A 56326-nucleotide genomic window follows, 5' to 3' on the forward strand; every position below is an offset into this window, starting at 1 on the left:
TTTTTATGGAGAGAATATGACTGAGCGTTTCGTAGAGTATCTAACTGACAATGGGTTTTCTCCATCAGAAGTAGCAGCAATAAAGGATTCTAGCTCCCTCATGGAGCTACCCACTCGACATATTTTAGTCAATCAAGGAGCCCATGCAGATGGAATCTACTTTGTGTTGGATGGAATATGTCATGCGAGCTACTTAACTGAAAAGGGCAAAGAGTACAGTAAAGAGTTCTATTGGGAGCTCGACTGGATGATCGGCTTTGAAAGTCTCATTAAAGATCAGCCCTCTCCTTATCTGTTGGAAACATTAACCGAAACAACACTGGTCTACTTACCTTTAAGTACCTTGCATCAATGGCGCTCAGAAAAGCACTCTATTTATCTAAAGTTACTCGAAGCCCAGTTGATGTATAAAGAGAACAAAGAACGCTTCATGTTGCTGTTTACCCCTCAAGAGCGGTATGAGTTGTTTTGCCAACATTACCCTGAATTGCATTCACGTCTAAATGATTATCAAATTGCTGCCTACTTAGGAATTACTGCAATAAGTCTTAGTCGAATTAAAAATCGAGCAGATTAATTAACAATTGTTAATGCTGGTCCAAATCAAATATTGCATAGTGACCATTCGCTGTTTTAAGGATTGCACTCTCAATGAATCAAATTACTTGGCAAAGCTTGCCTTTCGATAAGTTAACCGCCCATCAACTTTATCAATTACTCAAATTACGTGTCGATGTGTTCGTTGTTGAGCAAAACTGCCCTTACCCTGAGCTTGATGATAAGGACCATCAGCCTGAAGTTCATCATCTTTTGGGTTATGACGGAGAGAGCTTAGTCGCTTGTGCTCGTCTTCTTCCTGCAGGAATCAGTTACGAAGATGTCAGCATCGGCCGTATAGCAACCTCAGATAAAGTAAGAAGACAAGGGGTAGGAAATACCTTGGTTGAAACCGCTCTAAAGGAGTGTCACTCCTTATGGCCAAACCAATCTATTACCATTGGCGCACAAGAACATCTGGCCAATTTTTATAACACTCATGGTTTTGTAAAAATTTCAGAGATGTATCTAGAAGATGATATTCCTCATATCGACATGAGACTCGAAAAGCAACGTGCCTAAGCTCTCTGCTACCTCATTTGGGCTTCTTCTACTCGTATTAGGTAATCTAGCCGCTTCACTATCAGATGTCGCGGTTAAGCTCCTTGACGGAGGAGTCTCTCCTTTTCAATATATCTTCTTGAGGCAATTGATAACGCTCTTAGTCATCATTCCCTTTTGGTTGCGACTTGAACCTTCAAAACGAGCGATTACCAACCCCCGCATCACCCTTTTTCGCTCTAAACTCGTGTTAGTTGGCAGCAGCTGCATGATAGTAGCAATTACTCACTTACCATTAGCAACAGCAAACGCCATATTTTATGCGGCGCCATTATTGATGCTACCTCTCTCATTTTGGCTACTTAACGAAAAGCCTAATAGAACAAAGGTAATTACAACAATCGTCGGCTTTATAGGAGTACTGATTGTACTGAGACCATCAGAGTTTCATTGGGCCGCTCTTTTCGCTTTAGGTACGGCTTTAACATTGGCTTTATTCAACATTCTGGTCAGGACCATACCAAAGGAGCAACCAGTCGTAAGTACATTAATGTGGACGACACTATTTTCTCTGCCGTTGTCGGCACTTTTAGCATGGGTTTACTGGCAACCAGTAGCGTTACATCAGGTTGGATGGGTGGCGGTTAGTGCGTTGCTGATTCTTGCTTATAATGGATTGGCGGTTATGGCGTACAAAAAAACACATGCCTACCAAATCGCAATGGCAGAATATTCAGGGCTAGTATTCGTCACGTTTTTTGGAATATGGTGGTTTAGCGAGATCCCGAGCTTGTTAACGCTGATCGGAATTAGCTTGATTGTTATCCCTTTATTGCCATTAAGGAAATGGATTAGGAAATAACATCTAGATAGGCTTTTGTACGTTACTTACTACGCCCAAACCCACCGTCAGAAAGCCTAAAAAACATCACAGAATCTTTGCTCTTCTCAAGCTGTAGGATATCAAGTCTTCCATCATCAGCCAGTTTGTAGCGAACGAGCTGCCCCTGTTTAATGTGACTTAATGGTTTATCATTGCCCTCAACTTTCACTAATGCATTAAGGTCGGACATGGGTAAACCGTTAGTACGAAAAACCTGAGACAAGGTATCACCGGTCTTCACCGTGTACTCACTCCAAATATCTGACTTTGGTGAGGCTGTTTGTTGCTTAGACTGTTCACTCAGCGCCGTGGTGTTAATTGCAATTTCGACACGTTGATTCGGCGTCGTAGAGACAACCTCTTCCTTCTTTGAAGTAGGAAGAATTAACAAAATTGCGACCACTGGGGTAAGCACCATCAAAGCACGTTGATGCAGCAAAGGAAGCTGATTCCATAAAGAGAGAGCTTTTTGTCGATATGATTGCCAGTCGATTTTCTTTAATTGAGTCGTAACCAATTCAAGGTAGTCTACTTTCTGTGGCTTCTTTTTACGGCGATTCATTAATATCCGTCTCCTAAACGCATTACTCATAGTATAAAAAGCAGCAGCGTTTGAGTATATATTATTTGTAGATTCGACGTCATCGCGCAGTAAAATCTGTTAAATATTGTATCGATGTAAGATAAAGCTCACATTGTTATTGCTTAGCGGTTGGTAATCCGCTCAGCCGTTTAAACCTGATTCGTTAACTGGTATCCTGTACGCCTTAAATTTTCTTTAACTAAGAGTGACATTCATGTCTGAAGTAAAATTCGAAACTGTTGAGCAAAAAGCAAGCTACGGTATTGGTCTACAAATGGGTCAACAACTAGCTGGAAGCGGCCTTGAAGGTCTGAACGTTGACGCTATCGCTGCTGGTATTGCAACAGCTCTGACTGGTGACATGCCAGCTATTGAAGTTGATGAGATCAACAAAGCTCTTCAAGAGCTACACACTCGCGCAGAAAGTGCACGTGCAGAAGCAGCAAAAGCAGCATCTGCTGATAGTGAAGTATTCCTAGCTGACAACGCTCTACGTTCTGAAGTAACAGTTTTAGAGTCTGGTCTACAATACGAAGTGCTTACTGAAGGTACTGGTGAAGTACCAACTTCTGATAAGCAAGTTCGTGTTCACTACCACGGTGAGCTAACTGACGGTACTGTATTCGACAGCTCTGTATCTCGTGGCGAACCAGCTGAGTTCCCTGTAACTGGCGTAATCAAAGGCTGGGTTGAAGCTCTTCAACTAATGTCTGTAGGTTCTAAGTGGAAACTCTACATTCCACAAGACCTAGCATACGGTGAGCGTGGCGCTGGCGCTGCAATCCCACCATTTGCTGCACTAGTATTTGAAGTAGAACTTCTAGCGATTCTTTAAGCTATATAGTTTCTATCGTAGCTATATTGTTGAAAATCTAGCTACGGTCAAAAAATACAAAAGGGTTAGCCGTTGGCTAACCCTTTTTTAGTGCCTGCCTGTAATGAATAGAAACGAAAGTCCAGACCATATAAAGCAGATACAAAAAAGCCGAGCTTACGCTCGGCTTTTTAAGTTCATTCGAACTATTACTCAGCTGCTTCTTCTGCTACTGGGCGATCTACAAGCTCAATGTAAGCCATTGGAGCTTTATCACCAGTACGGAAACCAGCTTTTAGGATACGTGTGTAACCGCCTTGGCGGCTAGCAAAACGTGGACCTAGTTCGTTGAACAGTTTTGCAACTACTTCGTTATCACGAGTACGTGCAAATGCTAAACGACGGTTAGCAACGCTATCCGTTTTAGCTAGCGTAATCAAAGGCTCAACGACGCGGCGAAGCTCTTTTGCTTTTGGCAAAGTAGTCTTGATAACTTCATGACTAACTAGAGAGCATGCCATATTGCTAAACATCGCTTTACGATGTGAGCTGTTGCGGTTGAGTTGACGACCACTCTTACGATGGCGCATGACCTAATCCTTCTAACTAATATCGATTAATCTTCAGCGATAGACGCTGGCGGCCAATTTTCTAGGCGCATGCCCAGAGAAAGACCACGTGATGCAAGTACGTCTTTAATCTCTGTAAGAGATTTTTTACCAAGGTTAGGCGTTTTAAGTAGCTCAACCTCAGTACGCTGTACAAGATCACCGATGTAGTGAATCGCTTCTGCTTTCAAACAGTTAGCAGAGCGAACTGTTAGTTCAAGATCGTCTACAGGACGAAGTAGGATAGGATCGAATTCTGGCTTCTCTTCCTTCTCCTCAGGAACACGTACATCACGAAGATCTACGAATGCATCCAGTTGTTCAGCTAAAATAGTAGCTGCACGACGGATTGCTTCCTCAGGTTCTAGAGTACCGTTCGTTTCCATATCGATAACAAGCTTGTCTAAGTCAGTACGTTGTTCTACACGTGCCGCATCAACAGAGTAGGCAATTTTGTCTACTGGGCTGTATGTTGCGTCAACAAGTAAACGACCGATTGGACGCTCATCTTCTTCAGTATGAATGCGAGCGGAAGCTGGAACATAACCACGACCACGTTCAACTTTGATGCGCATAGCGATCTCAGCGTTGTCATCCGTTAGGTGACAAATAACGTGTTCAGGGTTTACGACCTCTACATCACCATCATGGGTGATGTCACCTGCAACCACAGGGCCTGAGCCTGATTTGTTCAGTGTAATAAACACTTCATCTTTGCCTTCGGCAACGCGAACAGCTAAACCTTTCAGGTTAAGAAGAATCTCAAGGATATCTTCTTGTACACCTTCTTTGGTGCTGTATTCGTGTAATACGCCTTCAATCTCAACTTCTGTTACAGCACAACCTGGCATAGAAGATAGAAGAATGCGGCGAAGAGCATTACCTAGAGTGTGACCGAAACCACGCTCTAACGGCTCAAGAGTTACTTTTGCGTGTGTCGTGTTGATCTGTTCGATGTCAACAAGACGTGGCTTAAGAAATTCTGTTACAGAACCCTGCATTGTGTCCTCTCTTTATATTAAACCTTACTTAGAGTAAAGCTCGACGATCAGTTGTTCGTTGATGTCAGCTGATAGGTCAGAACGCTCAGGCATACGCTTGAATGTACCTTCCATTTTGCCAGCATCTACTTCAATCCAAGTTGGTTTCTCACGTTGTCCAGCAACTTCTAGAGCAGCAGTTACACGAGCTTGCTTTTTAGCTTTCTCGCGAATTGAAACAACGTCGTTCGCCGAAACTTTGAACGAAGGAACGTTTACAACGTTACCGTTAACTAGGATAGCTTTGTGGCTAACTAGTTGACGAGATTCAGCGCGAGTTGCACCAAAGCCCATGCGGTATACTACGTTGTCAAGACGACCTTCAAGAAGCTGAAGTAGGTTTGCACCTGTGTTGCCTTTAAGGCGAGCAGCTTCTTTGTAGTAGTTACGGAATTGTTTTTCTAGAACGCCGTAGATACGACGAACTTTTTGCTTCTCACGAAGCTGAACGCCATACTCAGATAGACGACCGCGACGAGCGCCGTGTACACCTGGTGCGTTATCAATTTTACACTTGGTATCGATCGCACGTACACCAGACTTAAGGAATAAGTCTGTGCCTTCGCGACGGCTAAGCTTAAGCTTAGGGCCCAAATATCTTGCCATGATTCTTCTCCAATATTCCTAAAAACGAAACTTAAACGCGACGTTTCTTAGGTGGACGACAACCGTTATGAGGGATTGGTGTAGCATCAACAATGTTTGTGATGCGGTAACCAGCAGCGTTCAGTGCGCGAACAGTAGATTCACGACCTGGACCTGGACCCTTAACCATAACTTCCAAGTTCTTAAGACCGTATTCTTTAGCCATTTCAGCACAACGTTCAGCAGCAACCTGTGCAGCGAACGGAGTAGATTTACGAGAACCACGGAAACCAGAACCACCAGCAGTAGCCCAAGCAAGAGCATTGCCTTGGCGATCTGTGATAGTTACGATTGTATTATTAAAAGAAGCATGGATGTGCGCTACGCCATCAGCTACTTGTTTGCGTACGCGCTTACGCGCGCGAGTTGGTTGTTTTGCCATTGTACTCTACCTTATCCGACTATTTCTTGATCGGCTTGCGCGGACCCTTACGGGTGCGAGCGTTGGTTTTAGTACGCTGTCCACGTAGTGGTAGACTGCGACGATGACGAAGACCGCGGTAACAACCAAGGTCCATAAGACGCTTGATGTTCATCGATACTTCACGACGTAGATCACCTTCTACAGTGTATTTAGCTACACCATCACGCAGTTGATCGATCTGTTCTTCAGTTAGTTCACTGATCTTAACATCTTCAGCGATACCTGCTTCAGCTAGAATAGCTTGAGAGCGGGTTTTGCCGATGCCGAAAATTGCTGTTAAAGCAATTACAGCGTGTTTTTGATCAGGAATGTTAATGCCAGCTATACGGGCCACTATTCACTCCTAGTACTTTGATAAAGAATTATCCGCAGCAGAGCCCGTGAGGATACGCTGCGGCATACTACTTCTTTTGCACGCAAAAGGTAGGCCGAGGAATATACTCGACGCTACCTAATTTTACAAGTAAAAATTTCTGCTAATTAGCCTTGGCGTTGTTTATGCTTTGGCTCACTGCAAATCACGCGAACGACACCGTTACGCTTGATAACTTTACAGTTACGGCAGATTTTTTTAACGGAAGCACGAACTTTCATTGCTAAACTCCGTAAATGAAATCTTCAGTCTAGAGTCGTATTAACGACCGTAGCCCTTCAGATTTGCTTTCTTCAACACAGAATCATACTGTTGTGACATCAGATGAGTCTGTACCTGTGCCATGAAATCCATGATAACTACCACTACGATTAGTAGTGAAGTGCCGCCAAAGTAGAAACGTACGTTCCACGCGACCATCATGAACTCAGGAATCAGACAGATAAAGGTAATATATAGAGCACCCGCAAGGGTAAGTCTAGTCATAACTTTATCAATGTATTTTGCTGTCTGCTCACCTGGGCGGATACCGGGTACGAATGCACCAGACTTCTTCAAATTATCTGCCGTTTCACGCGGATTGAAAACCAATGCCGTGTAAAAGAAACAGAAGAAAATGATTGCTGCTGCATAAAGCATTACGTACAAAGGCTGACCTGGGCTTAGAGCCAAAGACACATCAGTTAACCAACCGAATGTGCTGCTTTCGCCATTTTGACCAAACCATTGTGCTAATGTTCCTGGGAACAAAATGATGCTTGATGCAAAAATCGCTGGTATTACACCTGCCATATTAATTTTAAGTGGCAAGTGAGAACTTTGTGCTGCAAAAACTTTACGACCTTGTTGACGCTTCGCATAGTTAACGACGATACGACGTTGACCACGCTCCATGAAAACGACGAAGTAAATAACAGCAAAAGATAATACCGCAATCAACAATAGAAGAAGTACGTGCAATTCACCTTGACGCGCTTGCTCAATTGTTTGTCCGATTGCCGAAGGCAACCCAGCAACAATACCTGCAAATATAAGTAACGAGATGCCGTTACCAATTCCACGCTCTGTAATTTGTTCACCTAACCACATTAAGAACATGGTGCCGGTTACTAAACTTACGGTAGCAATTAGCGTAAACATGGTTTGGTTGATAACAACCAGATTGTCGACCATGTTTGGTAGGCCAGTTGCAATACCTATGCCTTGGAATGTTGCAAGTACAAGCGTGCCATAACGCGTATATTGGCTTATCTTACGACGGCCTGCTTCACCCTCTTTCTTGAGTTCGGCTAACGCTGGATGAACTACAGTTAGCAATTGGACAACAATAGATGCCGAAATATACGGCATGATGCCCAATGCTAATATAGATGCACGCTCAAGAGCACCACCGGAGAACATGTTAAACATTTCTACGATGGTACCTTTTTGCTGATCGAACAAATCGGCAAGTACAGCTGCGTCAATACCAGGAATCGGCACAAAAGAGCCGGCTCGGAATACTAAAAGTGCACCAATTACGAATAATAAGCGCGACTTTAGTTCACTTAAGCCGCTCTGAGCACTACGAAAATCTTGTCCTGGTTTCTTAGCCATCTGTACCTCGTTCCTCGAGATTATTCCTCGATTTTACCGCCTGCAGCTTCGATTGCAGCTTTAGCGCCTTTAGTCACGCGTAGACCTTTAACAGTTACCGCTTTACCAATTTCACCAGAAAGAACGATTTTTGCAAATTCGATGTTCTTAGTGATGATGTTAGCAGCTTTAAGGCTGTTAAGATCAACAACGTCACCTGTTACTTTCGCTAGCTCAGCTAGACGAACTTCAGCAGACACTAGGCTCTTACGAGAAGTGAAACCGAATTTTGGTAGACGTTGTTTCAAAGGCATTTGACCGCCTTCAAAACCTGGACGAACAGAGCCGCCAGAACGTGACTTTTGACCTTTGTGACCGCGGCCACCTGTTTTACCAAGGCCAGAACCGATACCACGACCTACACGCTTCTTAGAAGGTTTAGAGCCAGCAGCCGGTGATAGAGTATTCAAACGCATTCTGATTACTCCTCAATCTTAACCATGTAGTAAACCTTGTTGATCATACCGCGTGTACACGGAGTATCTTCAAGTTCTACTGTATGGTTGATGCGACGAAGGCCTAAACCCTTTAAGCACGCTTTGTGCTTAGGTAGGCGACCAATTGAGCTTTTAGTTTGAGTTACTTTAATAGTTGCCATTGTGTTCTACTCCGAAATACTTTCAACAGTTAGACCACGCTTAGCAGCAACCATTTCTGGCGACTTAACATCTACTAGACCAGCAACAGTTGCGCGAACAACGTTGATTGGGTTTGTAGAACCGTACGCTTTCGCAAGTACGTTGTGTACACCAGCAACTTCAAGCACTGCACGCATAGCACCACCGGCGATAACACCAGTACCTTCTGCTGCAGGTTGCATGTAAACTTTAGAGCCCGAGTGACGACCTTTCACCGCGTGGTGAAGAGTGCCTTCGTTAAGTGCGATAGTAACCATGTTACGACGCGCTTTTTCCATTGCTTTTTGAATCGCAGCTGGTACTTCACGTGCTTTGCCGTAACCGAAACCAATGCGACCATTACCGTCACCAACTACTGTTAGTGCAGTGAAGCTCATGATTCGACCGCCTTTAACCGTCTTAGATACACGGTTAACAGCGATTAGCTTTTCTTGCAAATCACTAGCTTGTTGTTGTTCTTTAGCCATCTTCCAACCCTACCTTAGAATTTCAGACCAGCTTCGCGAGCAGAATCTGCTAGCGCCGCTACTCGACCGTGGTATTGGAAACCAGAACGATCAAATGCAACTGAAGCTACGCCTTTTTCAATAGCGCGCTCTGCAATAATTTTACCTACTGCTTTTGCTGCATCGATGTTACCAGTATTCTTAATTTGCTCACGGACCGCTTTTTCTACTGTAGATGCTGCAGCAATAACTTCAGATCCATTAGACGCGATAACCTGAGCATACACGTGACGAGGAGTACGGTGTATTACTAGGCGAGTTGCACCCAGTTCTGCAATCTTACGACGTGCGCGTGTAGCACGACGGATGCGAGATGCTTTCTTATCCATAGTGTTACCTTACTTCTTCTTAGCTTCTTTAGTACGCACGATTTCATCGGCGTAACGAACACCTTTGCCTTTATAAGGCTCAGGCTCACGATAAGAACGAATGTCCGCAGCAACTTGACCTACTAATTGCTTATCGCAACCAGTAATAATGATCTCAGTTTGGCTAGGGCATTCAGCCTTAATACCTTCCGGAAGAGCGTGCTCTACTGGATGGGAGAAGCCAAGGGTTAGGCCTACAGCGTTGCCTTTCATAGCAGCACGGTAACCTACACCTTTAAGAGTCAGCTTCTTAGTGAAGCCTACAGTAACACCAACAACCATGTTATTAACTAGAGCGCGAGCAGTACCTGCTTGTGCCCATGCGTTACTAACACCTTCTTTCGGACCGAAAGTTAGGTTGTTTTCTTCCTGTGCAATAACTACAGCGTTGTTTAGAACGCGAGTTAGCTCACCCTTACCACCTTTTACAGTGATCTCTTGGCCATTTAATTTCACCTCTACGCCAGCTGGAATAGCGACAGGTGCTTTAGCAACACGAGACATAGTCTACTCCTATTAAGCGACGTAACAGATGATTTCACCACCAAGACCGGCTTTACGAGCAGCACGATCGGTCATAAGACCTTTGGAAGTGGAAACTACAGCAATACCAAGTCCACCCATCACTGACGGTAGCGAGTCTTTGTTCTTGTAGACGCGCAGGCCAGGACGTGAAACACGTTGGATTTGCTCAATTACTGGTTTAGCTTGGAAGTACTTAAGAGTAACTTCTAGCTCTGGTTTTGCTTCGCTGTTAACAGCGAAGTCAGCGACGTAACCTTCAGCTTTTAGTAGTGCAGCAATTGCAACTTTAAGCTTTGAAGAAGGCATTTTAACAGCAACTTTATTTGCTGCCTGACCGTTACGTACTCGGGTCAGCATATCCGAAATCGGATCTTGCATGCTCATATGATTTACTCCAAATGATTAAGTAGCAATTACCAGCTAGCCTTACGAAGTCCAGGAATCTCGCCTTTCATGCAAGCTTCACGAACTTTAATACGGCTTAGACCGAACTTACGCAGGTAACCGTGTGGACGACCAGTTTGGTTGCAACGGTTGCGCTGACGAGATGCACTTGAATCACGTGGAAGAGCCTGCAGTTTTAGAACTGCGTTCCAACGATCTTCTTCTGATGCGTTTACATCGCTAATGATAACTTTTAACGCAGAACGCTTAACAGCGAACTTAGCTACTAGTTTTGCACGTTTAGCTTCACGTGCTTTCATTGATTGTTTAGCCATAACAGTAACCCTTCACCTTACTTACGGAATGGGAAGTTAAATGCAGTCAGCAGAGCGCGCCCTTCCTCATCGGATTTTGCAGACGTCGTGATAGTAATATCAAGACCGCGTACTCGATCTACTTTATCGTAGTCGATTTCCGGGAAGATGATTTGCTCGCGAACGCCCATGCTGTAGTTACCGCGGCCGTCAAAAGACTTAGCGCTAACACCACGGAAGTCACGTACACGCGGAAGAGCAATTGAGATTAAACGCTCAAGAAACTCCCACATACGTTCGCCACGTAAGGTTACTTTACAACCAATTGGGTAGCCTTCACGAATTTTGAAACCTGCAACAGATTTACGCGCTTTAGTGATAAGTGGCTTTTGACCAGAGATCGTTGCCATATCAGCAGCTGCGTTTTCCAGCAGTTTCTTATCGTTGATTGCTTCACCAACGCCCATGTTTAGGGTGATTTTATCAATCCTAGGGACTTGCATGACGCTTGAGTAGCTGAACTCTTTGGTAAGCTCAGCGACTACAGACGACTTGTAGTAATCATGCAGTTTCGCCATAGTAGAACTCCAAATTACATTCTAATTAGTTAGAAACGGTTTCGCCGTTAGACTTGAAGAAACGAACTTTCTTGCCATCTTCGATACGGAATCCGATACGGTCTGCTTTACCAGTAGCCGCGTTAAAGACTGCAACGTTAGAAGCATCAATAGCTGCTTCTTGTTCAACGATGCCACCTTGTTGACCTAGAGCCGGTACAGGCTTTTGGTGCTTCTTAACAAGGTTGATACCTTCAACGATTAGTTTACCAGTAACCAGAACCTTAGTTACTTTACCTTTCTTGCCTTTGTCTTTACCAGCAAGAACGATTACTTCGTCATTACGACGGATTTTAGCTGCCATGTTGCCGCTCCTTACAGAACTTCTGGTGCAAGTGACACAATTTTCATGAATTTCGCATTACGAAGTTCACGAGTCACTGGACCAAAGATACGTGTGCCGACTGGTTGCTCAGTAGTGTCATTCAACAATACGCAAGCATTTCGGTCGAAGCGAATGACAGAACCGTCTGGACGACGAACGCCTTTACGAGTGCGCACGACCACCGCTTTCAGAACGTCACCTTTCTTAACTTTACCGCGAGGAATTGCTTCCTTAACAGTAACTTTAATGACGTCTCCGATATGTGCATAACGGCGATGTGAACCACCCAGGACCTTAATACACATTACTCTACGAGCGCCGGAGTTATCCGCAGCCTCGAGTGTACTTTGCATTTGGATCATGTTAGTGCTCCGCTAAATATTAATACTAGACCCTCTCGGGTCGGGCTCCCTTATTATAAGGGACGCGAATTGTACCACCCTTTCTTACGATTGGATAGACAAAAAAACAAGCGGCCCCAAAATAATCTGGAGCCGCTTGATAATCAAAGAAAAATCGAAATTAACCTTTCGCTTTTTCTAAGACTGTTACCAATGTCCAAGACTTAGTCTTAGACAGAGGACGACACTCAGCGATCTCAACTTTGTCGCCTAGGCCACAAGTGTTGTTCTCGTCATGTGCGTGTACTTTAGTCGTACGCTTTGTGTACTTCCCGTAGATTGGGTGCTTCACAGTGCGTTCGATAGCAACAACGATAGACTTGTCCATCTTGTCACTAATTACACGACCTTGCTGGGTACGTTTCTGTTCGCTCATTATGCGCCTGCCTTTTCAGTCAAAACAGTTTTCACACGTGCGATGTCACGGCGTACAGCTTTAAGAGTATGAGTTTGCTGTAGTTGACCAGTTGCAGCTTGCATGCGCAAGTTGAACTGTTCACGTAGCAATTCTAATAGCTCAGCGTTAAGCTCTTCAACGTTTTTCTCGCGTAGATCTTGTGCTTTCATCACATCACCTGCTTAGTTACAAATGTAGTTTTGAACGGCAGTTTGCGAGCCGCAAGACGGAACGCTTCACGAGCCAATTCTTCAGGTACACCGTCCATTTCGTACATAACCTTTCCAGGTTGGATTTGGGCAACCCAGTATGCAACTGAACCTTTACCTTTACCCTGACGAACTTCAAGTGGTTTTTCTGTGATAGGCTTGTCTGGGAACACACGGATCCAGATTTTACCTTGACGCTTTACGTGACGCGTCATAGCACGACGTGCCGCTTCAATTTGACGAGCAGTCAGACGACCACGGCCAACAGCTTTAAGACCAAATGTGCCGAAGCTTACATCTGTACCTTTAGCTAGACCACGGTTACGACCAGTCATAACCTTGCGGAACTTAGTACGTTTAGGTTGTAGCATCAGTCGACTCCTTACTTACGGCCTTTACGCTGCTTCTTAGGCTTGTCGCCTTTCGGCTCAACAGCGTTAGCTGCTGGCATACCACCTAGAATCTCACCTTTGAAGATCCAAGTTTTAATGCCGATCACACCGTATTGGGTGTGAGCCGAAGAAGTTGCGTAATCAATGTCTGCACGTAGAGTGTGTAGAGGTACACGACCTTCACGATACCACTCTGCACGTGCGATTTCAGCGCCGCCAAGACGACCGCTTACTTGTACTTTGATGCCTTTAGCGCCTAGACGCATAGCATTTTGTACCGCACGCTTCATAGCACGACGGAACATAACGCGACGCTCTAGTTGAGACGCGATGCTATCACCCACAAGTTGAGCATCAAGCTCAGGCTTACGTACTTCAGCGATGTTAATTTGCGCTGGTACACCTGCGATTTTTGCTACAGCTGCGCGTAGTTTCTCTACATCTTCACCTTTCTTACCGATTACAACACCTGGGCGAGCAGTGTGAATAGTCACACGAATACTCTTAGCAGGACGCTCGATAACGATACGTGATAGAGATGCTTTTTTCAGTTCACTTGTTAGGAACTGACGTACCTTGAAGTCGCCGTCTAGGTTGTCAGCGAAATCTTTGGTATTAGCAAACCATGTAGCATTCCAAGGCTTAACGATGCCAAGACGAATGCCATTAGGATGTACTTTCTGACCCATTGCTTACTCTCCTAGTCTAGCGATCAGCTACAACAATACTGATGTGGCTTGAACGCTTCAAGATACGATCCGCACGACCTTTAGCACGAGGCATAATACGCTTCATGATAGGGCCTTCGTCTACGAAGATTTTAGCGACACTTAGATCGTCAATATCTGCACCTTCGTTGTGTTCCGCGTTTGCGATTGCTGATTCAAGAACTTTCTTAATTAGTTCAGCAGCTTTTTTGTTGCTGAAAGTTAAGATTTCTAGAGCCTGATCAACAGATTTACCGCGAATTTGGTCTGCAACTAAGCGAGCTTTCTGAGGCGAAATGCGAGCAAAGTTATGTTTAGCTAGTGCTTCCATCATCTACTCCTAACGCTTCTTAGCTTTCTTATCTGCAGCGTGGCCGCGATAAGTACGTGTTGGTGCGAATTCGCCCAGTTTGTGACCGATCATTTCTTCGGTAACAAATACTGGAACGTGCTGACGACCATTATGGACAGCGATGGTCAAACCAATCATTGTTGGGATGATCATTGAGCGACGGGACCAAGTCTTAATAGGCTTTTTGTCTCCGCTTTCCACCGCTTTCTCTACCTTCTTCAGCAAGTGTAGGTCAATAAAAGGACCTTTCTTGAGAGAACGTGGCATGGCGATTCCTCTTTATAGATTATTTAGTGCGACGACGTACAATGTACTTGTCGGTGCGTTTGTTTTTACGAGTCTTGAAGCCTTTGGTAGGTTGGCCCCATGGTGATACTGGGTGACGACCGCCAGATGTGCGACCTTCACCACCACCGTGTGGGTGATCAACCGGGTTCATTACCACACCGCGAACGGTTGGACGAACACCACGCCAGCGACTAGCACCAGCTTTACCTAATTCACGTAGCATATGCTCAGAGTTACCAACTTCACCGATCGTTGCACGACCTTCAGAAAGTACTTTGCGCATTTCGCCAGAACGTAGACGAAGGGTAACGTATGCACCGTCGCGAGCGACGATTTGAGCATAAGCACCAGCCGAACGAGCTAGCTGTGCACCTTTACCAGGCTTAAGTTCAACACAGTGTACAGTAGAACCTACTGGGATGTTGCGCAATGGCAGAGTGTTACCTGCTTTAATTGGCGCATCAACACCAGATTGGATCTGGTCACCGGCTTGAACACCTTTAGGTGCGATAATGTAACGACGCTCACCGTCTGCGTACAGAACTAGAGCGATGTTAGCGCTACGGTTTGGATCGTATTCTAGACGCTCAACTTTCGCTGGGATACCGTCTTTAGTACGTTTGAAGTCAACTACACGGTAATGGTGTTTGTGACCACCACCGATGTGACGTACTGTAATACGACCGTTGTTATTACGACCACCATTCTTAGAGTTTTTCTCTAGAAGTGGTGCGTATGGCTTACCCTTGTGTAGGTCAGCGTTAACAACTTTAACAACGTGACGACGACCAGGGGAAGTCGGCTTACATTTAACAATAGCCATTTTTAACTACTCCTGTTACTCAGCACCGCCAACGAAGTCAAGATCTTGACCTTCGTTCAAAGTCACGTACGCTTTCTTAACGTCGCTGCGGCGACCTTGGCGTAGACCTTGACGTTTGGTCTTACCCTTAGTAATAAGAGTATTTACAGACTTAACTTCAACTTCAAATAGCTTCTCTACAGCTGCTTTGATCTCTTTCTTAGTTGCATCGATAGATACTTTGAAAACGATAGTGTTCGCTTTCTCAGCAGCCATAGTTGCTTTTTCAGAGATATGTGGAGCACGTAGAACTTTTAGTAGACGCTCTTCAGTGATCATGCTAGAAGCTCCTCAACTTGCTTAACTGCTTCAGCAGTTATTAGAACCTTGTCGAAAGCGATAAGGCTTGCTGGATCAATACCAGCTACGTCACGCGCATCAACTTTGTATAGGTTACGAGCAGCTAAGAATAGATTCTCATCTACTTCGGCAGTCACAATTAGAACATCACTTAACTCAAGTTCATTAAGTTTAGCTACAAGTTCTTTTGTTTTTGGTGCTTCTACTGAGAAGTTATCAACAACGATTAAACGCTCTTGACGAACAAGCTCAGAAAGAATGCTTTTCATAGCACCGCGGTACATTTTCTTGTTAACTTTTTGGCTGTGATCTTGTGGTTTCGCAGCAAAAGTAACACCACCTGTACGCCAGATTGGGCTACGAATTGTACCAGCACGTGCACGGCCAGTACCTTTTTGACGCCATGGCTTAGCACCACCGCCAGAAACTTCTGAACGCGTCTTTTGAGCACGAGTACCTTGACGAGCACCTGCTGCAAATGCAACAACTACTTGGTGAACAAGGGCTTCGTTGAACTCACGTCCGAAAGTAGTTTCGGAAACAGTTAGTGCATCAGCACCTTTAACCATCAATTCCATTACTTACTCCTAGACGTTATGCTTTAATAGCTGGTTTTACGATCACGTTGCCACCTGTTGAGCCCGGTACTGCACCTTTAATAAGGAGAAGATTGCGCTCAGCGTCAACACGTACGATCTCTAGGTTTTGAGTCGTTACACGCTCAGCACCCATGTGACCTGCCATTTTTTTGCCTTTGAATACGCGACCTGGAGTTTGACATTGGCCAATTGAACCCGGTGCACGGTGAGACAAAGAGTTACCGTGAGTCATATCTTGAGTAGAGAAATTCCAACGCTTGATAGCGCCTTGGAAGCCTTTACCTTTAGAAGTACCAGTAACGTCTACTTTCTTAATTTCATTGAATAGTTCTACGTTTAGCTCAGCGCCAACTTCAAACTCTTCTCCGTTTTCTAAACGGAATTCCCAAAGACCGCGGCCAGCTTCAACACCTGCTTTCGCAAAGTGACCAGCTTCTGGCTTAGATACACGGTTAGCTTTCTTAGTACCAGCAGTTACTTGGATTGCTGCGTAGCCGTCGTTCTCAATAGTACGTACTTGAGAAACACGGTTAGCTTCAACCTCAACAACAGTTACTGGGATAGAAACGCCTTCTTCGGTAAATACGCGGGTCATACCCACTTTACGTCCGACTAGACCAATCATTATTCTAATCTCCCTTAACCTAGGCTGATTTGTACATCAACGCCTGCAGCAAGATCTAAACGCATTAGAGCATCAACAGTTTTATCTGTTGGCTCAACGATGTCGATCAAACGCTTGTGAGTACGAATTTCGTACTGGTCACGTGCATCTTTGTTGACGTGTGGAGAGACAAGAACAGTGAAACGCTCTTTACGAGTAGGCAGTGGAATAGGACCACGAACCTGTGCGCCGGTACGCTTTGCTGTTTCTACGATTTCCGCAGTAGAAGCATCGATTAGTTTGTAATCAAACGCTTTAAGGCGGATTCGGATACGTTGGTTCTGCATGAGACAGAGCTCCAATAATTAAATATTACACAAACAATATCGCCACTCAAACTCGTTAATACGAGAGAATGCCGATTGATTTATGTGAAACCGTAGCATCCAAGATTAGGACGCATTGTCAGTTAATTTTCGATTAACTACCCCCATAAGCAAAATCACCTTTACTATGGTTGTTCCGAAGAACAGATAGAGAATTGTATTAACCGCGAACATAAGCTGAGTCTACATTACCTAACTAATCTGAAGAAAAGTTAGCTCCTCGACGCTCATTGGTTCACAACTGGCTTAACCAGTGCGGTGCATTATACAGATCACAGTTTGAGTTGCAAGGGTTGGTTGGAAATTAATCGAAAGATAGAAATAACTAAGAATGAAAGAGGATAGAAGAAGGATGCTAAAAGGAAGAAAAGAGCTTAAAGAAGTCAAACGGCCTCTCTTAATCCTCTTTTCTCCCTCTCTTCATTAGCTTATTTAAGCCAAGCGCTGCCTTACGGCTTCAAACAGACAGATTCCCGATGCAACTGAGACGTTAAGGCTTGAAACGCTGCCCGCCATCGGTATTTTAATCAAGTCATCACATGTTTCACGAGTAAGACGACGCATACCATCCCCTTCTGCACCCATCACAATAGCCAATGGGCCAGAGAGTTTTGCTTGGTAAATATCATGAGTAGCTTCACCCGCGGTACCTACAAACCAGACGCCTTGCTCTTGCAACGATCTCATTGTGCGCGCAAGATTCGTCACTCTTACTAGCGGTACAGTTTCAGCCGCGCCACAAGCCACTTTACTGACTGTTGCACTAAGCGGTGCCGATCTATCTTTTGGCACAATAACCGCGACCGCACCAGCCGCATCAGCGTTACGTAAACAAGCACCAAGGTTATGTGGATCAGTCACGCCATCAAGTACTAACAACAACGGCTGTTCATGCTGAGCTAAAATATCATCAAGATCTTGCTCGTTTAATTGCTTCGCCGCTTTAACCTTGGCGATTAGGCCCTGATGATTGGCTCCTTGAGCTTTATCATCAAGCGCTTTTCTACCCATCTGCTGAATGGAAACGCCACAGACGTTGAGCTCATTCAGTAGTGGCAACATACGATCGTCTTGACGACCTTTTAGTACGTACGCTTCAATTAATCTTGCAGGGTCTTTCTCTAGCACCGCTTTCACAGCGTGAATGCCATAAATAAATTCATTACTCATTATCTAATCCACTACTTACTTTTTAGCGCGTGCTTTATCTGTGCCTGCGCGAGATTTCTTTTTACGAGCCTTAGGCTTTTTTTTACCGCTCTTCTTCGATGCCTCTTCATTTGAGCCATCAGGACGCTTAGTTGGCTCAACCATCGCCTTCGCTTTTGAGCCCGGCTTTCTACCTTTGCTAGAGCTACGACGCTTATTCTTCGCTTTCTCTTGTGCTTCGGCCGCCCGTTTCTTCGTTGTCTTACCTTTACCACGGACTTTACGTTCAGTACCAACCAATTCAAAATCGATTTGGCGACTATCAAGGTTAACCGCTTTAACCGTGACTTTCACTGAGTCACCTAAACGGTAGATCATACCGCCAGCTTCTCCAACAAGACGCTGCCCCATAGGATCAAACTGGTAGTAGTCATTGGCCAATGATGAAATATGCACTAAACCATCGATATGAAGTTCCGTTAAACGAACAAAGAATCCAAAGCCTGTTACGTTGGCAATGACACCGTCCATCTCCTCGCCAACATGATCTTGCATGTATTCACACTTCAGCCAATCATTCACTTCTCGGGTTGCATCATCAGCGCGACGTTCCGTCATGGAACACTGTTCACCGTAGAAGTCCATGTCATCAAAAGAGTAGTGATAACCGCCTGTTGGTGTCCAGCGATCGGTATTTCGCCCTTCCCCTTTAGCAATGAGATATTTTATCGCACGGTGCAGCAGTAAGTCAGGGTAACGACGAATTGGTGACGTAAAGTGCGCATATCGCTTCAGAGCTAATCCAAAGTGCCCACAGTTATCCGCGTTATACACCGCTTGCTTCATTGAACGAAGAAGCATCGTTTGAATCAGCTCTTTATCTTCACGTTCACCAATTTGATGCATCAACTCAGCGTAATCGGTTGGTGACGGTTGTAACCCTCCACCTAAACTTAATCCAAGTTCACCAAGGAAACTTCTAAATCCAGTCAGCCTCTCTTCCCCTGGAGTTTCATGAATACGGTACAGCGCTGCTTCTTTGGCTTTTTCTACCAATGATGCAGAAGCAATATTCGCCAAAATCATACACTCTTCGATGATTTTGTGGGCATCATTTCGAATCACAGGCTCAATACGGTCAATCTTACGATCAGCATTAAAAATGAACTTCGTTTCTATCGTTTCAAATTCAATCGCGCCACGCTTGTCACGTGTTTGCTTAAGAATCTTATACATTTTATGAAGCTCTTCTAAATGAGGAACTTCTTTCTCATAACGCTGACGAAGTTCTTCATTCCCATCAAGGATTGAGCCTACTTTGTTATACGTTAGGCGCGCATGAGAGTTCATTACCGCTTCATAATGCTTATAACCAGAAAGCTTACCGCTCGCTGAGATGGTCATTTCACAAACCATACATAGGCGATCTACTTCTGGGTTAAGCGAACACAATCCGTTAGAAAGAACTTCTGGAAGCATAGGTACTACTTGTGAAGGGAAGTAAACCGAGTTACCACGGTTGATCGCTTCTTTATCTAACGCTGTATCCGTTCGTACGTAATAGCTCACATCTGCAATTGCGACCCATAAACGCCAACCGCCGCCTTTCTTCGCTTCACAATAAACAGCATCATCAAAGTCACGTGCATCTTCACCATCGATGGTGACTAACGGTAAATCACGTAGGTCGACTCGGTCTTTTTTCGCTTCTTCAGGAACAAATTCACCTAAGTTCGCAATTTGCTTATCGACGGCTTCAGGCCATTCATTCGGGATTTGGTGGGTGCGGATTGCAATTTGCGTCTCCATACCCGGTGCCATACTCTCACCCAAAACTTCTGTTACCTTACCCATCATTCCACGGCTTCGTGTACCGCGATCGGTCAATTCGATAACCACAACGTTCCCCATTCGAGCGCCGCCTTTGTGCTCGTTAGGAATAAGAATATCTTGGGTGATTCGAGAGTCGTCGGTAACAACAAACGAGTGACCATACTCTAGGAAAAAACGGCCGACGAGTGGCGTGGTTCTCTCTTCTAGTACACGTACAACACGACCTTCTTTTCGACCGCGCTTATCCGTACCCGATGGCTGAACCAATACAAGATCACCGTGGATAATATGACGCATCTGGTGATGAGGTAGCAGCACATCGTTATCTTTCCCAATACTGCCTTCTGGTCTTACCCAACCAAAGCCATCTTTGTGCCCAATAACTAAACCTTTTATTAGTTCTAGTTTTTCAGGTAATGCATAACACTGACGTCGAGTAAAAATAAGCTGTCCATCACGCTCCATCGCTCGGAGGCGACGACGCAGCCCTTCATATTGCTCTTCCCCTTGCAACTTAAGAGCTTCAAATAGATCGTTCCGATTCATAGGAACATTCGCCTCTCTCAAGAATTCCATAATGAATTCTCGACTCGGGACTGGGTTTTCATAATTCTTAGATTCACGATCGGCAAACGGATCGTTATTGATTTTTTCTGACATATACTCGCCTACTGAAGCAAGGAGGGATTAAGTTTAGTATATCTGACTCCTCAACCAAGCTACAGAATTGCTTTGAGATAAAGAAACAAAAAGCCTAGCATTTTATTGCTAGGCGTTTCATAAATAAGAATGTTCATTACCAGAAGGTATCTCGCCGTTTGGCTCTGGCAATAATGTTGTCTGGCATTCTATTCTCCAGACTTTGCCGCAATACTGATATGCGGCGATGCGTCCTCTGATCCGCGGTTACTGAGTTATACAGCCACCGATACGCATCTTCATAATCAAGCGGGCTACCATAATCTCGCAATAACAACTCAGCCAAATGAATACGAGCATTTAAATTGCCCATGGCCGCTGCTTCGCGTAAATACGGAATAGCGCGCTCTTTGTCTTGCTGCACTAAAGTGCCGCGAGAATAATAGCTGCCTAATTGTTCGAGTGCTGTTGGCAAACCTTGGTGTGCAGCATTTTCCATATAGTAAATGCCAAGCTCAACATCTTGTTCTACACACACACCCCACGCCAACATTCCACCATATAAAAACTCATAAGAGGGAAGGCTGATCCGAGTAGCACGTGCGACGATATCTTCCACTAACTGGCAGTTATCGGCTTTCACTCGCTCAAGATGTTTGTTTTGTTCAATCAGTTTAATTAGTTCAGCTTCAGTATAAATGGGGATCGGTTCACCCACTTCCGTCACATTTGCGTGACTCAAAGATGAACTCAACACCACCATTAATGAAGCTGCTACCGTTCGTAGCTTCATACTTGCACTCTTTATCAATTCCGATAGCCCCTTAAGTATAGTGTTTATTCACACAAGGGCTTGGGCTTGATTTCTTTATCGGCAACAGAGGTAAACACTTTAGACAAAATTTGCCTAGGTCGGCAATTACTTGCCACTAAGCGAACAAAATAACATCAAATAAGGCATAAAAAAACCGACCATTTAGGCCGGTTTCTACAATTACTTATTTTTCAACCACTTCAGACTTAAGAGCTGAATGGGTGAACCTTAATAATTGTTTCGTTACGGTCTGGACCTGTCGATACGATATCAATTGGTACACCCGTTAACTCTTCAATACGCTTGATGTAATCGTGAGCTGCTTTTGGAAGCGCATCTAGAGATTTCGCACCAAAAGTCGTTTCAGACCAACCAGGCATTGTTTCGTAAATTGGTGTCGCTTCTTCAAATGACTCTGCAGCCATTGGTGAAACTTCTAAGATAGAGCCGTCTTTCATCTTGTAACCCGTACAGATTTTTAGCTCTTCTAGACCATCTAGTACGTCTAATTTAGTTAGACAGAAACCAGAGATAGAGTTGATTTGCACTGCACGACGCATAGCAACGGCATCAAACCAACCAGTACGACGTAGACGACCAGTCGTTGCACCGAACTCCTGACCAACATCGCCTAGGTGTTTACCTACAGGGTCTTGCTTGTCTAAACCGTCGTAAAGTTCTGTCGGGAAAGGACCTGAACCAACACGAGTACAGTAAGCTTTAGTAATACCTAAAATGTAACCGATGTGACGAGGACCAAAACCAGAACCAGCAGCAACACCACCAGCCGTCGTGTTAGAAGACGTTACGTATGGGTAAGTACCGTGGTCGATGTCAAGTAGTGTACCTTGAGCACCTTCGAACATAACTTTATCGCCACGCTTGCGTGCAGCGTCTAGTTCGTCAGTTACATCCATAACCATCGCGGTAAGCATGTCTGCGTAGCCTTTACACTGCTCAAGAACTTCGTCATAGCTTACTGTGTCAGCTTTGTAGAAGTGCTCAAGTTGGAAGTTATGGAAATCCATTACTTCTTTTAGTTTATCTGCAAATGCTTCCATATCGAAAAGGTCACCAACGCGTAAACCGCGACGAGCAACTTTATCTTCGTATGCTGGACCGATACCACGACCGGTAGTACCAATTGCTTTTTTACCACGAGCGATTTCACGCGCTTGGTCAATAGCAATGTGGTAAGGAAGAATTAAAGGACAAGCTTCAGAAACGAAAAGACGTTCGCGTACTGGGATACCGCGAGCTTCTAGAGGCTTCATTTCTTTAATTAGAGCTTCAGGTGATAATACTACGCCGTTACCAATAACACATTTGATGTTATCGCGAAGGATACCTGATGGAATTAAGTGAAGAACGGTTTTTTCACCGTCAATGACTAGAGTGTGACCTGCATTATGGCCGCCTTGGTAGCGAACCACATATTTTGCATCTTCAGTTAAAAGGTCAACAATTTTACCTTTACCTTCGTCACCCCATTGGGTGCCAAGAACGACTACGTTATTTCCCATCTTTCCAATTCTAATAGCTAGTTAAAAATGGATTCTAGCACCGAATCACACTTCGTGCAGTCATTTTTTAATCATAGTTATGCAATATAAAACTAAGTGACTGAGCTACTTGGAAAGTTCTCATTGCTCAGTAGCAAACAAACTCACTGAGTTGCATACCCTCTTACTTAGGCATGAAACCCTTTGAGTTCACCTATCACTCTTCCAATCGCCAAAAACAAAAACGCCACCCAACTATGGGTAGCGTTTTATCAATCGATGCTTGCGGTAGAACGCATTGTCCTACTGCTATTACCCGTTACAACGAGTAATTAGTGTGAGCTGCAGTTACCGCTGCCACAACATTCGTGATCGTCGGCTTTCTCTTCGCCGCCACAACAACCGCCTTCTTTCTCTTCACCATGACCACCGCAGCAACCACCTTCTTTATGAATATGACCGTGCTCGATCTCATCAGTCGTCGCTTCACGAACAGCAACAACTTCAACATCAAAGACTAATGTTTGACCCGCTAGCATGTGGTTGCCATCAACAACAACTTCGTCGCCATCAACTTCAGTCACTTCAACTGGGATTGGACCTTGATCAGTATCTGCAAGGAAACGCATGCCGACTTCAATCTCGTCAACACCTTGGAATACATTGGCAGGAACACGTTGAACCAGTGCGTCGTTGTGCTCACCGTAACCGTCTTCAGGAGAAATCGTTGCAGAGAACTTATCGCCAGCTACTTTACCTTCAAGTTTGCTTTCAAGACCCGTCACTAAGTTATTGTGACCGTGAAGGTAATCAAGAGGTGCATCGACTGTTGATTGGTCGACTACAGCACCTTCAACTTTTACTTCATATGCCAAGCTAACGACAACGTTCTTTTCAATTTTCATATTTGCTCCGAGGCAGTGTAGGCTTGAGACTATCCTCAAGCAAAAATTCGTTTCTTGAGAGTAACCCCAAGTATGTTGGATACATTATGGGGATCAAATAATGAAACTCAATTATTCAGGCTTAAAAATTCCGATCATTTCTTGCGCTGCGTGTTCACTAGAATCTACAGATTTAGGCTTACGTTGGTCAACGTGCTGACACTCAACACATTCAACCATTTCAATATTATTCTCAATCCACCAACGCAATGCATCCTGAGCCTGACACTTTGGACAGCTCGCTCCTGCAATAAAGCGTTTTTTGATTTTCTTTTCCACTCTCATTTCTTGATGACTCATAAAAAACTCCTTAGGCACCTGGCTTGTTAATAACGTCTAGCCTTACTTTTCCCAATAATTATGAGATTGACGATCATTATCCATTTCTCGTCCAAAGATCTCTTCTAACTCTTTGCGCGCTTCTTTCGCTCGCAGCGCTAACTGCTTATCTTCACTGTGTTGTGGTAATAGCTCTTTTAACATGGCGTTGTCTAGCTTTCTAAAATGTGCTTCTGCCCTTTTAGCTTGGTAAGGATGCATGCCTAATTCAGTCAGCGTTTGTCTCCCCAAATCTAAGGCACCAAGGAAAGTCTCACGCGAATAACTGTCTACACCATGGTTAATCAGTTGATATGCTTCAACACGACTTCGAGCCCTTGCTAACACCTTTAAGTTTGGAAAGTGGTGCTTACAAAGATCAACAATTCTCACGATATGCTCTGGAGTATCAGTACAAACAACGATGGCTTCGGCCTTATCTGCTCCAGCCGCTCTCAACAAGTCCAACTGAGTGGCATCACCATAAAAGACCTTGTAGCCAAATTTACGTAGCAATGCGATTTGACTGGCGTCACTTTCGAGCACCGTGACTTTAATCTTATTTGCGTACATCAGACGACCGACAACCTGACCAAAGCGTCCAAATCCAGCAATAATGACTCGAGGTTGCTTATCGATCACATCCGTTTTAAGGCCACCCTCATCATGATTAAGGTTTCTCGCAAACCACTTAGCTTGTGCTGCCAATAAAAGCGGTGTCGTCACCATAGACAAGCTGACCACCACAAGAAGGAATGAGAGTTGCTCACTGGTTAATAACCCTTCTGCACTCGCTGCGGTAAAAATGACAAACGCAAACTCACCACCTTGACTGAGGATTGCCGCCATCTTACTGCGTGCTTTGGCTCGAGTGCCAAAGAAACGGGCCAATAAATAGAGTATCCAGCCTTTAATAAACACTAAGCTCGCTGCTGCTAGTAATACTTTCATCGGTTCTAACGCAAGCAACCCTAAATTAGCCGCCATGCCAACAGAGATAAAGAACAGCCCAAGTAACAACCCTTTGAACGGCTCAATCGCTATTTCAAGCTCATGACGATATTCACTTTCGGCCAATAATACGCCAGCAAGGAATGTCCCTAACGCCATTGATAAGCCCAATTGTTTCATCATCACCGCAATACCTATCACCAACAGCAAAGCAGCAACGGTAAACAGCTCTCTGACACCACTGAGAACGACATATCGGAAAAGAGGTCGAAGAAGAAAGTGACCGCCAACCAATAAAGCGATAATTCCGGCTAACATCCACATAGCATCAAGCCAACTGCCCGCTGTATTGCCCGCTAAAATTGGTAAAATGGCTAACATAGGGATAACAGCGACGTCTTGGAAAAGTAAAACGGCGAACCCTGATTGTCCGGTTTCAGTGCCTGCTAGCCCTCTCTCTTCAATCACCCGAAGCGCAATAGCGGTAGAGGAAAGCGCGAGCCCCATTCCAATCACAAGGCTTGTTTGCCAAGTGAAACCAAACACACTCACGATGGCGGAAATGATAACGGTGGTAATAACAACTTGAGCGCCACCTAACCCAAGAATAGGCCCTCTCATTTGCCACAATTTTTTTGGATTAAGCTCTAAGCCAATAAGGAACAGCAGCAGTACAACACCAAACTCAGCAAAGTGCAGTATCGCTTCCACATCACTGATTAAACCGAGCCCCCAAGGCCCGATGGCAACACCAGCCAATAGATAGCCCAATACAGAGCCAAGTCCAATTCTTTGCGCCAACGGAACTGCAACGACCGCAGCTGTGAGAAAAATGGCACTACTTTGGAGGAAGTCATATTCAATCGCCATGATCACTCTCCTCTTCATTGTGTATCGTTATTACTGACTTTTCGATACCCACTGTTGGTGTTAACAACCAACGTCGGTATTGCTCAGCGTGCTGATAACGATCGATATCGGTCACATTTCGCGACCAGTATAAAACTAAGGGCTCGACCCATTGCATTTGACACAATGCCGCCATCAATTCAAAAGGCTGAAGAATTTGCTCTAAGGGATATTTATTATAGCCTTTAGCACCAAAAGCCTCTTCGTTGCCCCCTGCGGTGATTGCATTTCGCCACACTTTCCCTTTTAAAAGGCTGGCGTTGCCAAACGCAAAACCTTTGCTTAAGACACGATCAAACCACTCTTTAAGCAGCGCTGGGCAAGAATACATATATAACGGGTGCTGAAAAACGATCACATCATGCTCTAGCAGTAAGTGATGTTCAGCGGCGACATCAATAAAGAAGTCAGGATAATGGGCGTAAAGATCATGGACAGTAACATGCTCAAGCGATTCGATTTTTTTTATCATCACTTGGTTAGCGATTGAGTTATTAGGCTCTGGGTGAGCGTAAATCACTAATACTTTTGGGGATTGTGGATTCGACTTATTCTGTTCCGTCATGTCGCAAGCAAGCATCCTAAGGTGTTATAAAGTTGTTATTCTTTTTTAGCATCATAACGTAATTTGTATAATGATCGACATTTATCCTTATTCCCCCTACTATTTGTCGCCATAAATACCACCATGTGCCCGTTAAAATTCTATGATTATCTTTTCCGACATTCAGTTACTTAGAGGTGGTAAGCCTCTATTAGAGCAAGCATCCGCTACCATTCACCCTGGCGACAAAGTTGGCCTTGTGGGCAAAAATGGCTGTGGGAAATCCACGTTATTTGCGCTACTTAAAGATGAACTATCAATCGATGCGGGAACATTTAGCCAGCCTTCTCATTGGGAATTAGCATGGGTGGCACAGGAAACACCGGCACTTGAACGTGGTGCACTTGACTATGTGATTGATGGTGACCGTGAATATCGCGGGCTTGAACGTGAGCTAATGAAAGCTGAAGAAGCCGATAACGGTACGCTGGTTGCGGAGCTTCACGGAAAGATAGAAACCATTGGTGGTTACACCATTAAATCTCGCGCTGCAGAGTTACTTGATGGTTTAGGTTTTAGCCAAGAACAGATGAGTTGGAATCTAACACAATTCTCTGGTGGTTGGAGAATGAGACTCAATCTTGCTCAGGCGCTACTGTGTCGCTCTGATTTACTACTTCTCGATGAACCAACCAACCACTTAGATTTGGATGCGGTGATGTGGCTAGAACGCTGGCTACAAAATTATCCGGGTACGCTTATTCTCATTTCCCATGACCGAGATTTCCTAGACCCAATCGTCGGTAGAATTGTTCATGTCGAGAACCAACAGTTAAATGAATACACTGGCAACTACTCTTCCTTTGAAACACAGCGCGCACAAAAGTTAATTCTGCAACAAGCTCAGTTCCAAAAGCAGCAGAAACAAATGAGCCACATGCAAAGCTATATTGACCGCTTTCGCTACAAAGCCTCTAAAGCAAGACAAGCACAAAGTCGTATAAAAGCGTTAGAGAAAATGGAGAAAGTACTTCCGGCTCAATTTGATAACCCATTTAGTTTTGAATTTAAAGAGCCGGCGACACTGCCTAATCCCATTATCATGATGGACGATGTAAGTGCGGGTTATGATGACACTCTGATATTAGAAAAGATCCGTCTTAACCTTGTTCCAGGTAGCCGTATTGGTCTTCTTGGTAGAAACGGAGCCGGTAAGTCGACGTTAATTAAGCTGCTCTCTGGCGAACTTAACCCTCAGTCAGGTGATTTAGGCTACTCACAAGGTGTTAAAATTGGTTATTTTGCTCAGCACCAATTAGAAACGCTGCACCCAGAAGAGACGCCTCTGCAACACATGATGCAGATCGCACCAGGTAAAACAGAACAACAACTTCGTGATTACCTTGGAAGCTTTGGCTTCAAGGGAGAAAAAGCCCTCGACAAAGTGGCACCATTTTCGGGTGGTGAAAAGGCTCGATTGGTGTTGGCTTTAGTCGTTTGGCAAAAACCAAACCTATTACTGCTCGATGAACCGACCAACCACCTTGATCTCGATATGCGCCAAGCGCTCACTTTTGCGCTGCAAACCTTTGAAGGGGCAATGGTCATCGTCAGTCACGATCGTTACTTATTACGTGCAACCACTGATGACTTATATTTGGTTCACGACCGCCAAGTCGCGCCATTTGATGGTGACTTAAGTGACTACTATAAGTGGCTAACAGATCAACAAAAAGCGGAAAAAAAAGAAGCGCAAGCACAGCAACCCGCCAAAGACAGTAATAACAGTGCCGTGGCCAAGAAAGAGCAGAAACGCAAAGATGCAGAATTTAGAAAACTGACCGCACCGCTGCGTAAAAACTTAACTAAGCTAGAAAAGAAAATGGATAAATTCAGTGAAGCCATCTCTCAGGCTGAAGAACAATTGTCCGATACTTCACTGTATGAGTCAGAAAATAAAGCTAAGCTTACAGAAGTACTCGCGCTGCAAGCGACCAGTAAGTCACAGCTCGAAGAAGTCGAAATGGAATGGATGGCCGAGCAAGAAGCGCTAGAACAAATGGAAGAGGAATTTAATCGCTGATGACTCAAGAGCACGCTGAAATATCACTCACACTGGAAAGGCTATGGCAATTTAGCTTGCAATATTACAGTGTGCGAGAGGTTAAACAGGCGTGCTTAGATCTTCAGAATCAATTCCATGGCAATGTTAACTTGCTGCTGTTGTTAAAATGGCTTGACGAGCAGCAAGTCAGCTTTCTAGAAGAGGATTGGCATAAGGTGGAGGAGTGCTTAGGACGCTCAGAAGCGCTACTTCATAGTTTTCGAGAACTAAGGCGGAAGCTAAAATTACAGGCTCCCGATACTCTTTATCGCGAATCACTGCAATTTGAACTTCAACTAGAAAAGCAGCAGCAATCTGATTTAGTGGACTGTATTAACCAGCTACCACTTATCAAACGTTCTCCATCAGAGCTGACATTACCGTCAGATGAGTACTCAACCAGTTCATTGACCCAACGATATTGTCGTCAACTGGGTGGGGAGCATCTTTATCATGCATTCTCAGCCCCTGCTCCTTCTTAGCTCTTAGCTCTTAGCTCTTAGCTCTTAGCAACTAATAACGTCGAAACTTCAAACTAACGGTTAATCATGACGCAATTTATTCCAGCAGTAGGGATTAAAAACCCGCACTTACAAACAATAGCACCTCGCTTTATGCGCAAAAAAGCATTGTTTGAACCTATCTGGCAAACACTGGATACAGCCGATGGCGACTTTGTCGACCTCGCTTGGAGTGAAGACCCTTTATCTGAGGCGGCGAAAAATAAGCCCGTATTTATTCTATTCCACGGGCTAGAAGGCAGTTTTTACAGCCCTTACGCAAACGGGCTGATGCAGGCTTTTGCTAAGCAAGGTTGGCTATCGGTGATGATGCACTTTCGAGGTTGTAGTGGGAAGCCTAACAACCTAGCGAGAGCGTACCACTCTGGGGAAATTGACGATGCACGCTATTTCCTTAACTATCTAAATATGCGCTTACCCAATAACCCTAAGGTAGCCGTCGGTATTTCATTGGGTGGAAATATGCTGGCTAACTACCTTGCTCATTATAAAGAAAATCCATTAATCGATGCAGCAACGATTGTCTCAGCACCACTTGATCTCTCGAGCTGCTCTGAGCGCATTGAACAAGGGTTTTCCAAGGTCTATCGCCGCTATCTTGTATCCTCTCTCAAGAAGAGTGCACTGCATAAACATCGTTTATTAAAAGGAGAGTTGGGGCTCTCGTACAAACGTATCAAACGAATTTCAAAGCTCTATGAGTTTGATGAACTTATCACCGCTCCGTTACACGGGTTCGAAGATGCTAAGAACTACTATCAACAGTGTTCTGGGCTACACAAATTACAAGAGATCACTTTACCGCTGCAGATCATTCACGCTAAAGACGATCCTTTCATGACTCAGGCGGTGATCCCTAGCTTCGTTCTACCTGACAATATCGACTACAGGTTATTAGATCATGGTGGTCATGTTGGTTTTATTTCCGGTAGTTTAAAGAATCCAGATTTTTGGCTAGAACAAATGCTGCCCGCTTACTATCAGTCCCTAAAATAAAAAGACACCTTAAAAACAAACCCAAACAATTAAGAGCACTATGATTATTCCTTGGCAACAGATAGAAAACGATACATTAGAAAACCTGATCAAAGAGTACGTCCTCCGAGAAGGGACCGATTACGGTGAAATAGAGTGTTCATTACAAGACAAAGTCGACCAGGTAAAAGCTCTGTTAAAAACTGGAGAAGCGACGGTTGTATTCTCAGAGTTACATGAAACAGTAGACATAAAGCTGCGTAATTCGCTATAGCCATCTCGCTTTTACCCACACCCTCTTGCTCAACATAGACCTTTCTATTGGGCATGTTATAGTAAAAAACAGGCTCATTATTTCACGTTGTGGACAGTGAGCACCCAACGAGTAAGTTACATCTACGACAAGGTTTGTCATGTCAGCAAAACATCCAATTATCGCAGTAACCGGTTCTTCTGGTGCAGGAACGACGACCACCTCAGAAGCGTTTCGCAAAATGTTCAATATGATGAACGTGAAGCCTGCTTGGGTTGAAGGGGATAGCTTCCACCGCTTTACCAGGCCAGAAATGGATGTAGAGATCCGTAAATCAAGAGAGCAAGGCAAGCATATTAGCTACTTTGGTCCGCAAGCCAATGACTTCCCTACCTTGGAAGAGTTCTTTAAAACCTATGGTAACGAAGGTACTGGGCAAGTTCGTCGCTACCTTCATACCTTTGATGAAGCAGTGCCCTACAATCAAATGCCGGGTACCTTCACCCCTTGGCAAGATTTGCCTGAAAATTCTGACGTACTCTTCTATGAAGGTTTACACGGTGGTGTCGTCGATGGTGATGTCAATGTGGCTCAACATGTCGACCTTCTAATCGGAATGGTACCGATTGTTAACTTAGAGTGGATACAAAAGTTCGTTCGAGATACTCGCGATCGCGGTCACTCAAGAGAGGCCGTCATGGATTCGATTGTTCGCTCCATGGACGACTACTTGAACTACATCACACCACAGTTTTCACGCACTCATATTAACTTTCAACGCGTCCCTACAGTTGATACCTCTAATCCATTAAATGCCAAAGGTATTCCAAGCTTAGATGAGAGCTTCGTTGTAATACGTTTGCGTGGGATTAAGAATGTCGACTTCCCATATCTTCTAGCGATGATCGATGGATCTTTTATGTCACGACATAATACTCTGGTCGTCCCGGGAGGGAAGATGAGCTTCGCTATGGAACTCATTGCAAGACCAATTTTACAGCAGCTCATTGAGACAGGGAAAATTGGGTAAACTCTCACCTATAGAGCCGATTACTTTTCATACCGTGATCATGTGCACGTTTTTGCGTAAAATAACCGTACTTTGAAACGATTAAAATCAAGAAATCCTGTGTAAAAAAGGATACTATTCTAACCGAAATACAAGATAGCTTGCAGCACAGACTATGTGCTGATATCCAAAGCGAGCCTACTATAGCTCCGCTGAATACATGGAAAGCTACCAGTACACCTTCAGAGGAAGTGAGATATTATGGTTTTAGGTAAACCTCAAACAGATCCAACACTAGAGTGGTTTCTTTCACACTGTCATATTCATAAGTACCCTTCAAAAAGCACGCTAATTCACGCGGGCGAAAAAGCTGAAACGTTGTACTACATCGTTAAAGGCTCTGTTGCGGTACTAATCAAGGATGAAGAAGGTAAGGAGATGATTCTTTCTTACCTAAATCAAGGTGACTTTATTGGTGAACTTGGCTTATTTGAAGAAGATCAAGAGCGTACAGCATGGGTTCGTGCTAAGTCTCCTTGTGAAGTTGCAGAGATCTCTTTCAAAAAATTCCGCCAACTTATCCAAGTTAATCCAGATATCCTAATGCGTCTTTCGTCACAAATGGCTAACCGCCTTCAAGTGACAAGCCAAAAAGTAGGTGATCTCGCATTCCTTGACGTTACAGGCCGTATTGCACAGACGCTACTTAACCTAGCGAAACAACCTGATGCAATGACTCACCCAGATGGCATGCAGATTAAGATCACTCGTCAAGAGATTGGTCAAATCGTTGGCTGTTCTCGTGAGACCGTTGGTCGTATCCTGAAAATGCTAGAAGAGCAAAACCTGATTTCTGCACACGGTAAAACTATCGTTGTATACGGAACTCGCTAATTTCTAATTGATTAGAAATTGAGAAAAATACAAAGCCACCAACTGCAAAGTTGGTGGCTTTTTCGTTCTTATTGCATTTCGTTCTGATTTCTTTCCGTTTTAACTGCTAGAGAAGCTTACTCGTTATTAGTACTCTCAAATATCTTGTCAGCTGACGCGGCAACAAAACCACTATAGAGTTCGCCATTGCTCATTGGATAACGTTTAGCAAATTCATAAAAACCACCAGGAATCATTTCAACGCCTTCAGTAAACCTGACAGCCACTTTATCGGCCATGGTTGAGGACTGCTCAAGGAGCACGTCAGGAGAACCTTTCACCTCACCACCCGCTTCATTAATACTAAAGCCAGATGTACGCAGATAATCATTAACCTGTTGCACTTCTTCAAACTCATTAAGTTGATTCACACTGACCGTAAAGTGATTCGCGCCGTACCCATGCGCAGCAAGCCACGAGGCGTATTCACTCTCTTTAGCAAGTATTTGGAAATCAGCGTAACTTACATCCCATAATCGCCCGCCAGATAAGAACTCATGACCTTTTAGCTTGCTATGATCCAATGGCTCTACAAGCTTGGTAATAATCTGTTGTAGCTCAGTCGAACACTCATCCACCTTCAACTCACTGATAAACACCTTAGGTTGCTTAGGGTCTGGATGTTCATAGTGCTTCGCGACCAATTTTTTGCTTTCAAACTCATAATCACCACAGGCAACATACCCTGCCTCTAAGAAAGGTTGCGCTATTGTGGCAATGCCTAATGGTGCGCAATTAAAGGTCCTCAGTGCGATATGATCATTGATCAGCGCCTCATCTTCACGTAGCAGGCGATGAACCTTGTCCGCTGATGGGCACAAGCGCTTAATGTAATCATTCCACAAAGCGTCAAATAGTGTATCTGGTGTCATAACGAGTCCTTGTTTCTGTTGGTAGTAAGCGAATAACCGTTACATTTCTATACCAGGGCTGAAAGTGGCAGGGAGCAGTGTTTCATCCCCTTCCATAGAAGCCATTGGGTATGCACAATAATCCGCAGCGTAGTAAGCACTTGGTCTTAAGTTACCTGAAGCACCAGGACCACCAAATGGAGCATCACCGCTTGCCCCCGTCAATTGACGGTTACGATTCACAATGCCCGCGCGAATATGGTCAACAAAGTAGTCCCACTCTGCGTCGTCTGTTGAAACCAAACCTGCTGATAAGCCAAAGCGGGTGTCGTTTGCCATCTCGACAGCTCGTTCAATACCTTGATAGCGAATCACTTGCAGCAGCGGTCCAAAGTATTCTTCATCAGGTAACGCGTCGATAGCGGTTACATCGATGATTCCCGGAGACACAAATGCCGCTTCGCCCGCTTTGGCTTCGATAAGGCTTTCACCACCGAGTTGTTGCAACTCTTTCTGCGCATTTAGAATGACGCTTGCAGCATCCATCGAAATCTGTGGCCCCATAAATGGTGCAGGCTCGGCAAAGGGTTGATCTACCCTAATTTTCTGTGTGGCTTCAACTAAACGAACCAATAGTACATCGCCTTTTTCACCTTGCGGGACATACAGGCGACGAGCACAAGTACAACGTTGTCCTGCACTGATAAACGCTGATTGTATAATCGTATAGACGGTGGCATCCAAATCACCATATTCATTGGATATCACCATAGGGTTGTTGCCACCCATCTCTAACGCGAGCATTTTCCCCGGTTGACCTGCAAACTGACGATGCAATACGTGTCCTGTATTGGCACTTCCTGTAAACAGAACACCATCAATGCCTTTCGCATCGGCGAGTGCAATGCCGGTCTCTTTAGCCCCTTGAACGAGGTTAATCACACCTGCTGGTAGCCCTGCCTTTTGCCACAGCTTCATGGCAAACTCGCCAATCCAAGGCGTTTGTTCTGAAGGTTTAAATACCACCGTGTTTCCCGCAAGTAGCGCTGGAACAATATGACCATTTGGAAGGTGTGCTGGAAAATTATAAGGACCAAAAACGGCCATGACGCCAAGTGGCTTATGGCGCAGCACAATCTGATTTCCAGCCGCCTCACGCCTCGCATCACCTGTACGTTCATGATACGCACGAATAGAGATGGCAATTTTACCCGCCATTGCACCGGCTTCAGTACGTGTTTCCCAAATCGGTTTGCCTGTTTCTTTAGCGATGATTTCAGCAATCTCTTCACTGCTTTCTTTCACTAACTCAGCAAACTTTAGAACCACCTGCTCACGCTCTGTAAAACTGCATTTTTTCCAATCAATCAATGCATTTCGCGCAGCGGTTACGGCCGCTTCTACTTGAGCTGGCGTTGCACTATCACCTTGCCAGATCTTCTCGTTATTGTATGGGCTCGTTGAAGTCATCGCATCGCCTTGTCCTGCGATCCATTCACCACCAATCCAATGAGTCATAATTACATCCTTTTCTTTATTCAGTGCCTGTTAGTAATGAACGATTTCCTTACAGAGAAAGCATACGCACATAGTCATCTTGAGTTACTTGCAATGCCTTCGCGACATCGGGAGCCAAAATAACGCTATCACTGGCTTGGTCATACGCCGCCTTAGTGGCAACGGCGCGGAAATTTTCAAAAGAGGTATTTGAGATGAGATAATCATCGGCACTAGTGTGCTCAGCAATCACAACCTTTGAGCGAAAAGAGTGACGGACCGATTCTATGTTTCTCGCATCACACTCTACCGTTGGACCCGCATCAAAAATATCGACATAATTTCGACAAGTGAACCCTTCTCGCTCTAGAAGTTTAAGTGCCGGAAGCGTGTTCTCATGCACTTGTCCAATAACAGCCTGAGCGTCTTTGCTAAGCAAGTTGATATAAATAGGCAGCTTTGGCATGAGGTCAGCAATAAAGCCTTTCTTACCTATGCCTGTGAGATAATCGGCCATGGTAAAGTCGATAGAGAAAAAGTGCTCTTGCAGCCACTGCCAAAATGGAGAGTTCCCTTCATCATCAGACACGCCACGCATCTCAGCAAATATTGTTTTTGAGAAACGATGGGGATGCTCAGCCAGCATTAGAAAACGACACTTGGACATCAGTCGGCCATTTAAGCCACCACGAAAACTTGGGCGTAAAAATAACGTACAAATCTCGCTACATCCGGTGTAGTTATTACCAAAGGTCAGCAGTTTCACCACATTGTTAACCCCTAATTTTGGAGAAGAGTGAACAACAGTGCTGATGTGATACGAGTAGAAAGGCACATCCCAACCGATAGATGCCTCGACGCCAGTACAACCAGCGACCTCGCCTGTTTCGCTATCGACACCCACCATCAGATAGCCTTCATCACCTGGCTCTGTCACACCGTCTTTGGTAAAGCTGTATTCCGAATGTTGAATTCGATTAGTCAATAATTCTTCATTAACGGGAAGAGAGGTAAAACCATGGCCTGATTCTACGGCGCAAGTGTGTAGCGCATCGTAATCAGACATTGCTATTGGACGAATAACCAGCATCGACATTCCCTCCTGATGCAAGTAAAACATAATTTGTGTAAAGCTATTCACACACAGTGAAAGCTGATGGGGCCAACGAGAAGACTTGGCCCCGAGTGGTATTCAATCGAATACTCTATTTATTATAGAAGTTGCTCAATGGTACAAATTACTAAGCCGTTAAAGAGGCAATAGCTGCATCAAGTTTCGCTAGCCCTTGCTCAATCTCTTGCTCAGTAATCACCAGTGATGGTGTAAAGCGAACAACGTTAACGCCAGCGACCAAGACCATTAAGCCTTGTTGCCCCGCTGCAACTAAGACATCACGAGCGCGACCTTGCCACTGTTCATTCAATACCGCACCTAGCAATAATCCTTTGCCACGAACTTCTGAGAAAATTTGGTACTTGTCATTAATCTTAGCCAATCCTTGACGAAACAGCGCTTCACGCTCTTTAACCCCCGCAAGCGTCTCTGGCTGACTAACAACGTCGACAACGGCTTCCGCTACCGCACACGCTAATGGATTACCGCCATAGGTTGAACCGTGTGTGCCCACTTTCATGTGTTCCGCTAACGTTGACGTAGTTAACATCGCACCAATTGGAAAGCCGCCACCTAAAGATTTGGCTGTACTTAAAATATCAGGGGTTACACCAAGACCTTGATAAGCATAAAACTCACCAGTACGGCCATTGCCCGTTTGAACTTCATCAAAAATCAGTAGCGCGTTGTGCTTATCACATAACTCGCGAACTTTTTTCGCAAACTCATCCGTTGGAGAGATGATACCGCCCTCACCTTGAAGAGGTTCCATCATGATGGCGCAGGTACGGTCAGATATATGTGCTTCTAGTGCTTCAATATCGTTATATGGAAGATGAGTAACATCACCAGGCTTCGGTCCAAAACCATCAGAATAAGCCGCTTGACCACCAACCGTTACAGTAAAGAACGTACGGCCATGAAAGCCCTGCTGAAAGGCGATGATTTCAGATTTCTCTTCACCATGTACATCCGCAGCCCAACGACGAGCAAGTTTCAACGCAGCTTCGTTTGCTTCCGCGCCAGAGTTGGCAAAAAACACTTTTTCAGCAAAGCTAACTTGAGTCAGTTTTTTCGCTAGGCGCAGTGCAGGTTCGTTGGTCATAACATTACTTAGATGCCAGATCTTATTTCCTTGCTCAGTTAATGCGTTAACCATCGCAGGGTGACAGTGACCCAAACAACTCACGGCAATACCGCCAGCGAAGTCAATATACTCTTGACCATTTTGATCCCAAACGCGTGCACCTTCCCCTTTTACTGGAATCATTTCCATCGGGTTATAACAAGGCACCATCACCTCATTAAATAGTCCACGTTCTACTTTCTCTACACCCAAATTTTCCGTTGTCATCGCACATTCCCTCTTAACACGACCTGCAAACAGCTCAGCGTTTTGACCTTCATCAACTGAAGGCATATATTATTTCGCATTTATACCGCTGCAGCATTGTATTTACATTTAATTAACCATTTCAATAGTGATTTATTCTTTTCATAGACAAGTGCACCTACCAATACTCACTTCACATGACTATTTATGCATCAAGTAAGTTCTTTTATGAAGCTTTTTTTTTGCTCACAACGAAAGAGCCTATGGGAGCATAGGCTTATCAAGGCAGTAAGAGAGAAAAGAGTATCTGTTGCGAATAGTTTTTCATTCGCCGATCTGTACGAATAAGATGAAAGAAATGTTAAGAAAGGTGATCGCGGTCAGGTCAGTTAAATAGGGCTTCGAGCTAGAAAATTAGCAAGCAGTTGGTGGCCTTGCTCTGTTTTGATCGATTCAGGGTGAAATTGAACCGCATCAATCGGTAACGTTTTATGCTGATAACCCATAATTTCATCTATTGAGCCATCATCAAACTGTGTCCAAGCCGTCAATTCAAAGCATTCTGGAAGCGTACCATTTTGAACAACCAAAGAGTGATAACGGGTCACTGTTAACGGATTATTTAACTCGGTGAATACGCTTTGATTGGTATGGATGATCGGCGAGGTTTTACCATGCATCACTTGCCTTGCACGAACGACTTTCGCACCAAAGACTTGAGCAATCGCTTGATGACCAAGACAGACGCCCATAATTGGCAGTTTTCCAGCAAAGTATTCAATGGCCGCGAGAGAGATTCCCGCCTCATTAGGCGTACATGGCCCCGGGGAAATAACAAGATGTGTTGGCTTAAGCGCTTCTATTCCAGCAATATCGATTGCATCATTACGCACAACCTTAACCTCTACACCCAGTTCGCAAAAGTACTGGTATAGGTTATAGGTAAATGAATCGTAATTATCGATAATCAATAGCATGGTAACAATACAGCTCAAAAACATTGAAACACTTCAGAGGGCGGTATTGTGCAATACCACGAATGAAAGGCAAGTATTAACTCTGCAAAAGAGAAAAATAAGACCAGCTAGAGCTGGTCTTATAGATTTACACTGAGGTTGTTAACTTGAAGTTTACTGGCGACGACGCCACATCATCAGGCCAAACAGAGACATCAATGCACCTACGCCAAATGAGCCACCCATTTTCAGCTCTAGAATGGCAGGATCATGATCCGAAGAGCGGAAGTGATCCTTGTATTGAGGGAAGTCACCTTTGTACTCTTGGTTATAATCAAACAGCGTCGATTCTCCACCATTGATGTGCCAGTCTGTCGCATCAATGACTTTGTCTACTAAGCTCTCACTGATAAGAAGATGATCCAACGCACCCACTTCATCATTGTATGAGTAGCTCCAGCTCTTCGGATTCAGCATCGCAACCGCATTGATGTAACCATAGTTGTGGCTAATCACTGCGCCATCATCACCGAATTGTGGTTCGCCTGCGATAAAAGTATTACGTGCCGCTTTAATCTCTTTACCGTATTTCTCTTTGCTGTAGTCAGTCAAAATCAACATAGGGTCTTCCATGCCATAAGAGTTCATGTCCCCTAGAATGATTTTATGCCCTTTGATCTCCTCTAGTGCATCTCCTAAAGCCACAGCAGCCGCAACGCGGAAGTTCTCACAAGAACCTTGTTTATCAACATCAACGCCACCTTGGCCGCCTTCTTGAACGGGTGCTGCATCTTCCCAGCACTTAGAGCCTTTCGATTTGAGGTGATTGACTGCAACGGTAATCTTCTCTTTAGTGCCTTTCACTTTGAACGTTGGCGCTAAAGAGTCTCGTTGGTAGTTTTTACCACTTTCAATCACCTTACCTGAATCATCGATAACCTCTGGAGCCAGTTGGCTTGGCATCGCTATCACACGGCTTTTCTTAAGCTTCACCGCTTTACTTCGGTAAATCACACCGGTGGTGATGACATCGGTACCAATCGAATCAAGGTGGTTGGTTTCGCCATCCTGATTTGAATCTACCGCAACGAAAGAGTACTGATCTCTCTTCTTAGGAATACGTAGGTTTATTTGATCAACAAGCTGAGTAATAGCCCCGCTTTCACCAAAACCATTATTCTCAATTTCCATCAAGCCAACGATATCAGCATCAAGCAACAAGATGGCGTTTACAATTTTCTCTTGTTGAACTTCAAACTCTTCATAGCTGTCCGCACCACGGTTACCACCATGTAGGTTTGAATCACCACCAAATGGTGAATTAAAGTAGTTGAGTACATTAAACGTTGCGATACGAAGATCACCACGATTCATTTCTGGACGTTCAGAGCGAGGGGTATTACGAACAAAGTGAGTACTGTTTAGCTGATTAGTCGCGATCAATCGGTACTCGTTATAGCTATAGCTCAACACACCTTCTAAACCCACAATCGTGTCATCAACTCGAATGAAATCTTCCGTTGAACCATTTTGGTCCGCATCTGTACGTCCAAAGTCAGGATAATAAGGCACCTCTCCTTTAGGTGCGTTTTGATCCGTTTCAACAAACAGACGGGCTAGCTCATTTTTCTCGGTTTGCTCTATCGCTTCTTCTGAGCCTGCTGCAAACAGCTGGTTAGGCTGCATGTTAATTTCGCCTTGCGCTAGCACCATATTGTTACGACGGCTCGCGTAATCATAACCAAATGTCCGGGTGACACGCATATCAAGATCTTCAGTCGTTCTCACCAGCATGCCTTCATAGCGCTCTAGTGTTTGCTCGAAGTTTGCATCGCTATCCAGTATTTCAATATCAACCGCTTCTGGGGCTTCTTGCTCACCCGTTTTCACCCAGTTGTTGTTTTCAGCTTTTAGCTGAGTCAGGCTGTAATACTCTTGAACCTTGCCCTTCACACAGACAACATCCCCAGCAACTAAATCTGATTGAGCCATATTGGTATGAATAAATAGGCCTTCAGATGTGCTTGGATTATAGTCACCCTCTAAAGCTTGAAGATAAAAACCTTTGGTTAGCCCTGTTGTCACGGCTGAAACAACACCTTCAACAAAGTACTCTTCATCGGTGATATACGGGTAGCCATCGATAAATGGTGAAGTGTCACCTTCGCCTTGAATCTCTTGTATTGAGGTAAAGACAGGAGTTGAACCATCTTGGGTACAGGCAAAAGGCTGCGGTGGTTCAATAATATCTAGCAAGCCTAATCCGTCGATATTGTCTTTGGCTAATGCTACCCACTGTGGGGCTTGATAAGTTGTAGAAGGGGTTAAGTCAGCGCGCACTAAGGTGACATCTTCACCCCATTTAACCTTCCCCATGACACCCATCATGTCGTGGACAGTGCCATCAAGGTTAAGCAGTGCGACAGGATCATCACCGTTGAAATTAATAACCGAACCGTTTCTAATATCGCTAACAGCAACGATATCGGCACTAAGTTCGTCACGATTGTGTGAAATAACCAAAACATCATTCGCTTCAATCACCAAGCCAGATAGTGAAAGTGTTGTGTCCCAACTGCCTCCACCATTTGACGACTTTGCTAATTCAAAGTTATCTAGGCTAACGGCTGTATCTCCAGTATTGGCTATCTCAAGTGCTTTGTTGTACGAACTGCCTTCCACATATTGAGAAATGACCACATCTGCTAGCACAGGCGTGGCCAACGTAGAGCTCATTGCGAGAGCAAGCAAGCTACGTGTAAATTTGGTTTCCATTATCCACCTCTAATTACCCTCTCAAAATGTCGAGTTTGCATTCTGGAAGGTGTTCCATATCACGTTAATTGAATTGTCGTTTTTATTTTGCGCGTTCAGTGTTGGACTTTTATGTAAGTTATAAAAACATTCACATGACATATCGAGATCTCGATCTCATTTGCTAATCTAATATCTGAATCAAGCGCATGCTTTCAACAAACCAAGTAAACGGGAAAACAATAATGTGGAGGAAGATGCAGGTAACTGATGGATATATAAATAAAAAAGCCCTTAACTCTCGTTAAGGGCTTGTAGAATTGAGCTTATATAAACAATGAAAATGGCGCTTATATTGAATCAATATCTCTATGGGCGCGTAACAAAACCAACGGCTTCGTACGCTTTCTTCAGTGTCACAGCAGCGCGTTCAGACGCTTTTTCAGCACCCGCTTTCATTACGCTGTCCATGTAAGCGCGATCTTCACGAATACGACGGTATTCCGCTTGAATTGGCTCTAACATTTCAACAATAGCTTGGCCGACATCTTTCTTAAATGGACCATACATTTCAACGCCTTTGTAGTCTGCTTCGATCTCTTCAAACGACTTACCCGTCGCTGCAGAGTACAGACCCATTAGGTTAGAAATACCCGCTTTGTTTTCCCAATCGTTGGCAATACGTGGCGGAGTTTCTGTATCCGTTTGCGCTTTATTAATCTTTTTAAGGATTGATTTTGGCTCTTCAAGCAAGGTAATAACGTTCTTACGGTTATCATCTGATTTGGACATCTTCTTCGTCGCATCTTGCAAGCTCATTACGCGAGCATTCACCGTTGGGATATACGGCTCTGGAATCTGGAAGAGTGGCTGCTCTGGCGTGCTGTAAAGATTGTTAAAGCGAGTCGCGATGTCACGAGCAAGCTCTAGGTGTTGCTTTTGGTCGTTACCGACAGGCACTTGGTGAGCACCATAAAGCAAAATATCAGCCGCCATCAGGACTGGGTAGCCAAATAAACCCGCGTTTACGTCATTCGCGTAACGGGCAGACTTATCTTTAAACTGAGTCATGCGGCTCAGCTCACCCATTTGGGTATAACAGTTAAGAAGCCAACCAAGTTGAGCATGCTCTGGTACGTGTGACTGAACAAATAGCGTGCTCTTCTTTGGGTCAACACCAACAGCAAGACAGATTGCTAATGCGTCTAGAGTCGCTTCATGTAACGCTTTTGGATCTTGACGAACCGTAATCGCGTGAAGGTCTACAACACAGTACTGGCAATCGTAGTCATCTTGCATCTGTTGCCATTGACGTAGAGCACCCAAATAATTACCGATACTAAGTTCACCTGACGGTTGAACGCCACTCAATACAATGGGTTTGCTCATGCTTATGATTCCTTTGACTTCTTATATAATTCGATTAAAAAAACCGTATCAAATTCATCAATACGGTTTTAGCAGTGTACTCATTGGCAAGTATATTACCAGAGGCATTCTGCAAGTTTTCTAAGCTTTGTTCTGAAACCAAGAGCTTTACGCTGAAACTAAGACAACTTCTAGTAATTGTGAAATATCATCAGCGACGTAGTCTGGGTTAGAAACTGAAATTGGCTCACCATGGTTATAGCCATAAGTCAGACCAAACGAGTGGCAATTCGCATTCTTCGCCGCTTTAATATCATTGCTCGAATCACCGACCATCAACATTTCATCGGCCTTAAGCTCGTGCTTTTCCAGCAACCAGTTAAGCGCCATTGGATTTGGCTTTTTCTCTGGGAAAGAGTCACCACCAATCACATCAACAAAGTACTTAGCAATATCATGTTGCGCCAAGACGTCAGGAACGAATTTAGACGGTTTATTGGTCACCAATGCCATGGTAAAGCCCGCTTTGTCTAATTCAGCTAATGTCTCTTTGACAGACGGGTATAAATGACTGAGTTTGTGGCCACCTTGCTCATAAAAGTCATCAAACAAGATACGAGCTTTACTGCGAGTTTCTTCACTCAGTTCAGGATCGACCGTCAAGTTTTGGCTAAGCGCTCGACCAATCAAAATATCAGCACCATTACCGACATAATCACGAACTTGCTCTTCGGTTACCGATGGAAAACCGAGTTCTTGAACCGCTTGATCAGCGGCGACAGCTAAGTCAGGCACACTATCAAGTAATGTTCCGTCTAAATCAAAAGCGATCAGTTTAATTGAGCTTAACGACATCTTTCTTCCTACTCTAATACTTATAAAAAAAGGGGCATCGTGGCCCCTTAATATCAAATTTATCTTATTATGCTTGAGCATTTACTTCTTATTAACTTGAGCAAGCTCAGCACGCATCTCATCAATCACTTCTTTGTAATTTGGCTGATTAAAAATTGCCGAACCTGCGACAAACATATCCGCACCCGCTTCGGCGATTTCACGAATATTATCAACCTTAACACCACCATCGATTTCCAAACGGATATCGCGACCGGATTCATCAATCATCTTGCGAACGGCACGCAATTTATCAAGCGTATTCGGAATGAAAGATTGCCCACCAAAGCCAGGGTTTACTGACATCAGCAAAATCATATCCACTTTATCCATGATGTAATCTAGGCAAGACAGAGGCGTTGCAGGATTTAACACTACGCCCGCTTTACAGCCGTGTTCTTTAATTAGCTGAAGTGTACGATCAATATGCTCTGACGCTTCGACGTGGAACGTAATCATTGAGGCGCCTGCTTTGGCAAACTCAGGAACAATGCTATCCACTGGTTTCACCATGAGGTGTACATCGATAGGTGCAGTAATGCCGTAATCACGGAGTGCTTTACAAATTGGCGCGCCAAACGTTAGGTTCGGTACATAGTGGTTATCCATGACATCAAAGTGCACAACATCGGCACCGTCCGCGAGTACTCTCTCAACATCTTCGCCTAGGCGAGCAAAATCTGCAGATAAAATGGATGGAGCGATAAGAAAGTCTTTCATACCTAGCCTCTGTGCTATGTCTGTAATGGATTCAGCTTTAATGGGTCAGTGCATAAAAGCTCGATGCTTAAATGGATAAGCAGCTAACGGGTGCATATTGAACCGAGAAAAACTATTTAGATAAAATTGGCGTTGAACAAGTTTCGCGCGCAATTCTACCTAAGCAAGCAGTGAGATCCTAGTGTTTAGCCGAAACTTGAGAGAATAAACTTGAGGCTGAGTGCAGAGAAGTTAGTTAAGGGCGTTATGCGGAATTGTCGGCAATATGATTCTGTTTGTCGTAAAACAGTGCCAGTAGTTCATCCACTTTATTTCGCCCAGCACCATTACGGCTAATCGTACGCTTTACTTTAACCACGTTTAGCTCTGCACCATGATACAGACGACGAGTCAGTGTTGTATCGTGGTTGGAAATAAGCACGGGGATTCCACGTTCATAGGCCGCTTTTTCTGCAACATCGGCTAATGCCGCTTGATCATCCAATGAAAAACCATTGCCTGCGTAAGAGGTAAAGTTAGCCGTTGTCGACAGTGGCGCATAAGGAGGATCGCAATAAACAACACTCCCCTTGCGAGCACGCTTGAACGTATCCACGTAGCCTTCACAGATGAAGGTCGCTTTCTTCGCTTTTTGTGCAAAGAATTCCATTTCCGCTTCAGGGAAGTACGGTTTTTTATAAGAACCGAAAGGGACGTTAAAGCCACCCTTCTTGTTATAACGACACAGTCCGTTAAAACCAAAACGGTTCATATAGAGAAAGGCCAAAGAGCGGTACATCACATCATCAGTGGCATTGAACTGAGCGCGTACATCTAAATAGACTTCTTTTTGATTATGATGGGGGGTAAACCAACGTTTAGCTTCAGAAATATAAAGCTCAGGCTGCTCTTTAAGTAAGTTATAAAGATTGATTAGATCAGGATTAATATCGGCAAGCAGATACTGCTCAAAGTCCGTATTAAGAAATACAGAGCCCGCACCAACGAAGGGTTCAATTAATTTTCGAGCAGGTGGCAGGTGATGTTGGATATCTTCAACTAGGCCATATTTACCACCAGCCCATTTTAGAAAGGCACGCTGCTTTTTCATCTACTGCTCTGTCTATCCACCACAAAATAAGGGTGCGGAATGTAACACATTTTCGCGCTAACCTCAGTGTTATTTTGCACGTTCAATTTCGCGATGCACTTGGCTCATTGATTTTGCCCATGGGCTAAGCTCTTGAAGCTCTTTTGGTAACGTTTCTACCGCATCACGAGCAATTTGTATGGTCGGGTAGTTTTCATAAGTCACGATGTACCATTCGACTTCATTTCGAACGGTAGGGTAGATACGTACACTGTTTTGAAGTGAGTACTGTTCAATAAACATTTGAACTTCGCTCAAAGAGTTCATTGCCGCTAACTGAAGTGTGTAACTTCGAGGGGAGAACCCAAGTAGCGCCTCTCTCGAGAAAGAGAACGTAATGGTCTTTTCTGTTGGCGGCTGCTCTTCTGCGCTTTCTACTTCAACAGCCTCTCCACGATCTACATCAACCTTCGTCTCGCTAGATTGCTGTTTAGCATCGGCAATAGCGTTATCAATATTGCTTGTATCCACGGGTTTATCATCAAGTAAAGCGTCAACCACATCCGAGGTAATGACCACACGCTGCTGATTATCGTCGGCAGAGCCAACGCTAACGGTTTGATCAACCACATCATCAGGCAAAGATAGACTGTCATCGTCTGCGCCTTGATAACTAGGGTCAATGACATCAGCCTCTTGCTCTTGAGCCACTTGGCTATCAGTTGTATCGACAGAGGAAGAGACACTAGGCAATGTCGGGATCACTGTTTGTTCAAGATTCTCAGTAATCTGCTGTGCTTTTTCGTCGGGTGAAGGTTGCCCCATCATCCAGTAGTACCCACCACCAATAGCAAGTAACAGTAGAATGATTATCGCTGCTATTTTTGCAGGTGAACCAACAATTGAACGGATGATGATGCGTTTTTCCACTTTATGATCCCCTAATGCCATGATTTCACCGGGTAACGGTAATGTCTTTTTATACACCTGACGAACTCGCCTCTCGAGATCGTTATCAACATAACGGATCACCAGAAACTCAAAAAAGCGGTCAGCTTCTTCTTCACTAAGCATATCGACTTCAAGCTCAATTGGCTTATGCTCTTGACCATAGCTTAGGCGAGTCAGCAGACCTTCAATACTGTTAGACTTTGCAAAAAGGACGACATTGATACTCCAGTGTGGGTCACTTTGTGCTTCAAGCACTAGCATCCAGAGCTCTGAAATAAAAGATTCAGTCAATAGGTGAGCATCGTCAACCACGATCACTAGATCACAAGGCTCACCATCTAAGATCAATTTAAGGCTATCAATGAGTGAATCTTGCGGACTAAAGAGAGGGTTAGAAATGACTTGATTTAAAATGGTAGAACGTCGCTGAGTGTCATCTTGATTTGGGTGACACATCAATAATGACTGGTTTTTATCTTGAGCCCAAGCTTCCAAATAACGCTGTGCCAACCATGATTTTCCAGCACCAATCTCGCCACCAACCGTGACAAGGTTAGAACCAAAATTGGTTAACAGTTGTAAGCGCTCAAGCAACTCGGTCTGAGACTCTAACTCCAACACACGGGATTCATGCGTCAAACTCATTAGGCCGTCCTACTGACAGTTCACTGTCTAGAAATAAAATTATACGCTACGACAAAAATCGATGGCTTGCTCAAGCACGCTCTCAGGAACACCTTTAACGACTTCAGCTGTACCAATACTGGTTGGCAATACTAAGCGAAGCTCTCCGGCCAATACCTTTTTGTCTCTCATCATGTGCTTCATAAAATCACCAAAAGCCATGCTTTCTGGAGTATGCACAGGTAACTTGGCACTTTTCAGTATAGAAATAATTCGCGTAACTTGCTGCTCAGAGATTAATCCCTGTAGCTGAGCGGTCTTCGCGGCCATTACCGTTCCTGATGAAACTGCTTCCCCATGCAACCAGTTACCATACCCTAGTTCTGCTTCAATGGCATGACCAAATGTATGACCCAAGTTCAATAATGCACGAATACCGGACTCTTTTTCATCCAGTGCAACGACTTCGGCTTTTATTTCACAACAACGAGAGATGGCGTAGTTAAGTGCTTCTTTATCAAGCGCATAGAGTTTATCTAAGTTCTCTTCTAACCAAACAAAGAAAGCGTCATCATAAATAATACCGTACTTAATGACTTCAGCGATGCCTGCCGCAAACTCTCGCTCTGGCAACGTCGATAAACAGTTAGTATCAATGATGACGGATTTAGGCTGATAAAACGCCCCGATCATGTTTTTGCCAAGCGGGTGATTCACGGCAGTTTTACCGCCAACAGAAGAATCCACTTGAGAAAGTAATGTGGTAGGAATTTGGACAAAATCAACGCCGCGCTGATAGCACGAAGCAGAGAATCCTACAAGATCACCGATAACGCCACCACCAAGTGCAACCACTACAACATCACGGCTGTAGCTCCCTTCCAATAGGAAGTTCATCACTTGATTAAACGTATCGAGGCTCTTGTACTGTTCACCATCAGGTAATTCTAATAGTGAAACATCACAACCAAGCTCTTTAAACTGAGTCAAAATTTGATCAGCATAAAGCGGTGCCACAGTCACATTACTGATAACCACGACTTTCTGATAGGCAGAAAATTCTTGATTGAGATAAGAAGAAAAAAGTTGTGCCGAATTATCAAATAATCCGGCACCGATAGAGATTGGGTAGCTTCGCTCGCCCAAACTGACCGTAATCCGTTCCATGGTTTGCTCTCCGATAAAAAACGACTTAACGTTCTTCTAGCATTTTTACGATCTGGTTGGCTACTACTTTTGCACTCTGGTCGTCTGTACGAACGGTATAATCTGCCACTTCTTCGTATAGATTATTGCGCTCATCCGCTAAAGACTCTAATACGTCTCTCGGATTGTCAGTTTGCAGCAGAGGACGCTTCTTGTCGCGATTTGTACGCGCAAGTTGCTTTTCAATTGTTGTTTCTAAGTATACAACAACGCCTCGTGCAGATAGACGGTTACGGTTATCCTTACTATTTACAGAGCCGCCCCCTGTCGCAAGAACAATGCCTTGCTTGTCAGTTAGATCGTTGATGACAGATTCTTCACGCTTACGGAAGCCATCTTCGCCCTCAACATCAAAAACCCATGCGATATCAGCACCTGTGCGTTCTTCAATAACCGTATCAGAGTCTAAAAACTCCATATGCAGTTGTTGTGCAAGGTGTCTACCAATTGTACTTTTGCCGGCGCCCATTGGGCCAACAAGAAAGATATTGCGTTTCTCAGCCATGTTTTTAGGAGTATTTTACATCGTTAATTCAATGACATCGCCACAAGTGACACCCGATATAATCAGGTCATATAATTGCTTGTGGCACCTATTCCTCACAGATGTTTCGTGATAAGACCCGAAATTATCTAGATCTGATGCCACTAATGCAACTTTATTTTTTGTTGATCGCGATTATTTATTTTCTGCTACTGAAGAATCACTTTCGGAGTGACAAAAATTAACAGCTCACTTTTGCCTTTCTGCTCATAGGTTCGACGAAAAAGAGCCCCTAACAAAGGCAGATCGCCAAGCAGTGGCACTTTGTCCACCGAGTTGGTGGTACTGTGCTGATAAATCCCCCCAAGTACGACGGTTTCCCCATTATTCACCAAGACTTGTGTGCCAATTCGTTGAGTATCGATCGCCACGGCTTCACCTGTACCCGTCTTAACCACTTCACCGGGTCTATCTTGCGTGACACTCAAATCGAGCACTAAGCGGTTGTCTGGTGTTATCTGAGGCGTGACCTTTAAACTCAATACCGCTTTTTTAAACGCGACAGTGGTTGCGCCGCTTGAAGAGGACTCTAAATAAGGGATCTCTGTTCCTTGCTCAATGTACGCAGGCTTTTTATTGGTTGTAATTAAACGCGGGCTAGAAATAATTTCTGCTTTGGACTCTCGCTGTAACGCTGACAGTTCCAGATCAAGCAGCATATCCGACCCTAACTTAGCGACCTGGAATGCAATCGAAGAAGCATTCGCCGATGTGGCCCCCAAGTTAACATTGAGGAAGTCATCAATCGGTAATGTATCTTCATCTAGCAGGCCTTTTTGCCACAGATTACTCTCAATGGAACCACCCACGGTATTATCCCCATTAGTATTGGTAAAGCCCCACCTCACCCCCAACTCATCTAGGTTTCCTTCATTGATCGTGACAATTCTCGCTTCAATCTGTACCTGTTTCACCGGTATATCCAATGAAGCAACAATCTCTTCGATGATGTCGATGTTTTCAGGTAACTCACGCAGTAACAGAGAATTGGTTCTTTCATCAATCGTAATTGAGCCACGATCAGACAGCATACTTACGCTGCCATCCCCCCCAATCATTTCTGCAATATCTGACGCTTTGGCAAAGTTAATCTTGATGATCTTGGATGAAAGGTCTCCTAGCTCTTCCGCTAAACGTGATTTTTCTAACTTCTGTTGCTCTTGAAGATCAAGCTCAGCTTTAGGCGCAACCAAAATAACATTGCCTTCCACACGTTTATCAAGCCCCTTGACCTGCAATATAATATCCAGCACCTGCTGCCAAGGAACGCCATCGAGGCGCAGCGTTAGATTGCCAGAGACCGAGTCAGAGACCACAAGGTTAAACTCATTATAATCGGCAATAAGCTGGAGAACGTTTCTTATCGGAATGTCTTGAAAGTTAATAGAGATAAGCTTGCCCTCTTTTTCTAGTAAGCTTGCCTCTTTCGGTGCCTGATCCTCTTTAAGTGCGGTGACAATGATCTCTAAATAGCGCCCCTTAAGGCTGTAGTTGTAATCATACGCACCGACAATAGTCGCCAGTAACAGAGTACTCGGCTCTTTGCGAAACACCTCAACACTCTCAACAGAGGTCGCGAAGTCTTTCACATCAAGCAAATACAGCTGATCATCACCGACATCGGTTTTAAGTAGTTCAATACTTAACCCCTCTTGAACTTTTTTAACATCCACTACCGAAGATTGTGATGCTAGCTCAATAATAATCTGTGCATTTTTCTCGCTATCGAGCCGAAAATCGATACCCTTCAATTGATTACTATCGGCCGCTAACGCACTGCCAGAAATCAATGCCGTAGCGATAACTAGGGCTGTAATAAGGGCAATAAAGTTGCCGCCAAATTGCCGACAGAAAACAATCGTCATTTTTATGGTTAATCCTTTAATCATGGTGATATCTCAAAACAAATAATCCTACTTAAGAGCAAGCTTAACGTTACGCTTGCTCCAACAACCGAGCCCATCAGGCAAGGTTTCATTGATCAATAAATAGCTTGGGGTCACCCTGGTGACTCTGCCGTTGTTCAGGCCAATAAATTGCCCTTTCCCCACTTTAACGACTTGACCTTTAGGGGTTTGAATCAGCGCGGAAACCTGACCTGAACTTCCCATGACGCCTTTCAATTTCAACTTACTGATCGGGTAGCGCTCAAGCCGTCCTGATTTGTTGCGTTTGCTCGGCTGCCAACAATCCTTTTTTACAATAGGCTGCTCTTGCACTATGGCAGCAATAGGCAGAACAAACGGCTGACGAAACCCTTGGGATTGATACGGGTAGGCTTGAAAAGCAAGCATAGGAGACAAGTGCTCTACATCAACGCGAGCCTGTGACTCCACACGTTGAATAAACTCATCCATCGAATCTTGATTGGCATTGCAGCCTGACAAAAAAGCAATAAAAAGTAGCCAAGTGAATACATTAATCTTCATCACTGACCTCCGACTTAAATTGATAGGTGTAGGCTCTAACTCGAAAGTGCAACGTACTGCTTTCTTGGCTCACGCGTTGCCAATCAATATCTTCCAACACAATGATTCGAGGCGAATTGGCAATCGCCTCTGAGAAATGACCGATATCGTTGTAGCTACCCGTTAGTTCAATGTTAAGGGGTAAGCGATATAAGAACTCTTGGTTTTGCTTTTGTCCCCAATCAATGCGAGTAAAAGTAAGCGAGTTCTTTAAACCAAACTCATTGACGGATGCGAGCATACTGGCGAGCTCTTTTTGCTCAGGCAACTGACGCATAAGGTAGTCATAGCGCTCTTGAAGCTCATCCAACTGCACTCGCAACTTAGGCAGCGTTGCCACCTTATTCGCCTTGATTCTTAACGTTGACTTTAGGACGTGCTCCTGATGTTTAAGCGCATCGAGACGCTCTACTTTAGGCATGATATAAAACCAACCCGCTGCGGCTTGCAAAAGGACAAGCAGTAACAGCAAAGCGCCAAGTTGAGGCAACATTGGCCACTCTGTAATCTCATCCAGATCCAGATCTTGAAATCTAGCCATTCTCCCCTCCAGTGTCCTTCAGAGAGGGCTCATTCAGTGCGATACGAAAAGAGACTTTGAAGGTTTGAAACCTGTGATTGAATCGCTTTTGGTCATGAACAATGGAGTGCATGTAAACATCAGATAAGAACGCCGATTTTTCTAGATTATCGAGCATACCCGCAAGATGAGCGGTACTGTCACTGATACCGACCATTTCAACGTCATGACCATTCAATTTAATCTTGTCGACGTAAACACCTTCAGGGATAAGATTTTGAATCTCTACCATGAATTCGGTACTTCTATTACGGGACTTTTGTAGTTTCTCTACCACAGAAAGACGAGTGAGCAACGCGGCATGATCTCGCTCGGTGAGTTTTAAATCATTAATGCGCCGATCAAGTTGCTCAATATATTGAGTAAAATAGTTGATGCGCCCCTGCTGCTGCTGAAGCTCTCCAGAGAAATACCAGCCGAGTGCGTATTGGATCAAAAACGAGAGTAAAAGCGTCAAGACGACTAAACTCACAAACCGTCTTTTGTGCTGCTCTCGCCTCTCATCTCGCCATGGGAGTAGATTAATACTAGCTAACATCGCTCGCCTCCAACCAATCATTGGCACGAATAGCAATGCCTGCCGCAGTGCTAAAACGATTAGATTCTTGCTGAAGCGACAAAGCCTGACGCCGAGAAAGCTTCCGGCTCGATGTACAACGAAACAGGTTAAATGGATTGAAGAGTTGGCACTCAATGCCTAGCTTTCGCTCAATTTCATCCACGAGCATCGAGGTCGTCGCTCCACCGCCAGATAGCCAAATACCGGCGACTTTTGGGGTACCCTTCATTGACATCAACATTTGCAGCTGTCTTTGCAAACGCTCAATCATAAGCGGAATAAATTGCTCTGCTCGGTTTTCAAGTAATGAGTTCATTGAAGAGGACTCTTGATCCATAAACTGGGTGCCAAGCGCGATATCTTTACAAAATGGGGGGGTATTGATGAAATCCATACACAGAGAGGTTTGGGTGTAGCCAATGTCGGCGAGCAACCAATTACGACTACCCGTTTGACTGGCCATTAACTGCCATAGGCTCACTAAGCTATGCGCTTGAGCATCAAAAAGAACGGGGGTAAAACCGGCTTTTTTGGCCGCAGCGTATCGGCTATCGACCACCTCTCTTTTGGTCGCATAAACTTGATAAGCAACTGTTGGCGTTTTGCTGCTGTCATCTACTTTCACAAAATCTAAGCTAAGATCTTCTATAGCGAAAGGGGATTGGTGAGAAAAGGCTTGATAGATGGCAAATTCAGTTTCGCGCTCATCTAGGTCGTTATCAATCCTTAGCACTTTACTGATCACGGCATTATCGGGAATGGACATTGCAACTCTACGGCTAAACAGAGGTAGACTCTTTCTCAGTTCTGTTAGTTTTTTTACAATTTCTTGATGATCTACGCTGTGATTGTCAGAGAATACGCTCGCAGATATTGGCAACTCTTTAAAACTTACCAGCGAATAACCTTCACTCGCTGGCTTTAATACCACGGCTTTAATACTATAGTGACCAATATCTATACCCGTAATTAATGATTTACCCATGTGTTTTGCTCCCAGTGACGCCATTCACTATTAATAGGTATCATTGCTATCAATAGGTATCGTTGTTAGCCTTAGCACCAGCACTAAAAGTTAAGTTTATTTTTAATTTAGAATACAAGGGGTTGCATAATCGCCACCTCTACTAATCAGGGATTCTTCGGTGAAGTTCATAAAGCGACTATTTATATTCACATTGATTTGCACGATTCTTGGGGTCGGTACGATCATTGGTTTCTACTTTTACGTAAAACCTGACCTGCCAGATGTACAAGAACTGCGACATGTAGAACTTGAAGCACCGATGCAAGTGTTCAGTCAAGATGGAAAGTTGATTGCTCAATTTGGCGAAAAGAGACGAACACCGGTTGAGTACGAGGATATTCCTCAGCATCTCATTGAAGCTTTAATTGCGACCGAAGATAGCCGTTTTTATAGCCACTACGGTATTGATCCAATTGGTATAGGCCGTGCTGCTATTGTGGTTGCAATGTCAGGCTCTGCGAAACAAGGCGCGAGTACCATTACTCAGCAGCTTGCTCGTAACTTTTTCTTATCTAATGAGAAAAAGATCATGCGAAAAATTAAAGAGATCTTCTTGGCGATTCGTATTGAACAGGAGCTAAGCAAGCAAGAGATCATGCAGCTTTATGTCAATAAGATCTTCTTAGGCTATCGCTCATACGGTTTTGGCGCTGCCGCTCAAACGTACTTTGGGCGCGATCTTAATGATCTCACATTGAGCGAGCTGGCCACCCTTGCAGGTATGCCAAAAGCACCTTCAACCATGAATCCAATCTATTCTCTGGATCGAGCAACGTTTCGTCGAAACGTTGTATTGCGTCGAATGCTCGATGAGCAGTACATCACTCAAGCTGAATTCGAAGAAGCACGTGCTGAAGCGATTGAATCTCGCTACCACAGTGCAGAGATAGAACTGCGCGCTCCTTACGTAGCAGAATTAGCACGTGCTTGGTTAGTCGAGCAAGATGGTGAAGCGGCATACACTCAAGGTAAAAGCATCTACACCACGGTTGACTCTAAGCTGCAAAAAGCGGCGAACACAGCGGCTATAAACAACTTGATTGCTTACGATGAACGCCACGGCTACCGTCAACCACAGCAATCCGCTTGGAAAGAAGATGAAACGCCGCTTACCAATGAAGAGATCAAACAGTTCCTTCGTCCACAACCTATCTACAGCGATCTTCGACCTGCTGTAGTCACAGCGGTTGAAGAGAAGACCCTACAAGTGGAAGTGAAAGGACGTGGTACTCAGACCATTGAATGGGACGAAATGAAATGGGCTCGACCATTCATTAATGATGATCGTCAAGGCCCTGCGCCAAAACGCGCTAGCGATATCGCCACGACCGGTCAACTTGTTTGGGTTCGTGGAACAAAGTTGCCTGAGCTTAACGATGAAGCCAATGGTGACGTTCTAATCACTGAGAGCAATATTGACGAAGATGAGTTAGAAACGGCATCTGAACCCAATATGATTTGGCGCTTAAGCCAAGTTCCGGAAGCGAATACAGCGTTTGTCGCGATGAACCCAGACAACGGCGCCGTGTTATCTTTAGTTGGCGGCTTTAACTTTGTTCATAACAAGTTTAATCGTGCCACTCAATCAGTTCGCCAAGTCGGTTCTAGTATCAAACCGTTTATCTACGCGGCGGCAGTGGATGATGGCATGACGTTAGCAACATTGATTAACGATGCACCAATTAACCAGTGGGATAAAACTCAAGGCACCGCTTGGCGCCCAAGAAACTCACCACCAACCTACATCGGCCCTACACGCGTTCGTATTGGTTTAGCAACCTCCAAGAACGTAATGGCGGTTCGTGTTCTTCGTGCTGTTGGCTTAGATGAAACCCGTGAGTATCTCACCCGCTTTGGTTTTGAAATGGATCAACTACCCCGTTCTGAAACCATCGCCCTAGGTGCCGGCAGTTTAACGCCCGTCAAGATGGCGCAAGGTTACTCAGTATTTGCCAATGGTGGTTACTACGTTGACCCATTTTACATTAGCCGTGTAGAGAGCCGATTCGGTGATATTGAATGGCAAGCGACACCAAAAGAGATTTGCCGTGAAAATTGTGAAATTGCTCCTTTAACTCAAGATTCAACCAATGACTCATTGGAGCAGGAATTCATGGAGCAAGATGTTGAGCCAACTGGCGAGCCACAAGAGCCTCAATACGCGCCACAAGTTCTCTCTGAACAAACTGCATTTTTGATGCGTGAAATGATGTACAGCAACGTTTGGGGTGGTGGTAACTGGCGTAGCGGTACCGGTTGGAACGGCACAGGTTGGCGTGCACAACCGCTGAAGCGTCGTGACATTGGTGGAAAAACCGGGACAACAAACGATTCAAAAGATGCATGGTATAACGGCTATGGCCCAGGTATGGTCGCAATCTCTTGGGTTGGTTTTGATAACCACAACCGTAAGCTAGGAAAAACCACGACGAATAAAAATCTAGGTAAGGACCAAATCACCGGTGGTGAAGCGGGAGCGAGAACCGCTCAACCAGCATGGGTCGACTTTATGCAGGTCGCTCTAGACGGTGTTCCGACTCAAGCGAAACAGATTCCAAGTAATATTGTCCGTGTACGTATTGATAGAGACTCAGGACTACTCACTAATAAGTTTGACTCAAGCTCTATGTTTGAATATTTCTTAGAGGGCACAGAGCCAACTGAGTACATTGAGGAATCACTGACCGATACTATTTACTCAAACTCTGACAGTGAAGAACTCTTCTAACTGGCGATGAGCAACAAAATAAAAGGGTTGGCAATCATTGCCAACCCTTTTTTGTTTAACGCCCTATCTATCAGTATTTAGTCGTAGATAGAATATTGAATGAGGTTATTCTGACTGTAAGATGGACTGAATGGTTTTACCCAACTGTTCAAACCGAGCACGCAAAGGGGAGCCCGGTCGATACGCTAGAACAATCTTTCTAGAAGGTTGTGGGTCCATTTTCTTCACGTAGCAAACGCCGTCTTTCGTCGATTCTTTTGGAACAGAGAGCTCAGGCAGTAGTGTGATGCCGCCACCAGCAGCCACCATATTGCGTAACGTTTCTAAACTGGTTGCTTTAAAGCGCTGATCTTCCTTCGCACCAGCGGCAAAGCAGTAACCCAACGCTTGATCTCGCAAGCAGTGACC

66 protein-coding genes and 1 pseudogene (1 of these 67 only partly in view) are annotated in these 56326 nt (G+C 44.5%); 11 read left to right on the forward strand and 56 right to left on the reverse strand.

Annotated features, from left to right (window positions below):
* Positions 1-16: 16 nt before the first annotated feature.
* From KP803_RS07445 to KP803_RS07455, 3 genes are all read left to right on the forward strand, one after another.
* Positions 17-577 (forward strand): Crp/Fnr family transcriptional regulator, encoded by a 561-nt coding sequence (locus KP803_RS07445; protein WP_248008214.1) that lies wholly within the window; start codon positions 17-19, stop codon positions 575-577.
* 74 nt (positions 578-651) lie between these two features.
* The gene (locus tag KP803_RS07450; protein ID WP_248008215.1) at positions 652-1119 is read left to right on the forward strand and encodes a GNAT family N-acetyltransferase; all 468 of its coding nucleotides are present in this window, start codon (positions 652-654) and stop codon (positions 1117-1119) included.
* Positions 1112-1960 carry a DMT family transporter gene (locus KP803_RS07455; RefSeq protein ID WP_248008216.1) on the forward strand — a complete coding sequence of 283 codons (849 nt, stop codon included), beginning with the start codon at positions 1112-1114 and terminating at the stop codon, positions 1958-1960. Before KP803_RS07450 ends, KP803_RS07455 begins: the two co-directional genes overlap by 8 nt.
* A gap of 22 nt (positions 1961-1982) precedes the next feature.
* Here KP803_RS07455 and KP803_RS07460 read toward each other — a convergent pair whose 3' ends face one another.
* Positions 1983-2543 (reverse strand): OapA family protein, encoded by a 561-nt coding sequence (locus tag KP803_RS07460; RefSeq protein ID WP_248008217.1) that lies wholly within the window; start codon positions 2541-2543, stop codon positions 1983-1985.
* A gap of 235 nt (positions 2544-2778) precedes the next feature.
* On the opposite strand from KP803_RS07460, the gene bamJ reads away from it, so the two are divergent.
* Complete coding sequence (bamJ, locus tag KP803_RS07465) at positions 2779-3399, forward strand: BamJ family beta-barrel-assembly machinery protein (protein WP_248008218.1); 621 nt, start codon at positions 2779-2781, stop codon at positions 3397-3399.
* A 188-nt stretch (positions 3400-3587) separates the two neighbouring features.
* Here the strand turns inward: bamJ and rplQ are convergent, their stop codons facing one another.
* The 36 genes from rplQ to kefG form a co-directional block, all read right to left on the reverse strand.
* A complete protein-coding gene (rplQ, locus tag KP803_RS07470; protein WP_248008219.1) occupies positions 3588-3968 on the reverse strand; it encodes a 50S ribosomal protein L17 in 381 nt (126 codons plus the stop codon).
* 26 nt (positions 3969-3994) lie between these two features.
* Positions 3995-4987: a DNA-directed RNA polymerase subunit alpha gene (locus KP803_RS07475; RefSeq protein WP_102406581.1), complete on the reverse strand. Its 993-nt coding sequence runs from the start codon at positions 4985-4987 to the stop codon at positions 3995-3997.
* Between the two features lie 24 nt (positions 4988-5011).
* Complete coding sequence (gene rpsD, locus KP803_RS07480; RefSeq protein ID WP_248008220.1) at positions 5012-5632, reverse strand: 30S ribosomal protein S4; 621 nt, start codon at positions 5630-5632, stop codon at positions 5012-5014.
* A gap of 31 nt (positions 5633-5663) precedes the next feature.
* Positions 5664-6053 (reverse strand): 30S ribosomal protein S11, encoded by a 390-nt coding sequence (rpsK, locus tag KP803_RS07485; RefSeq protein ID WP_005597095.1) that lies wholly within the window; start codon positions 6051-6053, stop codon positions 5664-5666.
* Between the two features lie 19 nt (positions 6054-6072).
* Complete coding sequence (rpsM, locus tag KP803_RS07490) at positions 6073-6429, reverse strand: 30S ribosomal protein S13 (protein WP_102406585.1); 357 nt, start codon at positions 6427-6429, stop codon at positions 6073-6075.
* Positions 6430-6575: 146 nt separating this feature from the next.
* Positions 6576-6689: a 50S ribosomal protein L36 gene (gene rpmJ / locus KP803_RS07495; RefSeq protein WP_000868186.1), complete on the reverse strand. Its 114-nt coding sequence runs from the start codon at positions 6687-6689 to the stop codon at positions 6576-6578.
* 40 nt (positions 6690-6729) lie between these two features.
* Complete coding sequence (secY, locus tag KP803_RS07500; protein WP_248008221.1) at positions 6730-8064, reverse strand: preprotein translocase subunit SecY; 1335 nt, start codon at positions 8062-8064, stop codon at positions 6730-6732.
* Positions 8065-8084: 20 nt separating this feature from the next.
* Positions 8085-8519: a 50S ribosomal protein L15 gene (gene rplO / locus KP803_RS07505; RefSeq protein ID WP_017036065.1), complete on the reverse strand. Its 435-nt coding sequence runs from the start codon at positions 8517-8519 to the stop codon at positions 8085-8087.
* A 5-nt stretch (positions 8520-8524) separates the two neighbouring features.
* Positions 8525-8701: a 50S ribosomal protein L30 gene (gene rpmD / locus KP803_RS07510; RefSeq protein WP_017036066.1), complete on the reverse strand. Its 177-nt coding sequence runs from the start codon at positions 8699-8701 to the stop codon at positions 8525-8527.
* Positions 8702-8707: 6 nt separating this feature from the next.
* The gene (gene rpsE / locus KP803_RS07515; RefSeq protein WP_017036067.1) at positions 8708-9208 is read right to left on the reverse strand and encodes a 30S ribosomal protein S5; all 501 of its coding nucleotides are present in this window, start codon (positions 9206-9208) and stop codon (positions 8708-8710) included.
* Positions 9209-9222: 14 nt separating this feature from the next.
* Entirely contained in the window at positions 9223-9576 is a 354-nt protein-coding gene (gene rplR / locus KP803_RS07520) for a 50S ribosomal protein L18 (protein WP_248008222.1), read from the reverse strand.
* A 9-nt stretch (positions 9577-9585) separates the two neighbouring features.
* The gene (rplF, locus tag KP803_RS07525; protein ID WP_248008223.1) at positions 9586-10119 is read right to left on the reverse strand and encodes a 50S ribosomal protein L6; all 534 of its coding nucleotides are present in this window, start codon (positions 10117-10119) and stop codon (positions 9586-9588) included.
* Positions 10120-10131: 12 nt separating this feature from the next.
* Positions 10132-10524, reverse strand: coding sequence for a 30S ribosomal protein S8 (gene rpsH, locus KP803_RS07530; protein ID WP_248008224.1), 393 nt, complete (start codon positions 10522-10524; stop codon positions 10132-10134).
* Positions 10525-10553: 29 nt separating this feature from the next.
* Entirely contained in the window at positions 10554-10859 is a 306-nt protein-coding gene (rpsN, locus tag KP803_RS07535; RefSeq protein WP_248008225.1) for a 30S ribosomal protein S14, read from the reverse strand.
* Between the two features lie 17 nt (positions 10860-10876).
* Positions 10877-11416 (reverse strand): 50S ribosomal protein L5, encoded by a 540-nt coding sequence (gene rplE / locus KP803_RS07540; protein ID WP_248008226.1) that lies wholly within the window; start codon positions 11414-11416, stop codon positions 10877-10879.
* A 25-nt stretch (positions 11417-11441) separates the two neighbouring features.
* Positions 11442-11759: a 50S ribosomal protein L24 gene (rplX, locus tag KP803_RS07545; RefSeq protein ID WP_102406603.1), complete on the reverse strand. Its 318-nt coding sequence runs from the start codon at positions 11757-11759 to the stop codon at positions 11442-11444.
* Between the two features lie 11 nt (positions 11760-11770).
* Positions 11771-12142, reverse strand: a complete 372-nt coding sequence (gene rplN, locus KP803_RS07550; protein ID WP_248008227.1) for a 50S ribosomal protein L14 — start codon at positions 12140-12142, stop codon at positions 11771-11773.
* Positions 12143-12302: 160 nt separating this feature from the next.
* Positions 12303-12557 carry a 30S ribosomal protein S17 gene (rpsQ, locus tag KP803_RS07555; protein ID WP_248008228.1) on the reverse strand — a complete coding sequence of 85 codons (255 nt, stop codon included), beginning with the start codon at positions 12555-12557 and terminating at the stop codon, positions 12303-12305.
* Positions 12557-12748, reverse strand: coding sequence for a 50S ribosomal protein L29 (gene rpmC, locus KP803_RS07560; protein ID WP_017036076.1), 192 nt, complete (start codon positions 12746-12748; stop codon positions 12557-12559). The genes rpsQ and rpmC overlap by 1 nt, the downstream gene beginning before the upstream one ends.
* A complete protein-coding gene (gene rplP, locus KP803_RS07565) occupies positions 12748-13158 on the reverse strand; it encodes a 50S ribosomal protein L16 (protein WP_248008229.1) in 411 nt (136 codons plus the stop codon). Before rplP ends, rpmC begins: the two co-directional genes overlap by 1 nt.
* A gap of 11 nt (positions 13159-13169) precedes the next feature.
* Positions 13170-13868: a 30S ribosomal protein S3 gene (rpsC, locus tag KP803_RS07570; RefSeq protein ID WP_102406609.1), complete on the reverse strand. Its 699-nt coding sequence runs from the start codon at positions 13866-13868 to the stop codon at positions 13170-13172.
* A gap of 16 nt (positions 13869-13884) precedes the next feature.
* Positions 13885-14217 (reverse strand): 50S ribosomal protein L22, encoded by a 333-nt coding sequence (gene rplV, locus KP803_RS07575; RefSeq protein ID WP_102406611.1) that lies wholly within the window; start codon positions 14215-14217, stop codon positions 13885-13887.
* Positions 14218-14226: 9 nt separating this feature from the next.
* A complete protein-coding gene (gene rpsS, locus KP803_RS07580) occupies positions 14227-14505 on the reverse strand; it encodes a 30S ribosomal protein S19 (RefSeq protein WP_005435078.1) in 279 nt (92 codons plus the stop codon).
* Positions 14506-14524: 19 nt separating this feature from the next.
* Entirely contained in the window at positions 14525-15349 is an 825-nt protein-coding gene (gene rplB, locus KP803_RS07585) for a 50S ribosomal protein L2 (protein ID WP_248008230.1), read from the reverse strand.
* 15 nt (positions 15350-15364) lie between these two features.
* Positions 15365-15667: a 50S ribosomal protein L23 gene (rplW, locus tag KP803_RS07590; RefSeq protein WP_017036081.1), complete on the reverse strand. Its 303-nt coding sequence runs from the start codon at positions 15665-15667 to the stop codon at positions 15365-15367.
* Positions 15664-16266, reverse strand: coding sequence for a 50S ribosomal protein L4 (gene rplD / locus KP803_RS07595; protein WP_017036082.1), 603 nt, complete (start codon positions 16264-16266; stop codon positions 15664-15666). The genes rplW and rplD overlap by 4 nt, the downstream gene beginning before the upstream one ends.
* A gap of 16 nt (positions 16267-16282) precedes the next feature.
* Positions 16283-16912, reverse strand: a complete 630-nt coding sequence (rplC, locus tag KP803_RS07600) for a 50S ribosomal protein L3 (RefSeq protein ID WP_017036083.1) — start codon at positions 16910-16912, stop codon at positions 16283-16285.
* Positions 16913-16926: 14 nt separating this feature from the next.
* Positions 16927-17238 carry a 30S ribosomal protein S10 gene (gene rpsJ / locus KP803_RS07605; protein WP_102406620.1) on the reverse strand — a complete coding sequence of 104 codons (312 nt, stop codon included), beginning with the start codon at positions 17236-17238 and terminating at the stop codon, positions 16927-16929.
* Between the two features lie 471 nt (positions 17239-17709).
* Positions 17710-18447, reverse strand: a complete 738-nt coding sequence (rlmB, locus tag KP803_RS07610) for a 23S rRNA (guanosine(2251)-2'-O)-methyltransferase RlmB (protein ID WP_248008231.1) — start codon at positions 18445-18447, stop codon at positions 17710-17712.
* Between the two features lie 15 nt (positions 18448-18462).
* Positions 18463-20919 (reverse strand): ribonuclease R, encoded by a 2457-nt coding sequence (gene rnr / locus KP803_RS07615; RefSeq protein ID WP_248008232.1) that lies wholly within the window; start codon positions 20917-20919, stop codon positions 18463-18465.
* 136 nt (positions 20920-21055) lie between these two features.
* Complete coding sequence (gene motX / locus KP803_RS07620) at positions 21056-21691, reverse strand: flagellar protein MotX (RefSeq protein ID WP_248008233.1); 636 nt, start codon at positions 21689-21691, stop codon at positions 21056-21058.
* A 227-nt stretch (positions 21692-21918) separates the two neighbouring features.
* Positions 21919-23235, reverse strand: a complete 1317-nt coding sequence (locus KP803_RS07625; RefSeq protein ID WP_248008234.1) for an adenylosuccinate synthase — start codon at positions 23233-23235, stop codon at positions 21919-21921.
* A 311-nt stretch (positions 23236-23546) separates the two neighbouring features.
* Positions 23547-24119, reverse strand: a complete 573-nt coding sequence (gene slyD, locus KP803_RS07630) for a peptidylprolyl isomerase (RefSeq protein ID WP_248008235.1) — start codon at positions 24117-24119, stop codon at positions 23547-23549.
* 111 nt (positions 24120-24230) lie between these two features.
* Positions 24231-24458 (reverse strand): YheV family putative zinc ribbon protein, encoded by a 228-nt coding sequence (locus KP803_RS07635; RefSeq protein ID WP_248008236.1) that lies wholly within the window; start codon positions 24456-24458, stop codon positions 24231-24233.
* 42 nt (positions 24459-24500) lie between these two features.
* The gene (kefB, locus tag KP803_RS07640) at positions 24501-26297 is read right to left on the reverse strand and encodes a glutathione-regulated potassium-efflux system protein KefB (protein WP_248008237.1); all 1797 of its coding nucleotides are present in this window, start codon (positions 26295-26297) and stop codon (positions 24501-24503) included.
* Entirely contained in the window at positions 26287-26901 is a 615-nt protein-coding gene (gene kefG, locus KP803_RS07645) for a glutathione-regulated potassium-efflux system ancillary protein KefG (protein ID WP_248008238.1), read from the reverse strand. The genes kefB and kefG overlap by 11 nt, the downstream gene beginning before the upstream one ends.
* Positions 26902-27043: 142 nt before the next feature.
* Between kefG and KP803_RS07650 the strand changes: the two genes are divergently transcribed.
* The 6 genes from KP803_RS07650 to crp all read left to right on the forward strand — a co-directional run bounded on the left by KP803_RS07650 (position 27044) and on the right by crp (position 32636).
* Positions 27044-28963: an ABC transporter ATP-binding protein gene (locus tag KP803_RS07650; protein ID WP_248008239.1), complete on the forward strand. Its 1920-nt coding sequence runs from the start codon at positions 27044-27046 to the stop codon at positions 28961-28963.
* Entirely contained in the window at positions 28963-29466 is a 504-nt protein-coding gene (locus KP803_RS07655; protein ID WP_248008240.1) for a TIGR02444 family protein, read from the forward strand. The genes KP803_RS07650 and KP803_RS07655 overlap by 1 nt, the downstream gene beginning before the upstream one ends.
* Positions 29467-29532: 66 nt before the next feature.
* On the forward strand, positions 29533-30501 hold the full coding sequence (locus tag KP803_RS07660; protein ID WP_248008241.1) for a hydrolase: 969 nt from the start codon (positions 29533-29535) through the stop codon (positions 30499-30501).
* A gap of 40 nt (positions 30502-30541) precedes the next feature.
* Entirely contained in the window at positions 30542-30754 is a 213-nt protein-coding gene (locus tag KP803_RS07665) for a YheU family protein (protein ID WP_248008242.1), read from the forward strand.
* A 139-nt stretch (positions 30755-30893) separates the two neighbouring features.
* Positions 30894-31763 carry a phosphoribulokinase gene (locus tag KP803_RS07670; protein ID WP_248008243.1) on the forward strand — a complete coding sequence of 290 codons (870 nt, stop codon included), beginning with the start codon at positions 30894-30896 and terminating at the stop codon, positions 31761-31763.
* 240 nt (positions 31764-32003) lie between these two features.
* Positions 32004-32636, forward strand: coding sequence for a cAMP-activated global transcriptional regulator CRP (gene crp / locus KP803_RS07675; RefSeq protein WP_017036097.1), 633 nt, complete (start codon positions 32004-32006; stop codon positions 32634-32636).
* A 116-nt stretch (positions 32637-32752) separates the two neighbouring features.
* Here the strand turns inward: crp and KP803_RS07680 are convergent, their stop codons facing one another.
* The 18 genes and pseudogenes from KP803_RS07680 to pilM form a co-directional block, all read right to left on the reverse strand.
* Complete coding sequence (locus KP803_RS07680) at positions 32753-33547, reverse strand: DUF1338 domain-containing protein (RefSeq protein WP_248008244.1); 795 nt, start codon at positions 33545-33547, stop codon at positions 32753-32755.
* Between the two features lie 39 nt (positions 33548-33586).
* Positions 33587-35044 carry a succinylglutamate-semialdehyde dehydrogenase gene (gene astD / locus KP803_RS07685; RefSeq protein WP_248008245.1) on the reverse strand — a complete coding sequence of 486 codons (1458 nt, stop codon included), beginning with the start codon at positions 35042-35044 and terminating at the stop codon, positions 33587-33589.
* Between the two features lie 49 nt (positions 35045-35093).
* Positions 35094-36113, reverse strand: coding sequence for an arginine N-succinyltransferase (astA, locus tag KP803_RS07690; RefSeq protein ID WP_248008246.1), 1020 nt, complete (start codon positions 36111-36113; stop codon positions 35094-35096).
* A gap of 151 nt (positions 36114-36264) precedes the next feature.
* Positions 36265-37491 (reverse strand): aspartate aminotransferase family protein, encoded by a 1227-nt coding sequence (locus tag KP803_RS07695; protein WP_248008460.1) that lies wholly within the window; start codon positions 37489-37491, stop codon positions 36265-36267.
* Between the two features lie 368 nt (positions 37492-37859).
* Positions 37860-38447 (reverse strand): aminodeoxychorismate/anthranilate synthase component II, encoded by a 588-nt coding sequence (locus tag KP803_RS07700; protein WP_248008461.1) that lies wholly within the window; start codon positions 38445-38447, stop codon positions 37860-37862.
* Between the two features lie 153 nt (positions 38448-38600).
* Complete coding sequence (locus tag KP803_RS07705) at positions 38601-41201, reverse strand: ExeM/NucH family extracellular endonuclease (RefSeq protein WP_248008247.1); 2601 nt, start codon at positions 41199-41201, stop codon at positions 38601-38603.
* Between the two features lie 348 nt (positions 41202-41549).
* Complete coding sequence (gene trpS, locus KP803_RS07710) at positions 41550-42569, reverse strand: tryptophan--tRNA ligase (protein ID WP_248008248.1); 1020 nt, start codon at positions 42567-42569, stop codon at positions 41550-41552.
* A 147-nt stretch (positions 42570-42716) separates the two neighbouring features.
* Positions 42717-43403 carry a phosphoglycolate phosphatase gene (locus tag KP803_RS07715; RefSeq protein WP_248008249.1) on the reverse strand — a complete coding sequence of 229 codons (687 nt, stop codon included), beginning with the start codon at positions 43401-43403 and terminating at the stop codon, positions 42717-42719.
* 81 nt (positions 43404-43484) lie between these two features.
* A complete protein-coding gene (gene rpe / locus KP803_RS07720; RefSeq protein WP_248008250.1) occupies positions 43485-44162 on the reverse strand; it encodes a ribulose-phosphate 3-epimerase in 678 nt (225 codons plus the stop codon).
* A 244-nt stretch (positions 44163-44406) separates the two neighbouring features.
* Complete coding sequence (locus KP803_RS07725) at positions 44407-45252, reverse strand: Dam family site-specific DNA-(adenine-N6)-methyltransferase (RefSeq protein ID WP_248008251.1); 846 nt, start codon at positions 45250-45252, stop codon at positions 44407-44409.
* Between the two features lie 69 nt (positions 45253-45321).
* Positions 45322-46827, reverse strand: a complete 1506-nt coding sequence (locus KP803_RS07730) for an AAA family ATPase (protein WP_248008252.1) — start codon at positions 46825-46827, stop codon at positions 45322-45324.
* 39 nt (positions 46828-46866) lie between these two features.
* Complete coding sequence (gene aroB / locus KP803_RS07735; protein ID WP_248008253.1) at positions 46867-47973, reverse strand: 3-dehydroquinate synthase; 1107 nt, start codon at positions 47971-47973, stop codon at positions 46867-46869.
* 25 nt (positions 47974-47998) lie between these two features.
* Positions 47999-48517 (reverse strand): shikimate kinase AroK, encoded by a 519-nt coding sequence (gene aroK, locus KP803_RS07740; protein ID WP_248008254.1) that lies wholly within the window; start codon positions 48515-48517, stop codon positions 47999-48001.
* A 188-nt stretch (positions 48518-48705) separates the two neighbouring features.
* Positions 48706-50334: pseudogene (locus KP803_RS07745) on the reverse strand (type IV pilus secretin PilQ); the annotation flags it as partial.
* 135 nt (positions 50335-50469) lie between these two features.
* Entirely contained in the window at positions 50470-50985 is a 516-nt protein-coding gene (locus KP803_RS07750) for a pilus assembly protein PilP (protein ID WP_248008256.1), read from the reverse strand.
* Positions 50975-51565 (reverse strand): type IV pilus inner membrane component PilO, encoded by a 591-nt coding sequence (locus KP803_RS07755; protein WP_248008257.1) that lies wholly within the window; start codon positions 51563-51565, stop codon positions 50975-50977. The genes KP803_RS07750 and KP803_RS07755 overlap by 11 nt, the downstream gene beginning before the upstream one ends.
* Positions 51558-52142, reverse strand: coding sequence for a PilN domain-containing protein (locus KP803_RS07760; protein ID WP_248008258.1), 585 nt, complete (start codon positions 52140-52142; stop codon positions 51558-51560). Before KP803_RS07760 ends, KP803_RS07755 begins: the two co-directional genes overlap by 8 nt.
* Entirely contained in the window at positions 52132-53148 is a 1017-nt protein-coding gene (pilM, locus tag KP803_RS07765) for a type IV pilus assembly protein PilM (protein ID WP_248008259.1), read from the reverse strand. The genes KP803_RS07760 and pilM overlap by 11 nt, the downstream gene beginning before the upstream one ends.
* 160 nt (positions 53149-53308) lie before the next feature.
* Here pilM and KP803_RS07770 point away from each other — a divergent pair, with 160 nt between their 5' ends.
* Positions 53309-55918 carry a penicillin-binding protein 1A gene (locus KP803_RS07770; protein ID WP_248008260.1) on the forward strand — a complete coding sequence of 870 codons (2610 nt, stop codon included), beginning with the start codon at positions 53309-53311 and terminating at the stop codon, positions 55916-55918.
* A gap of 105 nt (positions 55919-56023) precedes the next feature.
* Here the strand turns inward: KP803_RS07770 and oxyR are convergent, their stop codons facing one another.
* Positions 56024-56326, reverse strand: the final stretch of a protein-coding gene (oxyR, locus tag KP803_RS07775; protein ID WP_248008261.1) for a DNA-binding transcriptional regulator OxyR. The gene runs 588 nt beyond the window's last position; the window shows 303 of its 891 coding nt (coding positions 589-891); the start codon falls outside the window, past its right edge; its stop codon occupies positions 56024-56026.

Origin of the sequence: Vibrio amylolyticus (genome assembly GCF_023145695.1) — a bacterium.
Taxonomy (GTDB): Bacteria; Pseudomonadota; Gammaproteobacteria; order Enterobacterales; family Vibrionaceae; genus Vibrio; species Vibrio amylolyticus.

Bases quoted from the DNA above. Each gene is read 5' to 3' on its own strand.
- KP803_RS07445 (WP_248008214.1), top strand. From the start codon at position 17: ATGACTGAGCGTTTCGTAGAGTATCTAACTGACAATGGGTTTTCTCCA.
- KP803_RS07450 (WP_248008215.1), top strand. From the start codon at position 652: ATGAATCAAATTACTTGGCAAAGCTTGCCTTTCGATAAGTTAACCGCC.
- KP803_RS07460 (WP_248008217.1), bottom strand. From the start codon at position 2,543: ATGAATCGCCGTAAAAAGAAGCCACAGAAAGTAGACTACCTTGAATTG.
- bamJ (WP_248008218.1), top strand. From the start codon at position 2,779: ATGTCTGAAGTAAAATTCGAAACTGTTGAGCAAAAAGCAAGCTACGGT.
- rplQ (WP_248008219.1), bottom strand. From the start codon at position 3,968: ATGCGCCATCGTAAGAGTGGTCGTCAACTCAACCGCAACAGCTCACAT.
- KP803_RS07475 (WP_102406581.1), bottom strand. From the start codon at position 4,987: ATGCAGGGTTCTGTAACAGAATTTCTTAAGCCACGTCTTGTTGACATC.
- rpsD (WP_248008220.1), bottom strand. From the start codon at position 5,632: ATGGCAAGATATTTGGGCCCTAAGCTTAAGCTTAGCCGTCGCGAAGGC.
- rpsK (WP_005597095.1), bottom strand. From the start codon at position 6,053: ATGGCAAAACAACCAACTCGCGCGCGTAAGCGCGTACGCAAACAAGTA.
- rpmJ (WP_000868186.1), bottom strand. From the start codon at position 6,689: ATGAAAGTTCGTGCTTCCGTTAAAAAAATCTGCCGTAACTGTAAAGTT.
- secY (WP_248008221.1), bottom strand. From the start codon at position 8,064: ATGGCTAAGAAACCAGGACAAGATTTTCGTAGTGCTCAGAGCGGCTTA.
- rplO (WP_017036065.1), bottom strand. From the start codon at position 8,519: ATGCGTTTGAATACTCTATCACCGGCTGCTGGCTCTAAACCTTCTAAG.
- rpmD (WP_017036066.1), bottom strand. From the start codon at position 8,701: ATGGCAACTATTAAAGTAACTCAAACTAAAAGCTCAATTGGTCGCCTA.
- rpsE (WP_017036067.1), bottom strand. From the start codon at position 9,208: ATGGCTAAAGAACAACAACAAGCTAGTGATTTGCAAGAAAAGCTAATC.
- rplR (WP_248008222.1), bottom strand. From the start codon at position 9,576: ATGGATAAGAAAGCATCTCGCATCCGTCGTGCTACACGCGCACGTCGT.
- rplF (WP_248008223.1), bottom strand. From the start codon at position 10,119: ATGTCTCGTGTTGCTAAAGCACCTGTCGCTATTCCAGCTGGCGTAGAG.
- rpsH (WP_248008224.1), bottom strand. From the start codon at position 10,524: ATGAGCATGCAAGATCCGATTTCGGATATGCTGACCCGAGTACGTAAC.
- rpsN (WP_248008225.1), bottom strand. From the start codon at position 10,859: ATGGCTAAACAATCAATGAAAGCACGTGAAGCTAAACGTGCAAAACTA.
- rplE (WP_248008226.1), bottom strand. From the start codon at position 11,416: ATGGCGAAACTGCATGATTACTACAAGTCGTCTGTAGTCGCTGAGCTT.
- rplX (WP_102406603.1), bottom strand. From the start codon at position 11,759: ATGGCAGCTAAAATCCGTCGTAATGACGAAGTAATCGTTCTTGCTGGT.
- rplN (WP_248008227.1), bottom strand. From the start codon at position 12,142: ATGATCCAAATGCAAAGTACACTCGAGGCTGCGGATAACTCCGGCGCT.
- rpsQ (WP_248008228.1), bottom strand. From the start codon at position 12,557: ATGAGCGAACAGAAACGTACCCAGCAAGGTCGTGTAATTAGTGACAAG.
- rpmC (WP_017036076.1), bottom strand. From the start codon at position 12,748: ATGAAAGCACAAGATCTACGCGAGAAAAACGTTGAAGAGCTTAACGCT.
- rplP (WP_248008229.1), bottom strand. From the start codon at position 13,158: ATGCTACAACCTAAACGTACTAAGTTCCGCAAGGTTATGACTGGTCGT.
- rpsC (WP_102406609.1), bottom strand. From the start codon at position 13,868: ATGGGTCAGAAAGTACATCCTAATGGCATTCGTCTTGGCATCGTTAAG.
- rplV (WP_102406611.1), bottom strand. From the start codon at position 14,217: ATGGAAGCACTAGCTAAACATAACTTTGCTCGCATTTCGCCTCAGAAA.
- rpsS (WP_005435078.1), bottom strand. From the start codon at position 14,505: ATGCCACGTTCTCTCAAGAAAGGTCCTTTTATTGACCTACACTTGCTG.
- rplB (WP_248008230.1), bottom strand. From the start codon at position 15,349: ATGGCTATTGTTAAATGTAAGCCGACTTCCCCTGGTCGTCGTCACGTT.
- rplW (WP_017036081.1), bottom strand. From the start codon at position 15,667: ATGATCACTGAAGAGCGTCTACTAAAAGTTCTACGTGCTCCACATATC.
- rplD (WP_017036082.1), bottom strand. From the start codon at position 16,266: ATGGAATTGATGGTTAAAGGTGCTGATGCACTAACTGTTTCCGAAACT.
- rplC (WP_017036083.1), bottom strand. From the start codon at position 16,912: ATGATTGGTCTAGTCGGACGTAAAGTGGGTATGACCCGCGTATTTACC.
- rpsJ (WP_102406620.1), bottom strand. From the start codon at position 17,238: ATGCAGAACCAACGTATCCGAATCCGCCTTAAAGCGTTTGATTACAAA.
- rlmB (WP_248008231.1), bottom strand. From the start codon at position 18,447: ATGAGTAATGAATTTATTTATGGCATTCACGCTGTGAAAGCGGTGCTA.
- rnr (WP_248008232.1), bottom strand. From the start codon at position 20,919: ATGTCAGAAAAAATCAATAACGATCCGTTTGCCGATCGTGAATCTAAG.
- motX (WP_248008233.1), bottom strand. From the start codon at position 21,691: ATGAAGCTACGAACGGTAGCAGCTTCATTAATGGTGGTGTTGAGTTCA.
- KP803_RS07625 (WP_248008234.1), bottom strand. From the start codon at position 23,235: ATGGGAAATAACGTAGTCGTTCTTGGCACCCAATGGGGTGACGAAGGT.
- slyD (WP_248008235.1), bottom strand. From the start codon at position 24,119: ATGAAAATTGAAAAGAACGTTGTCGTTAGCTTGGCATATGAAGTAAAA.
- KP803_RS07635 (WP_248008236.1), bottom strand. From the start codon at position 24,458: ATGAGTCATCAAGAAATGAGAGTGGAAAAGAAAATCAAAAAACGCTTT.
- kefB (WP_248008237.1), bottom strand. From the start codon at position 26,297: ATGGCGATTGAATATGACTTCCTCCAAAGTAGTGCCATTTTTCTCACA.
- kefG (WP_248008238.1), bottom strand. From the start codon at position 26,901: ATGACGGAACAGAATAAGTCGAATCCACAATCCCCAAAAGTATTAGTG.
- KP803_RS07650 (WP_248008239.1), top strand. From the start codon at position 27,044: ATGATTATCTTTTCCGACATTCAGTTACTTAGAGGTGGTAAGCCTCTA.
- KP803_RS07655 (WP_248008240.1), top strand. From the start codon at position 28,963: ATGACTCAAGAGCACGCTGAAATATCACTCACACTGGAAAGGCTATGG.
- KP803_RS07660 (WP_248008241.1), top strand. From the start codon at position 29,533: ATGACGCAATTTATTCCAGCAGTAGGGATTAAAAACCCGCACTTACAA.
- KP803_RS07665 (WP_248008242.1), top strand. From the start codon at position 30,542: ATGATTATTCCTTGGCAACAGATAGAAAACGATACATTAGAAAACCTG.
- KP803_RS07670 (WP_248008243.1), top strand. From the start codon at position 30,894: ATGTCAGCAAAACATCCAATTATCGCAGTAACCGGTTCTTCTGGTGCA.
- crp (WP_017036097.1), top strand. From the start codon at position 32,004: ATGGTTTTAGGTAAACCTCAAACAGATCCAACACTAGAGTGGTTTCTT.
- KP803_RS07680 (WP_248008244.1), bottom strand. From the start codon at position 33,547: ATGACACCAGATACACTATTTGACGCTTTGTGGAATGATTACATTAAG.
- astD (WP_248008245.1), bottom strand. From the start codon at position 35,044: ATGACTCATTGGATTGGTGGTGAATGGATCGCAGGACAAGGCGATGCG.
- astA (WP_248008246.1), bottom strand. From the start codon at position 36,113: ATGCTGGTTATTCGTCCAATAGCAATGTCTGATTACGATGCGCTACAC.
- KP803_RS07695 (WP_248008460.1), bottom strand. From the start codon at position 37,491: ATGACAACGGAAAATTTGGGTGTAGAGAAAGTAGAACGTGGACTATTT.
- KP803_RS07700 (WP_248008461.1), bottom strand. From the start codon at position 38,447: ATGCTATTGATTATCGATAATTACGATTCATTTACCTATAACCTATAC.
- KP803_RS07705 (WP_248008247.1), bottom strand. From the start codon at position 41,201: ATGGAAACCAAATTTACACGTAGCTTGCTTGCTCTCGCAATGAGCTCT.
- trpS (WP_248008248.1), bottom strand. From the start codon at position 42,569: ATGAGCAAACCCATTGTATTGAGTGGCGTTCAACCGTCAGGTGAACTT.
- KP803_RS07715 (WP_248008249.1), bottom strand. From the start codon at position 43,403: ATGTCGTTAAGCTCAATTAAACTGATCGCTTTTGATTTAGACGGAACA.
- rpe (WP_248008250.1), bottom strand. From the start codon at position 44,162: ATGAAAGACTTTCTTATCGCTCCATCCATTTTATCTGCAGATTTTGCT.
- KP803_RS07725 (WP_248008251.1), bottom strand. From the start codon at position 45,252: ATGAAAAAGCAGCGTGCCTTTCTAAAATGGGCTGGTGGTAAATATGGC.
- KP803_RS07730 (WP_248008252.1), bottom strand. From the start codon at position 46,827: ATGAGTTTGACGCATGAATCCCGTGTGTTGGAGTTAGAGTCTCAGACC.
- aroB (WP_248008253.1), bottom strand. From the start codon at position 47,973: ATGGAACGGATTACGGTCAGTTTGGGCGAGCGAAGCTACCCAATCTCT.
- aroK (WP_248008254.1), bottom strand. From the start codon at position 48,517: ATGGCTGAGAAACGCAATATCTTTCTTGTTGGCCCAATGGGCGCCGGC.
- KP803_RS07750 (WP_248008256.1), bottom strand. From the start codon at position 50,985: ATGAAGATTAATGTATTCACTTGGCTACTTTTTATTGCTTTTTTGTCA.
- KP803_RS07755 (WP_248008257.1), bottom strand. From the start codon at position 51,565: ATGGCTAGATTTCAAGATCTGGATCTGGATGAGATTACAGAGTGGCCA.
- KP803_RS07760 (WP_248008258.1), bottom strand. From the start codon at position 52,142: ATGTTAGCTAGTATTAATCTACTCCCATGGCGAGATGAGAGGCGAGAG.
- pilM (WP_248008259.1), bottom strand. From the start codon at position 53,148: ATGGGTAAATCATTAATTACGGGTATAGATATTGGTCACTATAGTATT.